At 38.1% G+C, this 54,896-nt stretch carries 55 protein-coding genes and 1 pseudogene; 29 read left to right on the forward strand and 27 right to left on the reverse strand.

What is annotated here, in order from left to right; translation table 11 throughout:
• Nucleotides 1-93 precede the first annotated feature (93 nt).
• Nucleotides 94-852, forward strand: a complete 759-nt coding sequence (locus tag A0J48_RS08550) for a hypothetical protein (protein ID WP_200322186.1) — start codon at nt 94-96, stop codon at nt 850-852.
• Between the two features lie 101 nt (nt 853-953).
• Here the strand turns inward: A0J48_RS08550 and A0J48_RS08555 are convergent, their stop codons facing one another.
• The 3 genes from A0J48_RS08555 to A0J48_RS26825 form a co-directional block, all read right to left on the reverse strand.
• The gene (locus A0J48_RS08555; RefSeq protein ID WP_200322188.1) at nt 954-2,060 is read right to left on the reverse strand and encodes a tetratricopeptide repeat protein; all 1,107 of its coding nucleotides are present in this window, start codon (nt 2,058-2,060) and stop codon (nt 954-956) included.
• Nucleotides 2,061-2,172: 112 nt separating this feature from the next.
• Nucleotides 2,173-2,796: a sigma-70 family RNA polymerase sigma factor gene (locus tag A0J48_RS08560; protein ID WP_200322191.1), complete on the reverse strand. Its 624-nt coding sequence runs from the start codon at nt 2,794-2,796 to the stop codon at nt 2,173-2,175.
• 315 nt (nt 2,797-3,111) lie between these two features.
• Complete coding sequence (locus tag A0J48_RS26825; RefSeq protein WP_234300804.1) at nt 3,112-3,270, reverse strand: hypothetical protein; 159 nt, start codon at nt 3,268-3,270, stop codon at nt 3,112-3,114.
• Between A0J48_RS26825 and A0J48_RS08565 the strand changes: the two genes are divergently transcribed.
• Complete coding sequence (locus A0J48_RS08565) at nt 3,242-3,763, forward strand: glyoxalase-like domain protein (protein WP_234300799.1); 522 nt, start codon at nt 3,242-3,244, stop codon at nt 3,761-3,763. The two genes, A0J48_RS26825 and A0J48_RS08565, sit on opposite strands and share 29 nt — an antisense overlap.
• 96 nt (nt 3,764-3,859) lie before the next feature.
• Here the strand turns inward: A0J48_RS08565 and A0J48_RS08570 are convergent, their stop codons facing one another.
• The 3 genes from A0J48_RS08570 to A0J48_RS08580 all read right to left on the reverse strand — a co-directional run bounded on the left by A0J48_RS08570 (nt 3,860) and on the right by A0J48_RS08580 (nt 6,925).
• Nucleotides 3,860-4,768, reverse strand: a complete 909-nt coding sequence (locus A0J48_RS08570; protein WP_200322195.1) for a polysaccharide deacetylase family protein — start codon at nt 4,766-4,768, stop codon at nt 3,860-3,862.
• Between the two features lie 784 nt (nt 4,769-5,552).
• Nucleotides 5,553-5,921, reverse strand: coding sequence for an EamA family transporter (locus tag A0J48_RS08575; RefSeq protein ID WP_200322197.1), 369 nt, complete (start codon nt 5,919-5,921; stop codon nt 5,553-5,555).
• Nucleotides 5,922-5,980: 59 nt separating this feature from the next.
• The gene (locus tag A0J48_RS08580) at nt 5,981-6,925 is read right to left on the reverse strand and encodes a glycosyltransferase family 2 protein (RefSeq protein ID WP_200322199.1); all 945 of its coding nucleotides are present in this window, start codon (nt 6,923-6,925) and stop codon (nt 5,981-5,983) included.
• A gap of 152 nt (nt 6,926-7,077) precedes the next feature.
• On the opposite strand from A0J48_RS08580, the gene A0J48_RS08585 reads away from it, so the two are divergent.
• Together A0J48_RS08585 and A0J48_RS08590 are read left to right on the forward strand one after the other, a co-directional pair.
• Nucleotides 7,078-9,504, forward strand: a complete 2,427-nt coding sequence (locus A0J48_RS08585) for a glycosyltransferase family 39 protein (protein WP_234300797.1) — start codon at nt 7,078-7,080, stop codon at nt 9,502-9,504.
• A 5-nt stretch (nt 9,505-9,509) separates the two neighbouring features.
• Nucleotides 9,510-11,072 (forward strand): ArnT family glycosyltransferase, encoded by a 1,563-nt coding sequence (locus A0J48_RS08590; RefSeq protein WP_200322201.1) that lies wholly within the window; start codon nt 9,510-9,512, stop codon nt 11,070-11,072.
• 41 nt (nt 11,073-11,113) lie between these two features.
• Here A0J48_RS08590 and A0J48_RS08595 read toward each other — a convergent pair whose 3' ends face one another.
• Nucleotides 11,114-12,409: a DUF2079 domain-containing protein gene (locus A0J48_RS08595; protein ID WP_325078597.1), complete on the reverse strand. Its 1,296-nt coding sequence runs from the start codon at nt 12,407-12,409 to the stop codon at nt 11,114-11,116.
• A gap of 266 nt (nt 12,410-12,675) precedes the next feature.
• Between A0J48_RS08595 and rbsK the strand changes: the two genes are divergently transcribed.
• The gene (gene rbsK, locus A0J48_RS08600; protein ID WP_200322203.1) at nt 12,676-13,596 is read left to right on the forward strand and encodes a ribokinase; all 921 of its coding nucleotides are present in this window, start codon (nt 12,676-12,678) and stop codon (nt 13,594-13,596) included.
• Between the two features lie 67 nt (nt 13,597-13,663).
• On the opposite strand, the gene A0J48_RS08605 is transcribed toward rbsK, so the two are convergent.
• Entirely contained in the window at nt 13,664-14,095 is a 432-nt protein-coding gene (locus tag A0J48_RS08605; protein ID WP_200322205.1) for a nucleoside deaminase, read from the reverse strand.
• A gap of 48 nt (nt 14,096-14,143) precedes the next feature.
• Complete coding sequence (locus A0J48_RS08610) at nt 14,144-14,701, reverse strand: NUDIX hydrolase (RefSeq protein WP_200322207.1); 558 nt, start codon at nt 14,699-14,701, stop codon at nt 14,144-14,146.
• An 88-nt stretch (nt 14,702-14,789) separates the two neighbouring features.
• Here A0J48_RS08610 and A0J48_RS08615 point away from each other — a divergent pair, with 88 nt between their 5' ends.
• The 11 genes from A0J48_RS08615 to arfB all read left to right on the forward strand — a co-directional run bounded on the left by A0J48_RS08615 (nt 14,790) and on the right by arfB (nt 28,086).
• Nucleotides 14,790-15,845 carry a dipeptide epimerase gene (locus tag A0J48_RS08615; protein ID WP_200322208.1) on the forward strand — a complete coding sequence of 352 codons (1,056 nt, stop codon included), beginning with the start codon at nt 14,790-14,792 and terminating at the stop codon, nt 15,843-15,845.
• Nucleotides 15,826-16,866, forward strand: a complete 1,041-nt coding sequence (locus A0J48_RS08620; protein WP_200322210.1) for a DUF1611 domain-containing protein — start codon at nt 15,826-15,828, stop codon at nt 16,864-16,866. Before A0J48_RS08615 ends, A0J48_RS08620 begins: the two co-directional genes overlap by 20 nt.
• Before the next feature lie 303 nt (nt 16,867-17,169).
• Complete coding sequence (locus A0J48_RS08625) at nt 17,170-17,310, forward strand: hypothetical protein (protein ID WP_200322211.1); 141 nt, start codon at nt 17,170-17,172, stop codon at nt 17,308-17,310.
• A 256-nt stretch (nt 17,311-17,566) separates the two neighbouring features.
• Nucleotides 17,567-20,437: a glycerol-3-phosphate acyltransferase gene (locus A0J48_RS08630; protein WP_200322213.1), complete on the forward strand. Its 2,871-nt coding sequence runs from the start codon at nt 17,567-17,569 to the stop codon at nt 20,435-20,437.
• A gap of 392 nt (nt 20,438-20,829) precedes the next feature.
• The gene (locus A0J48_RS08635; protein ID WP_200322215.1) at nt 20,830-22,128 is read left to right on the forward strand and encodes an ABC transporter permease; all 1,299 of its coding nucleotides are present in this window, start codon (nt 20,830-20,832) and stop codon (nt 22,126-22,128) included.
• A gap of 76 nt (nt 22,129-22,204) precedes the next feature.
• Nucleotides 22,205-22,876, forward strand: a complete 672-nt coding sequence (locus tag A0J48_RS08640; RefSeq protein WP_325078598.1) for an ABC transporter ATP-binding protein — start codon at nt 22,205-22,207, stop codon at nt 22,874-22,876.
• A 77-nt stretch (nt 22,877-22,953) separates the two neighbouring features.
• The gene (locus A0J48_RS08645; protein WP_200322273.1) at nt 22,954-23,547 is read left to right on the forward strand and encodes a TetR/AcrR family transcriptional regulator; all 594 of its coding nucleotides are present in this window, start codon (nt 22,954-22,956) and stop codon (nt 23,545-23,547) included.
• A 419-nt stretch (nt 23,548-23,966) separates the two neighbouring features.
• On the forward strand, nt 23,967-25,433 hold the full coding sequence (locus tag A0J48_RS08650; protein ID WP_200322217.1) for an efflux RND transporter periplasmic adaptor subunit: 1,467 nt from the start codon (nt 23,967-23,969) through the stop codon (nt 25,431-25,433).
• A 102-nt stretch (nt 25,434-25,535) separates the two neighbouring features.
• A complete protein-coding gene (locus A0J48_RS08655) occupies nt 25,536-26,753 on the forward strand; it encodes an ABC transporter permease (RefSeq protein ID WP_200322219.1) in 1,218 nt (405 codons plus the stop codon).
• 82 nt (nt 26,754-26,835) lie between these two features.
• A complete protein-coding gene (locus A0J48_RS08660; protein WP_325078599.1) occupies nt 26,836-27,600 on the forward strand; it encodes an ABC transporter ATP-binding protein in 765 nt (254 codons plus the stop codon).
• A gap of 72 nt (nt 27,601-27,672) precedes the next feature.
• On the forward strand, nt 27,673-28,086 hold the full coding sequence (gene arfB / locus A0J48_RS08665) for an alternative ribosome rescue aminoacyl-tRNA hydrolase ArfB (RefSeq protein WP_200322221.1): 414 nt from the start codon (nt 27,673-27,675) through the stop codon (nt 28,084-28,086).
• 12 nt (nt 28,087-28,098) lie between these two features.
• Here the strand turns inward: arfB and A0J48_RS08670 are convergent, their stop codons facing one another.
• Nucleotides 28,099-28,629: an orange carotenoid protein N-terminal domain-containing protein gene (locus A0J48_RS08670; RefSeq protein WP_200322223.1), complete on the reverse strand. Its 531-nt coding sequence runs from the start codon at nt 28,627-28,629 to the stop codon at nt 28,099-28,101.
• A 216-nt stretch (nt 28,630-28,845) separates the two neighbouring features.
• On the opposite strand from A0J48_RS08670, the gene A0J48_RS08675 reads away from it, so the two are divergent.
• A complete protein-coding gene (locus tag A0J48_RS08675) occupies nt 28,846-29,226 on the forward strand; it encodes a hypothetical protein (protein WP_200322225.1) in 381 nt (126 codons plus the stop codon).
• 43 nt (nt 29,227-29,269) lie between these two features.
• Here the strand turns inward: A0J48_RS08675 and A0J48_RS08680 are convergent, their stop codons facing one another.
• Both A0J48_RS08680 and queG read right to left on the reverse strand, forming a co-directional pair.
• A complete protein-coding gene (locus A0J48_RS08680; protein ID WP_200322227.1) occupies nt 29,270-29,905 on the reverse strand; it encodes an HAD-IA family hydrolase in 636 nt (211 codons plus the stop codon).
• Entirely contained in the window at nt 29,880-30,851 is a 972-nt protein-coding gene (gene queG, locus A0J48_RS08685) for a tRNA epoxyqueuosine(34) reductase QueG (RefSeq protein WP_200322229.1), read from the reverse strand. The genes A0J48_RS08680 and queG overlap by 26 nt, the downstream gene beginning before the upstream one ends.
• A gap of 217 nt (nt 30,852-31,068) precedes the next feature.
• Between queG and A0J48_RS08690 the strand changes: the two genes are divergently transcribed.
• Together A0J48_RS08690 and A0J48_RS08695 are read left to right on the forward strand one after the other, a co-directional pair.
• Nucleotides 31,069-31,590, forward strand: a complete 522-nt coding sequence (locus A0J48_RS08690; RefSeq protein WP_200322231.1) for an orange carotenoid protein N-terminal domain-containing protein — start codon at nt 31,069-31,071, stop codon at nt 31,588-31,590.
• A gap of 172 nt (nt 31,591-31,762) precedes the next feature.
• Complete coding sequence (locus A0J48_RS08695; protein ID WP_200322232.1) at nt 31,763-32,182, forward strand: ketosteroid isomerase family protein; 420 nt, start codon at nt 31,763-31,765, stop codon at nt 32,180-32,182.
• A 182-nt stretch (nt 32,183-32,364) separates the two neighbouring features.
• On the opposite strand, the gene A0J48_RS08700 is transcribed toward A0J48_RS08695, so the two are convergent.
• The 8 genes from A0J48_RS08700 to A0J48_RS08735 all read right to left on the reverse strand — a co-directional run bounded on the left by A0J48_RS08700 (nt 32,365) and on the right by A0J48_RS08735 (nt 38,698).
• A complete protein-coding gene (locus A0J48_RS08700) occupies nt 32,365-32,805 on the reverse strand; it encodes a hypothetical protein (RefSeq protein ID WP_200322234.1) in 441 nt (146 codons plus the stop codon).
• Between the two features lie 150 nt (nt 32,806-32,955).
• Entirely contained in the window at nt 32,956-33,429 is a 474-nt protein-coding gene (locus tag A0J48_RS08705; protein WP_200322236.1) for an ATP-binding protein, read from the reverse strand.
• A gap of 3 nt (nt 33,430-33,432) precedes the next feature.
• Complete coding sequence (locus tag A0J48_RS08710; protein WP_200322238.1) at nt 33,433-35,106, reverse strand: SpoIIE family protein phosphatase; 1,674 nt, start codon at nt 35,104-35,106, stop codon at nt 33,433-33,435.
• Between the two features lie 169 nt (nt 35,107-35,275).
• Nucleotides 35,276-35,998 carry a response regulator transcription factor gene (locus A0J48_RS08715; RefSeq protein ID WP_200322240.1) on the reverse strand — a complete coding sequence of 241 codons (723 nt, stop codon included), beginning with the start codon at nt 35,996-35,998 and terminating at the stop codon, nt 35,276-35,278.
• A 265-nt stretch (nt 35,999-36,263) separates the two neighbouring features.
• Complete coding sequence (locus A0J48_RS08720; RefSeq protein ID WP_200322242.1) at nt 36,264-37,031, reverse strand: lysophospholipid acyltransferase family protein; 768 nt, start codon at nt 37,029-37,031, stop codon at nt 36,264-36,266.
• A 114-nt stretch (nt 37,032-37,145) separates the two neighbouring features.
• On the reverse strand, nt 37,146-37,589 hold the full coding sequence (tadA, locus tag A0J48_RS08725) for a tRNA adenosine(34) deaminase TadA (protein WP_200322276.1): 444 nt from the start codon (nt 37,587-37,589) through the stop codon (nt 37,146-37,148).
• Nucleotides 37,590-37,659: 70 nt separating this feature from the next.
• Nucleotides 37,660-37,980 (reverse strand): glutaredoxin 3, encoded by a 321-nt coding sequence (gene grxC, locus A0J48_RS08730; RefSeq protein WP_200322244.1) that lies wholly within the window; start codon nt 37,978-37,980, stop codon nt 37,660-37,662.
• Between the two features lie 91 nt (nt 37,981-38,071).
• Nucleotides 38,072-38,698: a type IV pilin-like G/H family protein gene (locus A0J48_RS08735; protein ID WP_200322246.1), complete on the reverse strand. Its 627-nt coding sequence runs from the start codon at nt 38,696-38,698 to the stop codon at nt 38,072-38,074.
• Nucleotides 38,699-38,903: 205 nt separating this feature from the next.
• Here A0J48_RS08735 and glpX point away from each other — a divergent pair, with 205 nt between their 5' ends.
• Nucleotides 38,904-39,941, forward strand: a complete 1,038-nt coding sequence (gene glpX / locus A0J48_RS08740; protein WP_200322248.1) for a class II fructose-bisphosphatase — start codon at nt 38,904-38,906, stop codon at nt 39,939-39,941.
• 116 nt (nt 39,942-40,057) lie between these two features.
• Nucleotides 40,058-41,344, forward strand: coding sequence for a glutamyl-tRNA reductase (locus tag A0J48_RS08745; protein ID WP_200322250.1), 1,287 nt, complete (start codon nt 40,058-40,060; stop codon nt 41,342-41,344).
• Between the two features lie 77 nt (nt 41,345-41,421).
• Here the strand turns inward: A0J48_RS08745 and A0J48_RS08750 are convergent, their stop codons facing one another.
• From A0J48_RS08750 to A0J48_RS08760, 3 genes are all read right to left on the reverse strand, one after another.
• Complete coding sequence (locus A0J48_RS08750; RefSeq protein WP_200322251.1) at nt 41,422-42,207, reverse strand: ABC transporter ATP-binding protein; 786 nt, start codon at nt 42,205-42,207, stop codon at nt 41,422-41,424.
• Nucleotides 42,208-42,313: 106 nt separating this feature from the next.
• A complete protein-coding gene (locus A0J48_RS08755) occupies nt 42,314-42,883 on the reverse strand; it encodes a Uma2 family endonuclease (RefSeq protein ID WP_200322252.1) in 570 nt (189 codons plus the stop codon).
• A gap of 118 nt (nt 42,884-43,001) precedes the next feature.
• A complete protein-coding gene (locus tag A0J48_RS08760; protein ID WP_200322253.1) occupies nt 43,002-44,117 on the reverse strand; it encodes a branched-chain amino acid ABC transporter permease in 1,116 nt (371 codons plus the stop codon).
• A 180-nt stretch (nt 44,118-44,297) separates the two neighbouring features.
• Here A0J48_RS08760 and A0J48_RS08765 point away from each other — a divergent pair, with 180 nt between their 5' ends.
• The 7 genes from A0J48_RS08765 to A0J48_RS08795 all read left to right on the forward strand — a co-directional run bounded on the left by A0J48_RS08765 (nt 44,298) and on the right by A0J48_RS08795 (nt 48,390).
• Nucleotides 44,298-44,495 (forward strand): hypothetical protein, encoded by a 198-nt coding sequence (locus A0J48_RS08765; protein ID WP_200322278.1) that lies wholly within the window; start codon nt 44,298-44,300, stop codon nt 44,493-44,495.
• Between the two features lie 38 nt (nt 44,496-44,533).
• Nucleotides 44,534-44,794 carry a cytotoxic translational repressor of toxin-antitoxin stability system gene (locus A0J48_RS08770; RefSeq protein WP_200322254.1) on the forward strand — a complete coding sequence of 87 codons (261 nt, stop codon included), beginning with the start codon at nt 44,534-44,536 and terminating at the stop codon, nt 44,792-44,794.
• A 266-nt stretch (nt 44,795-45,060) separates the two neighbouring features.
• Nucleotides 45,061-46,647: a glucose-6-phosphate isomerase gene (locus tag A0J48_RS08775; protein WP_200322255.1), complete on the forward strand. Its 1,587-nt coding sequence runs from the start codon at nt 45,061-45,063 to the stop codon at nt 46,645-46,647.
• Between the two features lie 346 nt (nt 46,648-46,993).
• Nucleotides 46,994-47,311: a hypothetical protein gene (locus tag A0J48_RS08780; RefSeq protein ID WP_200322256.1), complete on the forward strand. Its 318-nt coding sequence runs from the start codon at nt 46,994-46,996 to the stop codon at nt 47,309-47,311.
• Nucleotides 47,308-47,670, forward strand: a complete 363-nt coding sequence (locus tag A0J48_RS08785; protein WP_200322258.1) for an aspartyl protease — start codon at nt 47,308-47,310, stop codon at nt 47,668-47,670. Before A0J48_RS08780 ends, A0J48_RS08785 begins: the two co-directional genes overlap by 4 nt.
• 43 nt (nt 47,671-47,713) lie before the next feature.
• A complete protein-coding gene (locus A0J48_RS08790; RefSeq protein ID WP_200322259.1) occupies nt 47,714-48,031 on the forward strand; it encodes a hypothetical protein in 318 nt (105 codons plus the stop codon).
• Nucleotides 48,028-48,390 carry an aspartyl protease gene (locus A0J48_RS08795; RefSeq protein ID WP_200322261.1) on the forward strand — a complete coding sequence of 121 codons (363 nt, stop codon included), beginning with the start codon at nt 48,028-48,030 and terminating at the stop codon, nt 48,388-48,390. The genes A0J48_RS08790 and A0J48_RS08795 overlap by 4 nt, the downstream gene beginning before the upstream one ends.
• Nucleotides 48,391-48,444: 54 nt before the next feature.
• Here A0J48_RS08795 and A0J48_RS08800 read toward each other — a convergent pair whose 3' ends face one another.
• The 4 genes from A0J48_RS08800 to A0J48_RS08815 form a co-directional block, all read right to left on the reverse strand.
• Nucleotides 48,445-49,845 carry a DUF1802 family protein gene (locus A0J48_RS08800; protein ID WP_200322263.1) on the reverse strand — a complete coding sequence of 467 codons (1,401 nt, stop codon included), beginning with the start codon at nt 49,843-49,845 and terminating at the stop codon, nt 48,445-48,447.
• A gap of 18 nt (nt 49,846-49,863) precedes the next feature.
• Complete coding sequence (locus A0J48_RS08805; protein WP_200322265.1) at nt 49,864-51,861, reverse strand: P-loop NTPase fold protein; 1,998 nt, start codon at nt 51,859-51,861, stop codon at nt 49,864-49,866.
• A 65-nt stretch (nt 51,862-51,926) separates the two neighbouring features.
• The gene (locus tag A0J48_RS08810; RefSeq protein ID WP_200322267.1) at nt 51,927-52,586 is read right to left on the reverse strand and encodes a hypothetical protein; all 660 of its coding nucleotides are present in this window, start codon (nt 52,584-52,586) and stop codon (nt 51,927-51,929) included.
• A 1,016-nt stretch (nt 52,587-53,602) separates the two neighbouring features.
• Entirely contained in the window at nt 53,603-54,733 is a 1,131-nt protein-coding gene (locus tag A0J48_RS08815; protein WP_200322269.1) for an aldo/keto reductase, read from the reverse strand.
• Nucleotides 54,734-54,809: 76 nt separating this feature from the next.
• Between A0J48_RS08815 and A0J48_RS08820 the strand changes: the two are divergent.
• Nucleotides 54,810-54,896 (forward strand): annotated as a pseudogene (locus tag A0J48_RS08820) (bifunctional nuclease family protein); the annotation flags it as partial.

Consider the following 54,896-nt stretch of genomic DNA (forward strand, 5'->3'; position numbering starts at 1 on the left):
GTGTAGGGGTGTAGGGGTGTAGGGGAAGAAAAACATATTCCCTATTGCCTATTGCCTATTGCCTTCTTTTATATTTTGCAAGGAGCAAAAATAATGAATTTTCCTAAATATATGCAATTATTTGGAACTGTTTGTAGTGGGTTATTGATGAGTTTACCAGTCATCCCCCAAGCTGTTTTAGCACAACAAACAACTTCCAAAGTTAATCCTTGTCCCGGTATTTTTTATGAAGAACCATACAATATTAAGGTAATAGTTCCCGCAATTTGTCCTCCTAATGATTTGACACTCATACTCATGCAACTTGGGTTGCTACCAGTTCCTGCTACACCATCACCATACCAGCGAAATTTAGGTGTTGGTGGTGAAGCACCCTCACCCTCAGCACTGAATCCCAATCCCGGAATTTTTCAGGAATCACCTTATAATCGTTCTCAACGCGGGTCTCAGTCAGGAGATAACGCACAAATTGTACCAACTCTTCCCTCACCCAGCAGCAGCTTACAACCACCCGCACCGGAACAAAGACAAAACCCCAGTGCGAGAATTGCCCTATCAAATGGCAAAGCAAATATCAAGCTTATCAATAATACAGGGGCAAAAGTCACTTATCAAGTGATTGGTGATACAGCGCCACGCATATTAGAAGGTAAATCAGATGTAACACTACGAGGGTTAAGCACACCTGTAACAGTTACATTCCAACGGGAAGACCGTGGACTTTTGAGGGTGACACCTAAAGCAGCTGGAGAACAAGGAACTTTAGAAGTAACATTGCAAGAAACAACGGATGTTAACCAGGATAGAGGTGCAATGAGTATTCAATCAAATGGTGCAGTGTTTTTGAATTAGTTATTAGGAATAGGGAATAGGTAATAGGGAAGAAATTTTTACTCTTACCTCTGCCTTCTGCAACTGATAACTGATAACTGATAACTGAAAATTACTGAACATTACCGTCCTTTCAATTCATTGAGAATATAGATCAATTTCGCTTCTTGTTTAATGTCATCTAATTTTCGTGCTAGTGAAAGTGCCTGTTGATAAAAATTACGTGCTTTACCATAATCCCGGATTTTTTCATAAATTTCACCGGCAGATACTAAATATTTTAGTTCTTCCCTGGGATTATCTAAGAATTTAGCGATCGCCAATCTTTGATCTAGTAAATCTAAAGACCGTTCATAACGACCAACTGCATTATGAGCAGTTACTAAACCATCAATTGCTCGTAATTGGTCAGGACGATCAAAATTGATTTTTGCTAACCGCATTGCTGTTCCATAAACACTGATGGTATTTTCATAATCTCCTGCCATTAAATAAGCATCACCTAAGTTATTGAGAGTATTTATTTCTCCCAGCACATCACCTATTTGGCGGCGGAAAAATAACGCAGTTTCCGCTAATTTTATGGCTTGATTATAATCACCTAATCTTGTATATACCAAACTTAAATTACTCAAAGAAAGCCCTTGTCCTTCAATATTGTCAAGATTGCGGGCAATCACCAGAGCATCTTGAAGTGTTTCTCCTGCGGCTTTTGGTTCGCCTTTTTGCAACAGCACTGTTGCTAAATTATTGAGGGCAAAAATCTGATTTTGAAAGTCTTTGTCATCACGAGCTATACCTAAACGACGACGAATAGCATCTTCAGCATCTTTGAGATTACCTAATTGCAGATAAGCACCGGCGAGTAAATCATAGGTTAAACCCTGTGCTTTCATGTCACCCAGGGAGTGATAAATTTCTAGTGCTTGTAATCCAGATTCAATGGTTTTTTCTACAGAACCGGAGGCATATTGTTGTTTACTAAGACGGAGTAATCTATCAGCTTCTTCTCTGGTAGGTTTGACATTTAATTGCCTACCAATAGGATGATTTAAAGGACTATGAATTTGTTTGGTAATATCAATAGCATGAGCCGCAGTAGGCATGAAAAAAATAGTACATAATAGAGCGTAAGCAGCACTCTGTTTAAATTTACCAACTTGCTGTAAAATCCCATAAAAAGGTAAATTAAGAATAGTAGAATTAGATAAAAAATGCGGTTGTTTCATAACATTTACCCGTAAAATTTTTGCTTTAAAAAAATGCCTGAGCAAATGGGTTTATTGTGGTTTTATTGTTAGGTGCAAAAGAGGTAATTTCCCGTTGATCCCTAAGTTCAGTTTAGGCGGTATCTTCACGTAAGTAAATAGCGCGAATATCAGCAGGTAATTTGTCTTCTAGCATACGATAACCTTCTTGGAGAAAATTAGCTACTTCGTCAGGAGAAATTTTTTCACCTTCAGCTTGCAGATAGGCAGCAATTCTAGTTTCGCTCCAGTGGAAAGTTTGAGACATCAAGACTATTAAGCGCAATACTGCTGGTAGTTGGTCTAGTGCCTGTTCTAAATAACACCATAAGGGAGGTGAAGTTGATTGCAGAGAATAGTGAATTGCTTCTGTCGGTGGTAGTTTAATTTCATTAATACAGAAAGCAGTCATGTTGATTAACCAGTTTTGCAGGGTTAAGATTTCCTTACCTGTTTCCGGGTCAATTAAATAGAGTCCACCGAGTTCATAGTAAATATGTCGCCAAGTCAGAGCAAATAAATAATCGGCCTGGACAGGCGATCGCGCCGAATGTTGAATCAAGGTGTAAACTATGGGGCTATAGCGGCAAAAAATGACGGTAAAGTATTTGCCACTATCGGGATAGCGCCTAAGCAGATTCAGCAGTTCTTGGTCACTGTGATGAAACAGCGACTTTACTAGAGGATGATTAGCTTCAGGAAAAGAAGGTATTTGCACAAGCCTTCATTCAATATAGTAGTGGTTAAAATATACAGGTTAATGGGTGATTGGAGGCAGGAGGCAGAAGGTAGAAGGCAGAAGGTAGAAGGCAGAAGGCAGAAGGCAGAAGGTAGAAGGTAGAAGGCAGAAGGCAGAAGGCAGAAGGTAGAAGGTAGAAGGCAGAAGGCAGAAGGTAGAAGGTAGAAGACAGAAGGCAGAAGGCAGGAGGCAGTAGTTTTTAATTTTTAATTGATTTTTCAACCAATTCTCTATTCCCTGTTCCCTGTTAAGAGTTCCCTGTTCCTGAGATAAACTAAAGAAGATGACTGTATGCTAGTCTTTATCGACAATACTAAAAGCGGCTCCTTTATACAATCTTTGTTTATTCATGGTTATAGCAGCTAATTTGATACCTTTCCTGCTTAGTCCGTTTACTTTAGGTTCTTTTTTACCTTCCCTGCCTTTGGATAGCCTTTTTTCTACCCAAGGCATTATGATTATGCTGTTGGCGGCCTATGCTGGTGCAATGTGGATGTTTCTAACCAGCGCCCCCAAAGTATACACTGTTATGGTGTCGGACTTGGAAATTGCCCGACAGCTGTATGAAGGTTTACTAGATTTGCCAGCAGCAGAAGTACCTTTGCACTATTACTACAACTACGAACAAACCATTGGTGCTACAGGTATAGACCCGCTTTATATGTCCACTAGTCCCAGTTGGTCTAACAGAACCATGAATAATGCCAATGATGGACTATGGTATCAATTAAAGAAAAATACTCAACTGCACATCATTACTGGTGCAAGTTTAGGTACTAAAAATCAGCAACGCCATGTTTGTTTTGACCATGACTGTTTGGAGTTGATTTTAATGCGTGTGGAAACGCGGGGCTTGAAGTTCAAGATTCGCAACCAAAAGCCTTTGAATTTTCTGGTGAAAGACTACGAAGGGCGCATTATTGAAATGGCGGAAGTTGCAGCTTAGGGTTCAGGAGTATGGCTAACGCCACGCTGCGCTATCAGGAGTAAGAAGAAAGAATTAATTTTTCTCCCCCTGCACCCTGCCACCTGTTCCCTATAACTATTTCTTCTTAGCTATTAATGCTTGGTTCTTGTCTTGCATTTCCAGCATTTCTGGAATCGTGACAAACTGATAGCCCTGTTTGCGGAATCTGTTGATAACTTCTGGTAAGGCTTTAATGGTGTGAGAGCGATCGCCTCCACCATCATGCATTAACACAATTCCACCAGGTTTTGCTTCCCGGAATATATTGTTAATTAATCTGGGTACACCAGGACGAGAGTAGTCTATTGAGTCAGAAGACCACATAATGATGGCATACTTATTATTTCGAGCATAAGTTGCTACTCCATTTTTCATATTGCCACCTGGTGGACGGAACAAACTGGTTTTCACACCTGTAGTTTTAAAAATAATGTCTGTAGTATTGGCAACTTCATAAGCTGCCGTTTGTGGGTTCATGTGATGATACCAATGATGCCAAGTATGATTAGCAATGGTGTGACCTTCCGCAACTATTCGCTTAGTTAGATCAGGATAATTCTTTACATTTTGCCCAAGAACAAAAAATGTGCCTTTAATATTATTTTTTTTGAGAATATCAAGAATTTGCGCTGTACTTTTAGGCCAAGGACCATCATCAAAGGTGAGGGCAATAACTTTTTGATTTGGAGAAAGTGTTGCGGACTTAATTGTTGCACCTTGAAAGCGTGGTGGCACATCAGGGGCAACTCCCTTTGCTTGTGCTTCTAGCTGCCAACTGGTGAGCATTGTTGTCTTAAGTTCTTCAATTCGCTGTTGAGTGCCTACTTTAGCAGCGATATCATTGATATTGATATTTTGCTGACCTTGTGCGTCAGATATATTTGGCTTAACCAGCATCATAAAACCAATGCCTACAGTACCGGTCAAGCAAAGTAATGCAATTAATAGTCCCTGCGTCCAAAAAAACGACTTATTGTGTTCCACTACATAGCTCCTTCAAGGGTTGAACCATCAGTCATGTTTCTGACGGTAGGTTATAACACATTTTGTCTAGATATTAGATACTCAAGATTTATTGGTAATCATGAAAATGGCGATACAAATTTACAGAAATTACGAATTCTAGGCGATAAAATTATACTTATTTGCCTAAAACATGAGTATTTAGCATTCAGTTAACCCCTTAAGTAATGAATCTCTGACTTTTGTACTTTTGTCAACACAGTAGGATAACAAGTCAATGATTATTCCACATAAATAGCCAAAAAGAATAGAGTATCTACTCTCAAATAACGGCACAATCTATCAGTAACATTACTGCTAATGTATATTTTACTGCTGAAACTTGTTCATTCATTTTGAAGAAAAAATTAAATTTTTTAGCTGCATATAGTTGTTTGAGAAAATCTATGAAACAAATAGACAAAAAAACAACTGCTGATAGTTTGCCATGTTTAAGCCATAGTTAGTCGTTAAGGTAGATACTCTTCTCAAGAGTAGGGAAAATAATTTTTTATGTCAATAATTAGGATGTGTAACTAGGTCAACATAATTACAGTAGCTTTCAGCAGTCAGCGGTCAGCAGTCAGCAGTAAAACCCTTTTGGTGCAAGGTTTTGTACACGCTACGCGAACAGCTATGATCTGGAATTTATGAGCATTTTTAGCGAGGAATGAGGAATTGATTTTGTTATCAGTCTCCCTTAAAAATTAGTTAAACTTAGCCTGAGAAGCAGTTTTAGCTGACTGCTGATAGCTGAATGGTTACGTTATTTTTTCCAGACTACTAATATTACTCCTGTTACAATCAAGCTTAATCCTACAAGACGGATGAGAGGAATAGGTTCTTTTAAAATAAAGTAACCCAGTAATACAGAAAAGATATAACCAACTGATACAGCAGGAGCAGCAACGCTCAGATTTACTCTGGTAAGTAGAAGAATGTAGGCTACAGCACCAATACCATAACAGGTTAGTCCTAATAACAGTTCCGGTATGGTGATAATGTTGAGGATCAGATTCAGAAAGTTCCCGGCATGAACTTTACCTAATTTGATCGCTCCCATTTTTAATAAAAACTGTCCAGCTACACTGATAAGGACTGAGAATAACAGTAAACTAAATTCTGGTGGAGACACTGAATATTACCTGAGTATTTAAATTCGGATTTTTTGCTCAACAACAAAAACTAAAAATATCAACTTTTTGTAAAACCTCCGGTTTCCTTGACTGTATAAAGAGGACGACCTTTAACTTCTTCGTATATCCGCCCAATATATTCACCTAAAATGCCCATACAAATTAACTGCACAGAACCTAAGAAAAACATGGCAATTGTAATTAATGTGTAGCCGATTAAGTTAGATACGGGTGTAAATATCCGCCAATAAAGCACTAATAACATCATAATTAAGGCAATAGCGGCTGATAAAAGACCTAGATAAGTCGCTAGTCTGAGGGGAACTCTGGAAAAGGAAATAATACCATCAATGGCTAAGGATAGAGACTTACCGAAAGTATATTTTACATCGCCTGCAAAACGGGGACTTCTTTCAAAAAGTACCGATGTTTGTCGGAAACCTACCCAAGCACGTAAACCACGGATATAGCGGTTGCGTTCTGGCATGGTATTGAGGATATCTACTACTTGTCTATCCATGAGACAAAAATCTCCTGTATCCACAGGGATGTCAACTTTGGCCAAGCGCCGCAAAATGCGATAAAAAAGATACGCAGTGAAGCGTTTTAGCCATGTTTCTTGTTGACGTGATCTGCGCTGGGCATAAACTACTTGGTATCCTTCATGCCATTTGTCAATCATTGAGAAGATTAATTCTGGTGGATCTTGTAAGTCGGCATCCATGACAATGATGCTTTTACCTTGGACAAAGTTTAAACCTGCTGTGACTGCGACTTGATGGCCAAAATTTCTCGCTAGACTCAGGTAACGCACTCGACTATCATGATGATGTAATTCGCGCATCATACTCAAAGAGCGATCGCGGCTACCATCATCAATTAAAATCAGTTCAGTTTCACCGTCTAGTTGTTCCATGACATTAGTGAGACGGCTATACATTTCTCTGATATTTTCTTCTTCGTTGTAAATGGGGATAACTAAGGAGTAGATGGTTTGATTCACAGTTATTGATTATTGGGTATAAAGTTGTTAATCTTAAATTCACAACAAAGATATCCAGTTAAAACTTTGTTATTAAGGTAGAATTTTTTCTCAGCAGATAATTCCAATTGGTCAAATTTCTCGTTACTATAAATATGCATTATTTCCATTAGTTGAAATTCCCAAAAGATTATTTCATCCTATTCATAATTTGGTTCTTTGCATTAGTTATAGATAGAACTTGGTTTTTCTTAGATGATTCTATTCCAGCCCATGATCAAAGCGCACATTTAACAGGAGCATTAAGTCATTATCGCATTTTTTATAATTTATTTGATAATTTTACTTTTTTCTCAGGTGATTGGTGGTTATCTCTATGGCAATTAACTCCTAGTTATCGCGCTCCTTTTGTATATATTTGCACAGTACCCTTTTTGTTTGTCTTTGGCAAGGGCTACGACCAAGCTAGTTTAGTCAATTTATTATATACAGCTATCATTATTTTGTCAGTATATCATCTTGGTAAATATTTATTTAATCGCCAAATCGGTATAACTGCCAGCTTGTTTTGTACATTATTTCCGATTTTGGGAATTGTCAGAACAGATTATTTATTAGATTATGGTTTAACAGCAGTCGTCATCTTCACATTCACAACTTTAACTATTTGGAAAGATAGCGATACTGGTTGTGCATCATGGTTATTAACTATCAGCTTGGGATTCGGAATAGGGTTAATCATGTTAGCAAAACCCACAGGATTTATTTTTATATTAATTCCTGGTATATGGACATTAATTATCCTCATCAAAAACCGGAGTTTTATTAAACTAATTCAATCAGGTTTAGCTTTAATTTGCACTTGGTTAATTTGTGGTTCTTGGTATAATGTCAATTGGCTAACTATTATCACTTCTGCTTTACACGCTAACAGTGTGGGAAAACGAGAAGGTGATCCTACTGCTACCACTATCGCTGGATGGTTATATTATCCCCAGCTTGTACCAGAAACGGTGGGTTTACCCATATTATGTGCGAGTTTAGGGATTTTATTTGTTTATCTAATTAAACAGAAATTTTCTCAAGCTGCAATCAAAAATAGTTGGCAAAACTCTGGTTTAATTTGGTTATTAATTTCCCTAGCCAGCAGTTATATACTTTGTTCCCTGGGGACAAATAAAGATATTAGATTTATTCTTCCTTGTTTTCCTGTAATTAGCTTAATATTAGCTCATTTTTTCCATTTGATAGAAAATATCAATTTTGATCAACTGAGGTTAGCAACTTTAGGATTAAGTGTCATATTTTTACTGAATAACTTGTTTCCTTTACCCTTAATACAAGCATGGGGAGGAAAGCATTTACCGAATGATGACGCTAAGAAATATCCAGTTTCTCAATTGATAGAGGAAATTAACCAAACAACTCCTTATTTACGCTCCACTTTAGGGATAATTCCCGTTTCTTCATCCCAAATAAACGAATTTACTTTAGATTATTACGGTAAATTAGCAGATTTTCGTGTACATGGGAGAAAATTAACCACAAACCTCGCTGATGTCAATCAAGATTTGCAGTATTTTTCTTGGTATATCACCAGAGAGAATGAACCAGAACAACCAGGAGAAAAAGGAGAAGTTAAACGCAAATTAAAATATTTAGTTGAATCTGATTCTGATTTACAATTACAGGCTGATTGGGAATTACCAAATAATGATAAATTAAGATTATATCATCGTAAAAATCCCGTTGTACTAGTTGAGAAGTTAAATTCCAGTGCTGAACCAGTTATTTTAGAGAAAGTGCAAATATCCCAGAAATTAATTCGAGAAAAAAATAATCCTGTAACTTATCAAATCACAGGTAAATGGGATGAATTGCAAAATGGCTTATTACTATTAAAATGGCAAAATCAGCAAGGGTCATGGTATCATGATCATGCCATTGGTTTGGGAGATTTATACTGTGGTTTAAAATGTCATCCCCAAGAAACTTTTAGAGTAACTGAGAATTTATCTACATTTATTCCTAAAACCTTACCTTTAGGTAAATATCAACTATCTGCACTTTATTTAGATAGAAGAAATGGCAAAACTACACCTTTAAATAAAGCTAATGTAATCGTCAATGTGACAGATCAAGGAAACATCGAAAAATCACCACCTTTAGATTTAGTTTCTCGTATCTCCCAATTAGCACCGGAATTACAAAATGGTAAATTAGAAAATATATTTGAGCAGATAGATAATTTGAATCAATATGATCCGACGCAAGATTATTTAAAACAAATTGAATTTGCAGCTAATTATTACCTACAAACTGAACCAAATAATCTCAATTGGCGTTATACTCTAGTTTTATCACAACTTTTACAACGCAAAGAACCAGAATTAATTCAGAATTTAATAGAATTAACTAAATATGATAGTCAAAATCCTTATGTATGGACTTATTTAGCCTTTGTCCAATTATATAGCTTCCAACCAAGATTAGCTAAAAAACCATTAGCTATAGCTGAAAAAATTAAACCAGATATACCAGAATTAAAAACATTAAGAACAGTGACAAATATCATGAAATTCCTACCATTAATCAATTGATAAATATGAGGAATAAATACTGGTTATTAGGATTATTATTTACATCCTTATTTCTGTGGTTAATATGTTTAGGAAATTTACCTTTACGAGATTGGGATGAGGGTACTATTGCCCAGGTAGCGCGTGAAATTTACCGTAACCCAATTGATAAAATGGTTTGGCTTTATCCCACTTTAGGAGGTGAACCATATCATAATAAACCACCTTTAATACACTGGTTAATTGCTGTTGCTTATTCCTTGGGAGGTGTAAATGAGTGGACAACACGCTTACCAAGCGCAATATTAACTGCGTTGGGTGTACCTTTACTTTACTCAATAGGAAATTTAGTTTTTAATCAAAGTTTACCAGCATTGTTTACTGCTTTAGTTTACATGACCATGTTACCCGTAGTTCGTCATGGCAGATTAGCAATGTTGGATGGTGCAGTTATTACATTTTTTTTGTTGTTGTTATTGTGTATTTTAAAATCACGGGAAAAACGAATTTATGCTTTAGGAATTGGCTTGAGTTTAGGATTAATTACTCTTACCAAGGGCATGATAGTTTTGCTATTGGGGGGAATTGCTGGTTTATTTATAATAGCAAATAGACAGTTGGATTTATGGAAAAGTTTATATTTATGGCTGGGAATATTATTAGGAAATACTTTCCCAATTGCTTGGTATATTGCCCAATGGCAACATTATGGAGAGAATTTCTTACAAACAAATTTTCAATCCCAAACTTTTGCGCGACTGGTGGAATCTGTAGAAGGTCATAGTGGACCTATTTGGTATTATTTAATCGAAATACTTAAATATGGTTTTCCTTGGTTATTGTTTTTGCCCGGTGGGTTATATTTAGCCTGGAGAAAACGTCAAACTGCTTGGGGTTGTTTAATTATTATCGGCACAGTAATTTACCTTGGGACTATCTCATTTATGAGTACAAAACTGCCCTGGTATGTGATGCCCATCTATCCATTTTTAGCATTAGCAATTGGCGTTAATTTGAGTGAAATTTGGCTGGAAGAGAAGTTTAATGTCAAATTCTTTGGAGGATTTTTTGCTTTTTTAACTGTTGCTGGTTTAGGAGGTTGTGTTTATTTTATTTTTGCTGACCCACAACCTATATTAATTATCATGAGTCTTATTTTGGCAATCAGTATGGGTATTGCTGCGTGGTTTGTTTTCCAGCGAAATCGTAATTTTATCCCTGTTTTATTTGCTGGAATGTATTTAGTTTTATTGTTGTTAATGAGTTCAAACTCTTGGATATGGGAGTTAAATGAAGCGTTTCCAGTTAAACCAGTTGCTGCATTAATTCGTCAGCATATTCCAGCGGGAACAACAATTTATACTTCTTTTGGTTATAGTCGTCCTAGTTTGGATTTTTATAGTGATTGTCAGGTTATTGCTGTTTCTGGTTCAGTTTTACAGGAGATGTGGTTTCAGAAATCTTATTTTTTGGTGGATAGTGAGACTTGGGAAAAAATGAATTTAAGTCAGGGTAAAGTTATGGGTGAAGTTAACGGTTTTGCATTGATTTCACCATTAATTAATTCTAATAATGATGGTTTTTGGTAATTATTTTAATATGGGAATTAAAACTTTTGTTTCTTACCGTTTTAATTCTTTGTAAATAAATAGACATCATTATTTTTATATTCTAATTTAAATTCCGGGTTGTTTGTCAGTTGACTGACTAATTCGGTGGCAAATTCTTTATTACTCGCCCAACCAGGATGACGAACATTTAACAAAATATAATCAAAAATATTTAAATCTTGGTTTGGAGAACCTACATCTGTAAATTTAATTAAATCACGGTGACTCAAATGTGGCGCAATTTGGGCTGTTGTGTAAACGCTACCTTTTGTTGTTATCAAAGAAATGGCTTGTCTTGTAGCTTGCCAATTATCAGTAAACTCTAAATATTTACCTGTAAAATGGGTGAATTTTGCTAAACACAGAAATGTAATTAAAGACCATATAATAATTCCACGTTTATTTTGTAGTAATCCCTTACCATGAGCAAGACTAGCAATAACAGCTAATATCAGAAATGGTAAAGCTGGTAATGAATATTGATGAACTAAATCTTTTTGAGCTTGATAGTCAGCTATTAAGTTGAGTGCTACACAAGGAATAGCACCAATAAAAGGTTTTAAGCTGGCAGTAGACAGTCCCCAAATGATTGGCGCTAATAGTAAAATTAAGTATCCAAAATTATCTAAAGAAAATATTTTACTGAGTATTAATCCAGGCTGAAATATTAAATTTTTAGCAATCTCAAAAACAGAGTTACCTAAATAACTATAACGTCCTACGGCTGCTGCTTCTGCACCACTGAACGTTGGGATAATTAACTTAGTGCAGATAATAAACCAAGCTATAGCAAAAAGGATAGCTAATAAACCATAGGAACGACGCTTTTCAAACAAAAGTAACCATATTCCCATAGCCACAACTGTAAGAGACAAAACAGCTTTACATCCTAAAATTATGATAATAGATACACAAAACCAGCCTATCTTTTTTAACCTGGCTGTTAAAACAGAGGTTAACAGTAATGGTACAGCCATCACTTCAGGGTGAAAATCAAATAAATTGGCATTAAAGACAACGGGATACAATAAATAAGCAGTTGCAACTGCCATAGCTTGACTTTCTTTTAGTCCTGCTTGAATAGCTAGATACCATGTAGGTAAAGCGCCTAAAGCTAAAGCTAATGACTGCACAATAAATAACCAATAGACGCTTGGGTAAATTTTGTATGGTAAAGCCAAAATATAATGAATCCAAGCAGCATGATCACCAAGAATGTGAAATCCTTGTATCGTAGTAATAGGTTCTTTCCCCTGACTAATTAAATAAATTGCTTGGTCAAAAATTCCTAGATCAAAAGCTGTTGAATTAAACAATTAATGTCTGATGCTACTACAGATAAATAAAAGTAAGGTACTTGTACAAAGTATCCAACCAAGACTACGGGCGCAAATTAATTTGTTTTCCATCTCAATTTACATTTTAATGTTTACTTTTTTATATTTTTTTAGTAATTTTGTTGATGCTTTTATGTAATTATACCCTACTTGGACTACATCACTAATGCAATAGTCTATAAATCTGAGAAAGTTAGTATTTAAGACTAAAATAATCACAACACCCGATAATTTATACTTTCTATATGAGCATTATCGTATTTGGTAGCATCAATATAGACTTAATAACAACAGCCCCTCGCTTACCAATTGCTGGTGAAACATTGTTAGGAGACACCTTTTTTAAAACTCCAGGAGGAAAAGGTGCAAACCAAGCAGTAGCATTAGCAAAATTGGGAATTCCCACTCAAATGATAGGGCGTGTTGGTAATGATAATTTTGGTTCAGAACTGATTAAAAATTTACAAATTTGTGGTGTACAAACAGAAAATATCTTAATTGATGAAAACATCAGTTCTGGAGTTGCTGTCATCACTGTAGATCAAAGAGGAGAAAATAACATAATTGTGATTCCTGGTGCAAACGGAAAAGTTAATCAAGAAGATGTAGAAAGATTATCTCATGTATTACTAAACGCAAAAACCTTGCTTTTACAGTTAGAAATTCCTATAGAAGCCGTCGTTGCAGCAGCCAAAGCAGCGAAAGATTTAGATATTAAGGTTATTCTTGATCCAGCACCAGCACAATCTAACTTACCAGATGAACTTTATCCACTAATTGATATTATCACACCCAATGAAATAGAAGCAAGTCAATTAGTAGGGTTTCCAGTAAATGATGAAGAAAGTTCAGCGGAAGCAGCAAATATTTTATTAAGACGCGGTGTCAATTGTGCGGTGATAAAATTAGGTGCAAAAGGAGTTTATTGTGCCACTTCTGAAGAAGCTTTCTTTACACCAGCTTTTCCTGTTCATGCAATTGATACAGTTGCGGCTGGAGATGCTTTTAATGGCGGGTTAGCAGCAGCACTTTTTCATGAACTTACTTTACGTGAAGCTATTATGTGGGGTGCAGCAACAGGGGCTTTAGCAACAACAAAACCAGGAGCGCAAAGTTCCTTACCTGATAGAATTACTTTGGAAAAGTTCTTGGGTAAAATTATGTGAAAAGTGACAGAAGTAAGAATTCAGCAGTCAGCCGTCAGCCATCAGCAAGAAAAAATTTTTGACTTTTTTAAACTCCGATATCTTCATTCCATAATTCTGGTTTTTCTGCTATAAATTCACTCATCATCTGTTCACACTCATCAAGATTTAAATCAATGACTTCAACACCGTGAGAAACCATAAATTCTCTTGCACCGGGAAAAGTTCTTGACTCCCCTGCAATCACTTTTTTAATCCCAAACTGTACCACAGCCCCAGCACACAAATAACAAGGCATCAAAGTAGAATATAAAATTGTTCCTTTGTAATTACCAATTCTCCCAGCATTTCTTAAACAATCAATTTCCGCATGAGTGACAGGATCACCATCTTGAACCCGTTTATTATGACCTTTCCCAATCACGTTTCCATCCTTCACCAAAACAGAACCGATAGGAATTCCCCCTTCCTTTCTACCTTGTTTAGCTTCAGAAATTGCCGCTTGCATAAACTCATCCATTTCCAAATCCTCCATATACTCTGCGTTTACCTCTGCGATCCTCTGCGTTTAAGAAACCCCTCTCAAACGCAAACCCAAAAACAACGCTGCTACAGTTCCCGCCACAGAAATTTCTCCTTGCATAATTTTATCAAAAACTGCATTTACAGGAATTAAAATTACCTCAATCTCTTCAGTTATATCCAGATTTTCCTGTTCTCCCACCTTCACCACATTTTCAGCCAAAAACAAATGAATTTGATTAGTTTCCTTACTGGGGTTATCATAAAGAACAGCAATTTTTCGCACACTTCCAGCGACATAACCAGTTTCCTCCCGTAACTCCCTCAAAGCAGCTGCTTCTGGGTCTTCTTTCTCAGCATCAAACCTACCAGCAGGAAGTTCAATAAAAAACTCACCACCAGCGTGTCTATACTGACGAACAAAAACAACCTCCCCATTATTAGTAATAGGTAAAATTACAGCAATATCAGGCTTAATATAAACAAAAAAATCATCTATAACCTTACCATTAGGTAAGGCAACCGCATCTCGGCGCACCTGACAGAAAGGATGATTTATCAACATTTGTGAACTTAAAACTTGCCATTTTTGTAAATTAACCATATAGCAGTTAAAATATACCACCAACCTCAAATTATAACATCATTCTCTCTGTGTACTCTGCGCCTCTGCGTGAGCATAAATCCTAAAAATGAAAACACTGATCAATCAATTCACAGTCAACAAAAGATTTCCCTTAACAATTAGTAGAGGAACAACCGCACAAACCACAAATATCAGGATCAAAATTATTGAAAATGGCATAGAAGGATGGGGAGAAGCATCACCCTTTGGTGTCGGTAATCACCGCCAATCAACGGATATAATTACCCAAGCATTGCAAAAAATTGCCCCTGTGTTAGAATCATTCAACCCTTGGCAACGACAGGAAATTGAGGCAGTTTTCAGACAATATCAAATTCCTTCCGCAGCTAGGGCAGCTATAGATATGGCGCTGTATGATTGGATGGGTAAAAGTGTGGGTTTACCACTATGGCAACTTTGGGGACTGGATAGAAATGCGATCGCACCAACTTCGGTGACAATTGGCATTAATTCCCCAGAAGCAGCTACAACTCGGACAAGAGACTGGTTAGAGTATATGGATGTACGTCTGTTGAAGGTAAAATTAGGTTCAACCGAGGGGATAGAAGCAGACAGAAAAATGCTCTTATCTGTGCGGGAAACAGCACCAGAAATAGATTTATTTGTAGATGCTAACGGAGGTTGGAGTTTAGCAGATGCGATCGCCATGTCTTTGTGGTTAGCAGATTTAGGAATAAAGTATATAGAACAGCCATTACCAAGAGGTGAAGAAACTCATTTAGCCACTTTAAAAGAACATTCTCCTTTACCCATTTTTGTTGATGAAAGTTGCTTTACTAGTGCTGATATTCCCCAATTAGCTGACTATGTAGATGGAATTAATATTAAGTTAATGAAATCTGGGGGTTTAAGTGAAGCTTTCAGAATGGTACATACAGCCAAAGCCCATAATTTAAAAGTCATGTTTGGTTGTTATTCCGATAGTTCTCTAGCGAATACAGCAGCATCTCAACTGGCACCTTTAGCTGATTATTTAGACTTAGATAGTCACCTGAATTTAATTGATGATCCATTTACGGGTGCATCAGTAAAAGCAGGACGAGTTTTACCTAACGATTTACCTGGTTTGGGGGTACAATATAGTGCGTCTGCCGCTGAATAAAAAGATTGCAATTTTACTGCATGAAGGACTGAGTGGAACTCAGGGAAAAACGGGTTTATCAATTTTACGATACAGTGAAGCCCCAATTGTGGCAGTGATAGACCGGGAGTGTGTAGGTAAATCTGTACCAGATTTAACAGGGATCAAGCGTGATGTTCCCGTTGTCGCCTCTGTAGCCGCAGCTTTGCAGTATAAACCAGAAGTGTTGGTAATTGGGATAGCCCCCAAAGGTGGCATAATTCCTGACCATTACTGGCCAGATATCAAAGATGCACTGAAAGGGGGAATGTCTTTGGTTAACGGTTTACACACACCTTTAGCCAATATTCCAGATTTAAATGCCCTCCTGCAACCAGGACAATTAATTTGGGATGTTCGGAAAGAACCGCCTAACTTAGAAATTGCTTCTGGGTTAGCGCGGACTCTTCCCTGTCGTCGGGTGTTGACGGTGGGGACTGATATGGCGATTGGGAAAATGTCCACTAGTTTAGAATTACATTGGGCGGCTAAATTGCGTGGTTGGCGTTCTAAGTTTTTAGCTACTGGTCAAACTGGTTTGATGTTAGAAGGAGATGGAGTAGCTTTAGATGCAGTGCGGGTAGACTTTGCTGCTGGTGCGGTGGAACAGTTGGTGATGCGGTTTGGTAAACACTACGATATTCTGCAAATTGAAGGACAAGGTTCTCTGTTGCATCCTGGTTCAACTGCAACGTTACCTTTGATTCGTGGTTCTCAACCAACCCATTTAATATTAGTTCATCAAGCCGGACAAACTCATAACCGCAATAATCCTCATGTTCCCATTCCTCCCCTACCAGAAGTAATTAAGATGTATGAAATGGTAGCGAGTGCGGGGGGTGCTTTTGGTCGAGTTCCTGTAGCGGGGATAGCTTTAAATACCAGAAATTTAGATGATGCTGGGGCGAAAGATGCGATCGCTCAAACTATAGCTGAAACGAGTTTACCTTGTACAGATCCGGTGCGGTTTGGCGGTGGGTTGTTGTTAGATGCTGTGATGTAGAAACATCTGCACAGAATCCGCTTTTTTCAAAGAGGAGCGTTGCAAACCTTTAGGACTTACGCAAAAAAACGAAAAATCAAGGGTTTTGACAAAGGGGTAAAGTGATGGAAAAATCAAGGTCGAGGAGAGGAAAACCCCTACACCCCTAAACCCTTACACCCTTACACCCAGCCCTAACAGATAACTTCTGTGCGTAAGTCCTGACCTTAACGAAAATAATAATCTTAATTTAACGTCATTGGCTAACAGAAGAACTACAATCAAGACGGACAGAATGGCATAACAAAGGAGGCTTACAAACGTATGTCCGACTTAAATCGCGGCATCATGAAATTTGAAGGCGCAGATTCACCCAAAGTAGTGACTATTTCTACTGTGTTAGTTTTGGGTTCGATCGCAATACTCATTCTATGGGCATTGCAATCTGCCTATGCGCTAAACTAGAATCTATTGATGATCAAATTCAAGGACACTAGCAACAAGGATAACCGTAGCTGCTTAGTGTCCATAAATCAACCAATCAAACTACAGCAGCCTTCAGCATTCAGCAGTAAAACCCTTTTGCTGCAAGGGTTGTGAATTGACATTTGTACTTATTTAATCGGCAATATCTAGGATCAAAAAATTCTGCCCAAAATTTAGATTTGCAATTGGCGATTTTAGATGCAAGATTAAATCTAAAATCCACAATAATCAATAAATGTTTCATCTCTGGGGTTTATTAGTTATTTTAATTACTTGCCCACTCCTGGGGGCAATACCGTTAATTGCTTGGATTACCTACGCTCTCAAGGGCAAGCGATTAGCACAGATTGGTACAGGTAATATTAGCGTCTCTGCGGCTTTTTATCACGGCGGCAAACTGGTGGGTGTTCTGGCGGTGTTGTCAGAGGCTTTCAAAGGCATTGCAGCGGTATTAATTGCCCGTATTTTCTTCCCCACTGGCTCGTTTTGGGAATTAGTGGCGCTGATTGCTTTGGTGGTAGGTAGATATGCTTTAGGTCGGGGTGCAGGGACAACAAACGTTGTTTGGGGAGTGTTTATGCACGATCCCCTAGTGGCCGGATTTGTCAGTTTAGTGGCAGCAATTGGCTTAATTTTTCTCAAATCTCGACAGACGATTAAATTTGGGGTTTTGATTTTACTACCCCTGCTGGTAGCTGTCCTTTATTCCAATGATTTCCCCAAAATCGTGGCCGCCTTCACATTAGCAGGGTTAGTAGGCTGGATTTACAGACAAATCCCCGATGACATGAACTTGCCAGTGGAAGAGGCACATGGGGATACACAGCAGGTCATGGCATATTTGGGCAGTGGTGAACAGGGGATTATTACTTTAGATGATGAACTAGAACCAGAGGTATTTGGCGCTAAGGCTGCCACATTATCGCAAATTAAACGCTGGGGTTATCCAGTGCCTAAAGGATGGATACTTGCACCTTTCGATGATCCTATCTATTTGATTGACTTTCTCCAACCATCCATACTTTCACCCTTGGTAGTGCGTTCCTCTGCTATTGGGGAAGACTCAGAACAAGCTTCTGCGGCTGGACAGTACGTTACAGTTTTGAATGTCACCAATAAACAAGAATTAGACGCAGCGATCGCCCAAGTCCAAGCTTCCTATAACAATCCTGCGGCGGTGCAGTATCGACGTGACCGCAGTGCTAAAGATGAGGCTATGGCCGTACTCATTCAACCACAAGTGCAAAGCGTCTTTTCCGGTGTAGCTTTCAGTCGTGACCCCATCAGCCAACAAGGTGATGCTGTAGTCATTGAAGCTGTATCTGGCAGTGCTGCACAGGTGGTTTCTGGTAAAGTGACACCAGAACAATATCGGGTGTTTGTGGTTGGTGACGATAAGTTATCTACTGTGCAGTTTGAGGGAGAAGGCAAAATTCCCCAACCATTAATCAAGCAAGTAGCCTATTTAGCCCGCAGATTGGAGAAACGTTATTATGGCATTCCCCAAGATGTAGAGTGGAGTTATGACGGACAAACCTTGTGGGTATTGCAAGCAAGACCCATTACCACCTTACTACCCATCTGGACAAGAAAAATTGCCGCTGAAGTCATTCCTGGAGTTATTCACCCCCTCACCTGGTCAATTAATTTGCCCTTAACTTGTGGGATCTGGGGAGAAATTTTCACTATAGTTTTAGGCGAACGCACCCGTGAGTTAGATTTCACGAAAATGGCAACTCTGCATTACTCCAGAGCTTATTTTAATGCTACTTTCTTGGGAGAGATTTTCTTAGAAATGGGATTACCTCCTGAAAGTCTGGAGTTTTTAACTAGAGGTGCGAAAATGAGTAAACCTCCTCTAGCTTCCACCTGGGAAAATTTGCCCGGTTTGACCAAATTACTACAGCGAGAAATCAGTTTAGAAACTGAATTTAAAGAAGATTATCGCCAAAAGTTTATTCCTGGACTGACAAAGTTAGCAAATGAACTAATTGAGGAATTACAACCGCCTCAATTATTAAGTAGAGTAGACTTAGTGCTTGATTTACTCAACCAAGCTACTTACTACAGTATTTTATCGCCCTTGAGTGCGGCGATTCGGCAAGCAGTTTCTGGGGTGAAAGATGAACAAATTGACTATAGTATTACTCCAGAAGTGGCATCATTGCGATCGCTGCGGCTGTTGGTTGCAGATGCCAAAGAGATTTTACCAAATCCAGATCCAGAAAGAGTTTTTGAACAATTGGCAGAAACTCCAGCAGGGGAAAAAATTCTGTACGAATTTGCCGAACTAGTGGAAGATTATGGCTATTTAAGTGAAGTTGGAACAGATATTTCTGTACCGAGATGGAAAGAACAGCCAGAACTAGTGAGACAATTATTTATCCAATTGATCCAAACCAACGAAACACCAAATCAGGATGATTCTAAAAAACGGCAGCAAGGTTTTGTGCAGAAGCGAGTGGATCTCAAAGGACGAGTTACAGAAGTTTATTCTCGCTTGTTAGCCGAATTACGCTGGACTTTTTTAGCTTTAGAAAAGATTTGGTTAAAGACAGGTTTCTTACAACAAACAGGAGATATCTTCTTTTTAAAATTGGGTGAAGTGCGGCGTTTAGCAGCAAATGCAGATGCAGATTTGAGAAATCAACTGACGGAGATAATAGCCAATAGGCGATCGCAATATCTCCAAGATAGTCAAATCACCCAAATTCCCCCTTTAGTCTATGGTTATAATCCTCCCCATCCCATCGAATCACCCATTGATACCTCTGACAATATCTTGTTAGGCATTCCCGCTAGTCAAGGTCAAGCCACCGGACAAGTGAAAGTGTTGCGGAATTTACAAGAGGTAGGAGAAATCAACAAAGAGACAATTCTCGTTGTCCCTTATACAGATTCCGGCTGGGCTCCCATTTTAATGAGAGCCGGGGGAGTAATTGCGGAAGCGGGTGGTAAACTTTCTCATGGTGCGATAGTTGCCCGTGAGTATGGAATTCCCGCAGTGATGGACGTGCGCGGTGCTACATACCTACTCCAAGATGGTCAGCACGTGAAGATTGATGGTTCAAAGGGTATTGTAGAACTACAGGAATTTTTCGCTTAACAGCCTTTGTTGGGTGTAGGAAAGGTATTTTTTTCCTGCGCCCTTTTCTTCTTGATTGATATAACGTGAGTTTGACCAAGAATTATTAACCGCTCTCCAAACCTCTCCCCTGCAAGGAGAGAGGCTTTAAAACCTCACAGGTGTAGGTTTTTTACATTGTCGTGAGGGCAAGACTTAGGGGACAAGGAAGGACAGTGGACAAGGGAGGAAACCCGTACAAAATTATATTCTCTTGGTAACAAAAAGACCATTGTGCCAAGAAAATCTTCCTTGTCTACCTTCCCTCCTTGTCTTCCCACTCTGGCCTGAACAGATAATATTAAAAACCTACCCTTGTGAGGGGCTGCTCCCCTGCTCCTTGTTCCTCTTCACTGTCACCTGCCACCTAATTTATGTTTAAACTAGTTTATAAAAATAGAAGCGATAGAGCAGAGCGTACTGCCGCAGGAAATCGTACAATTCCCGTTTGGGAAATTTTGTCAATGGCGGTAGAAACGTTGTGGAGTAATAAATTACGCACAGGATTAACCATGTTGGGTGTAATTATTGGCATTGCTTCAGTGATTGCCATTACTTCTGTTGGTCAAGGTGTGCAGAAGAGTACAGAGCAACAAATACAAGCATTAGGACCTGATGTACTTTCTGTATTTTCTGGTGCAGCCAGAAGTGGAAATATTAGTCAAGGATTTGGTTCGAGTAGTACCTTAACTTGGGATGATGCTAAAGCGATCGCACAGCAAGCTCCTTCTGCTCAACTGGTATCTGCTTATCTACAACGCAATGCTCAAGTAGTTTATGAAAGTCAAAATAACTCCACAAGAATTTATGGCACAGATATCAACTACCCAGAAGTCAGAGATATTCAAATCCAAAACGGTAGATATTTTAATCAGGAAGAACTAGAAATAGCAAAGGAAGTTGCTGTTCTTGGGCCTACAGTTGAAAGTTCTCTGTTTCAGTCAGGTGTAAATCCCATAGGTCAAAAAATCCGCATTCAAGGAGAAGCTTATGAAGTGATTGGGGTAACAGAACCTAAAGGTTCTCAAGGAGGTACAGATAGAGATGACCAAATTCTTATTCCCCTCACCACCATGTCAGCTAGATTAGTGGGGAATAATGCCCTATCAGGTGTTTCTGTTAATTCAATATTAATCAAAGCTGCTAATCAAGAACAGTTAGACGCTGTGCAGTTTCAAGTGACTAATCTCTTACGTTTGCGTCACAATATTTACCCACCACAACCCGACGATTTTCGGATTACTAACCAAGCAGATATTATTAGCACCTTTACTAATATTGTGGGTTTATTTACCATCATGATAGTTGCAATTGCAGGTATTTCCTTAGTAGTTGGTGGCATTGGTATTGCTAATATTATGTTAGTGTCCGTTGTAGAAAGGACAAGAGAAATCGGCATTCGTAAAGCTGTAGGAGCTACCAATTCAGCAATTCTCAATCAATTTTTAGCAGAAGCAATAGTTATTTCGGTAGTTGGTGGAGGTATTGGGATGGGGACAGGGATTTTAATTGCTTTTATGGCCGCAACAATTTTTAAATTTCCCTTTGTTATTTCTACATTATCAGTAATTACAGGCTTAGGACTTTCATTAACCGTCGGTTTAATAGCTGGAGTTATTCCCGCCAGAAATGCAGCTAAATTAGACCCAATCAATGCCTTAAGAAGCGATTAAAAAACTCTGCGTTCCTCTGCGCTTACCTCTGCGTTCCTCTGCGTTTCAAATTAACTCATCAATTCCCCTCCCAGATATGACAACAATGATTTGGTTAGAATCAATCACCAAAACCTACCATTTAGGAGAAATTGATGTTCCCATACTTAAAGGAATTCAACTTTCTATTGAAGAAGGAGAATATGTCGCTATTATGGGTGCATCTGGTTCTGGTAAATCTACACTGATGAATATTTTAGGATGCTTAGATCGTCCCTCCACTGGAAATTATATTTTTGAAGGGAGAAATTTGACTACTTTTGATGATGATGAATTAGCTTATATTCGCAATCAAAGAATAGGTTTTGTGTTCCAGCAATTTAACCTTTTAGCACGTTCAACAGCCCTAGAAAATGTCATGCTTCCCATGATTTATGCCAATATACCCAAGCCTAAACGCCGTCAAAGAGCGATGGAAGCATTAAACCGAGTTGGATTAGGAGATCGCATTGCTAACCGTCCTAGTCAACTCTCAGGAGGACAACAACAACGAGTGGCGATCGCACGTGCTTTAGTTAACCGACCTGCATTAGTTTTAGCAGATGAACCCACAGGAGCGTTAGATACAGAAACTTCTTATGAAGTCATGAATTTATTAACAGAATTAAATCAGCAAGGTATCACGATTGTCATTGTCACTCATGAGCCAGATATTGCTGCTCAAACTAAAAGAATTATTCGAGTTCAGGATGGTTTAATTGTTGGTTAATTTTTCCGAGTCCTGTTTCCTGTTCTTGACATCTCCATCAACATTCGTTAAATTAATAAGTGGCTACACACTTATTTATGGCGCGTACACCCAAAATTACCAATCAGCAAATTTTAGATGCAGCCCGTGAAATCTTTCTCCAACAGGGTTTTAGTGCTTCAACCTTAGAAATTGCTCAAAAAGCAGGAATTTCAGAAGCGTCTATTTTTAAACGCTTTTCTACCAAAGAAGAACTTTTCTTTGCCTCAATGGGAATTCCGGAAAAACCTCCCTGGGTGCAAGAAATTACTTCTTTGTCTGGAAAAGGAAATCTGAAGGAAAATCTGATTCAGATATGTATTCAGGTTTTAGAGTTTAATCGTCAAGTAGTACCACGATTAATGATGTTGCGATCGCGTGGTAATGCCGTACCAGAAATGATTAATAGGCCAGATTCCAGACCTGTGAGGGATCTGAAGACATTTACTCATTTTCTAGAGAGAGAAATTGAACAAGGACGACTGCGCCCCAGCGACCCCCAAACTATTGCTATGATATTGTTAGGTTCACTGATGAATTATGTGTTCTTGGAACAGATTCACACTTCAAAAGATATACCCACAGATGACAAAGTATTTGTCCAGCATCTTGTAGATATCGTTTGGCAGGGAATTTCACCTTCTGAAGATTAGTTGCATAATGCAAAAAAAATCAATGTATCTTTGTTTTAGGCAATTAATAAGTGATTACTTACATTTTATTTGCTGGTTATGATAGTCAAACCTCAGGAGGAAGGGCTGAGAAGGAGGATTTTTTTAATTACCAATAAGGACAGACTTAAGTAATAACACTAATTGCAAAAAACAATTTTTATGCGATCTTATACAAAGAATATACACACTTTGATTTTTTCAATTAGAAATATAAAACCTAAAATGGCATAAATTTTTCTCAAAACAACTAACTAAAAGTAACCCAATCAGGTGATGGCACACTCAATCTTGAGGTAATAGTTTAAAGAAAAAATCATGAGTAATATCATTTTCGTTTGGCTCAAGGTCATATTTATTTGGAAACTGAATAGGGAATAGGGAATTAGGAGTTTTATACGATGACTACTTACATAGAAATTCCGCTGATTGGCAAAAAAATTAAATACCCATTTCGCTGGTTTATGGGGTTAATGGCATCTGGTATTTTGATAGTTGGTACAACCACAGCTTTAAAAATAGCGAATCCAGAAAACCGTAGAGAAGACATTACTAAACTCACTGTTCCAGTTGCAGCAAAAAGTGTCACAGTGAGAATTACCGCTAGTGGAAAAGTACAACCAGTACAAAGCGTAAATATCAGTCCCAAAAATCCGGGAATTATTACTGAATTGGAAGTTGAACAGGGTCAAAAAGTCCAAAAAGGGCAAATTATTGCTCGCATGGATAATTCCGAAATTAGAATGCAAATTCTCCAATATCAAGCCAACTTAGATCAAGCCAAAGCACAATTAGCGGAGAGTCAAGCGGGGAGTCGTTCTGAAGAAATAGCTGAAGGGAAGGCACGTTTAGCACAAGCTGTAGCCCAGCTAGCTATAATTCGGGCTGGGAATCGTTCTCAGGACATTGATCAAGCTAAGGCTGCTGTAGATTCAGCTAAAGCCCAGGTGGAGTTAACTCAAGCCAGAGTCAGACGTTATCAGAGTTTAGCTAAACAAGGGGCTATTTCCCAAGATTCTTTAGATCAATATATCAGTGAAGATAAAAGGGCAAAAGCCAGTTTAGAAGAAGCTCAACGTCAATTATCACTGCAAAAAGCTGGCAACCGCAACGAAGAGATTACAAGGCAAGAAGCCGTAGTTGCTCAAGAACGGGAAGGACTGCGAAAACTGCAAAATGGCAGCCGTCCGGAAGAAATTGCCAGATTAAAAGCTGCTGTAGCTGCGGCTACGGCGCAATTAAAACAGCAACAAGTACAGCTAGAAGATACCATTATTCGCGCTCCTTTTGCGGGGATTGTAACGCAAAAATACGCAAATATAGGGGCTTTTGTGACACCAACAACATCGGCTTCTAGCAGTACATCAGCAACTTCTAGTTCCATCGTCGCCTTAGCCACAGGTTTAGAAGTTTTAGCTCAAATTCCTGAAGCTGATATTGGCAGAATTAAGCAGGGGCAGCAGGTGGAAATTGTCGCTGATGCTTATCCAGATCAAGTTTTTAAAGGTCGTGTCCGTCTGATAGCACCGGAAGCAGTAGTAGAACAAGGTGTCACATCTTTTCAAGTGAGAGTAGCAATTGAAACTGGTGCGGATAAACTGCGTTCTGGTTTAAATGTGAATTTAACGTTTTTGGGCGATCGCATTAACGATGCTTTAACCATACCAACTGTGGCAATTCTCACTGAAAATGGTCAAACTGGCGTACTGATACCAGATGCAAATAATCAACCTCAGTTTCGAGAAATTACAATTGGAGCGCAAATTAAAGACGAAACTCAGGTTTTAGAGGGAATAAAACAGGGTGATTTGGTCTTTGTAAACCCACCCAAAGACTACAAAATGCAACAAGAAAGAGGTGACAGGTGACAGGTAACAGTAGAAGAGTAGAGAGTCAGGAGTCAACAGTTAAATAGAGAAGTAAGAATAATTCTGAAAATCCAAAATCCAAAATCTAAAATCTAAAATAGTATGAATTTCTTAGAAAGTGTGCAAATGGCGGGTAAAACCTTACTCGCTAATAAATTACGTAGCGCCCTAACAATGCTGGGTATTATTATCGGTAATGGTTCAGTAATTGCGATGATTGGAATTGGAGAAGGGGGACAAAAATTTGTAGCTAATCAACTAAATTCTTTGGGTCCAAATGTTGTCTTTGTAATTCCAGGTAACGAAGAAACTCAAAGGGTTTCTAGAGATGTAACAAGAACTTTGGTTTTAGAAGATGCGAATGCAATTGAAACTCAAGTACCGACAATAGCAGCAACTACAGCCGAATTAAATAGTAGACAGGTAGTTACTTATAAAAACAGAAATACCGATGTCAATATTATCGGCACAACTCCTAGTTTTTTGAAAGTACGTGATTTTGAAGTAGCCACAGGCAGGTTTTTTACTGACATAGATATGAAGCGCAGTAACCAAGTTGTGGTGTTAGGTGCAAAATTAAAAGAAAAACTTTTTGGTAATACTAATCCTATTAGTCAACAAATACGAATCAAAAATGCTAGTTTTCAAGTAATTGGAGTGTTAACGGATAAAGGTTCAAATTTGGGTGTAGATTACGATGATTCGGCATTAGTACCGATTATCACAACCGCAAATCGACTAGTAGGAAAAACTTCTCCCTATGGACTAGAAGTAACCTATATTGTTGCTTCAGCCAAAGATGCCGATAGTGTGGATGCAGCAGAGTTTCAAATTACTAATTTACTACGACAACGACATAAATTAGTGGGTGAAGATGACTTTACTATTCGTACACAAAAAGATGCTTTAAAAACAGTAGGTCAAATTTCCTCTGCATTGACGACTATGCTGGCTGCTATTGCTGGTATTTCTCTATTTGTTGGTGGCATTGGGATTATGAATATTATGCTGGTTTCTGTCACCGAACGCACCCAAGAAATTGGTTTAAGAAAAGCAATTGGTGCTACCCAGCAAGACATTTTACTTCAGTTCATTATTGAAGCAGTAATTGTTTCTGTAATTGGCGGTGTATTGGGTACTACGCTTGGAGTTGGTTGCATAATATTGGTATCATCTCTGACTCCTTTAGAAGCAAGTATTTCCATTGTTTCAATTACAATGGCTGTGGGTATTTCTGGTGGAATTGGTTTATTTTTCGGCGTAGTTCCTGCTCGTCGTGCAGCGCAACTTGATCCTATTGTGGCGTTAAGGAGTGCGTAAATAATTCGTAATTCGTAATAGTGCCTCCGGCTCCCGTAAGGGATACGTAATTCGTAATTTTAAAGAAAAGGAATAAAATTCTGTGGCAAATACTCTAACTGTTAATGATTTCGATGTTCCCAATTCTGCACCACAAGCAGAAATTATTCGCTTAGAGAACATATTTAAAGTTTATGGTAGTGGTGAAACAGAAGTAAAAGCACTAAATGAGATCAACTTAGTTATAGAAGAAGGCGAATATTGTGCGATTATGGGGCCTTCTGGTTCTGGTAAATCTACTGCGATGAATATTATTGGTTGTTTAGATCGTCCTAGTTCGGGAAGTTATTATTTAGATAATGTAAATGTAGCGCAAATGAATGATACAGAATTAGCGCATATTCGCAATAAAAAGCTGGGGTTTGTGTTTCAACAATTCCATTTATTAACCCAATTAACAGCTTTAGAAAATGTGATGTTGCCGATGGTATATGCTGGGGTAAAACCCGGAGAAAGAAAAGAACGAGCAACAGAAGCATTAATCAAAGTCGGTTTAGAAAAACGCCTCAATAATAAACCTACCCAGCTATCAGGAGGACAACAACAAAGGGTAGCGATCGCACGTGCTATTGTCAATCGTCCGGTTGTTCTTTTAGCTGATGAACCTACTGGTGCATTAGACTCTCGCACTACTCAAGAAGTATTAGATATTTTTGGTGAATTAAACAGCAGTGGCATTACAGTTGTCATGGTGACACATGAAACGGAAGTTGCGCGTCAAACTAAGCGTATTGTTTGGTTTCGAGATGGTGAAGTTGTCCATTCTCACTTAACACCAGAGGAGTTACATCAGCTTGTAGTTTCTTGATCAAAATATCCACAGTCAAATCGAAAGATTAAAATAAAAGCAGGACAAACATAAAAGTCATAAAAAAACACCATGCTACAAATTACCAACAGAACTACCATCCCTATGAGCGAAATCAGTATTAGTGCTATTCGTTCTCAAGGTGCAGGTGGTCAAAACGTTAATAAAGTTGCAACAGCCATTCATCTACGTTTCGACATCAACGCTTCTTCCCTATCACCACTTTATAAAGAACGTCTGCTCAATTTAGGAGATCAACGCATCACCAAAGACGGGATAATCGTCATCAAAGCCCAGCAGCATCGTACTCAAGAACAGAATAAAGAAGACGCACTAAATCGCCTGCAAACTTTAATCAAAAGCGTCACTATCACTTCTGCAAAACGCAAGCCCACAAAACCCACCCGCCGCGCTCAAAATAAACGCATTGATAGCAAAACTAAGCGCGGTGAAATTAAAGCCTTACGAGGCAAAATTACAGAATAAGTTTTGAGTTATTTACAAACTTGATGTTTTTCCTGTTTCTGCCTGTGTTGCAATTGGTTGGACATCACTATAACCCATTTGTCCAGCAATAGTTCTTAAAACAGAAATTTGACCTTCAAAATCTATTTCTTCCATGCGAGCCAGTAAATCATTAATTTCTTCAATAGTGTCATAATCATCTGGCATATCTACTATTGTTTCACCCATAGCCTCAGCCCAAGCATACCAAACAAATAATTGATTATTTTCTCTTAATGCTCCATAAGCACGAGAATAGTCTGTATCTCTACAGTTAACTATATCCCGCATCACTTGTAGTTGCTCCTCATCGGTTAATTGCATATAGTCTTCTAGTAACATGGGAGCTAATTCTGGTTCAGCAGCTGTAGGAGCAGCCGGAGTAATTGTATCGCCCATCTTTTCATAAACAAAATATAGCCAAGCTAATTTTGCGTCGGTATCTAAAGCATTAAATTCGTTGAATAAATTTCGAGTTTCCTGGCTTTGAGCTTGAGAAATAGTTTGATTATAACTAGCAGTCATAATTAATCACCAGAGTAATTTAAGAATTAAGCTTCACAAAATTATCAAAGTTTGATAATTAAAAACCACAATCAAAAGAAGGATATTAAATTAATTATTAATCTAGATTTTCTCTATCTTTAAATTGAGCATAATATCTCTCTTATGGAACAAGAATTTCATCAATTATTTTGATAAGCTTGCTCCAGAAAATGTATATTAATTAAGGTTTTAGTTATGTCTGATAAAGTACAGCCTAATCCCAATGAAGCCACTACCCATGATGCACAATTAGCGGCTGAACAAATAGCTGCTGGTGAAGAAAAAGCACCAAAAGTAGATTTTGAAGCTGATTATGCAGCTGCACAACAATTTAGTGTTAGTGAAATTGATCGTACAGAGGAAGGAAGAACTGCTGCTGAAGCTGCTACTGCACCTCAATATGAAATCCCTGAACCAGAAGAGACAAAAACAGAGGTACAAGAAACAGGAAATCCTGATGATTATTTAGAGATGGCAAAGGAAATTGGTGCTTCTAGGACTGAAGGTGTAACTAGTGTTAGTGATGATTTAGTACAACAAGCTTTGGAAAAAGGTCAAGCATCTAATAATCAATAGCATTATCTAATTACCATGCTCAACCTGTATCAGGTTGGGCTTTTTAACAATTTTCAACTACAGCCAATAATTCACTGGGATGATCAATTAAAAAATCTGGCTTTTCTTTAGTTAATGCTTCAGGAGAATTGAACCCCCAACTCACTGCAATTACTTTGATATTTGCTTTTTTGGCTGCTTCTATATCTCTAGTTTCATCTCCCACATAAATAACGGCTTGTGGTTTCAGATGTCTTTGTCTTAACACATTATTAATTATCGTTGTTTTGCCAAAAATTGTGACTCCTGAATGGATAAATTCAAATAGATAGTCTAAATCATGACATTTGAGAAACTCGCTCACATTTTCTTGAGAATTAGAAGTGATAATTCCCAGTCTACATCCTTGTTGATGAAGTTCTATTAACGCTTCTGTCATGCCAGATATAGGTTCTAATTCGTGAATTTTATTCTTTAACTCAGATTTAACTTTTTTGACTAAAAAAGGTATTCTCAACAAAGACACACCTGAATATTTAATTATTTCCCTAGCAGTTAAATTCCTTAAAAGAGTTAGTTCATTGGCAGATATTTGGATATAACCAAACTCCACAGCTAAACGATTAGCAATAGTCACAAGGGCATCTACTGTATCTGCAATTGTGCCATCAAAATCAAAGATTATTACTTTCTGGGTCATTCTTTAGCCTGGATGCGTCAAGATTAGCACTAGCATTTCTTCGTAACATTTCTGGTTTAATGCGCCGCAAAGCTGATGCAGTAAATCGTCTATCCCACTCCTCATCTGAGATTTGCGCTAATTCTACCAGCTTAGGTGCTAAATTCCCAGGATAGGGTTGAAAATCTATCACATCAGTTATTTGAGCAAAACGCTGATTCCAAGGACAAACATCTTGACAAATATCACAACCAGCAACCCATCCGTGTAAATGGGGTTTAATTTCTTCAGGCAATGTTTCTGCCCTGTTTTCGATAGTATGATAGGCGATGCACTTATTAGCATCAACTACAAATGGCTCAGTAATTGCCTCTGTAGGACAAGCTTCTAGACAACGAGTACAAGTACCGCAATGTGGAGTAGCTGGGCGATTGCTCTCTAACTCTAGATTAGTTAACACTTCTCCCAAAAATACCCAAGAGCCATACTCCCTAGTAATGACGTTGCCATTTTTGGCGATCCACCCAATACCTGCTTTCTCAGACCAAACTTTATCTTGCACAGGCCCAGTGTCGGCATAATATCGAGCTTGAATACCTTCACCAAATGATTCTAGCCAGGTAGCCAGTTGCTTGAGCTTTTTATGCATGATTTTATGGTAATCCCGTCCCCATCCGTAGCGGGAAATTTTTCCATATTCTTCACCTTCTGGACGTTGGTGAGGTGTGTAATAATTGAGCGCCACACAGATGAGCGATCGCACTTCTGGCATGACTAAGCGAATATCCTGTCGTTTGGGATGTTTCATCCACTCCATCTGTGCATGATAACCCTGTTGAATCCAGGCTTGTAACCTTTGAGCTTCTTTCTCTTCTATCTCTTCTACAGCAGCAATACCAACTTTGTGAAAACCTAACTCCCTGGCCTTCTCTCTTACCACGTGGCTCGTTAGTGGAGACTGATTCATTTTTTTATGTAAAATTTTTGCCAGTTGGTTGCCCTGTCATTATACATCACTGCCTAAATATATTCATTTGATCCCGTTACTCAACCTATATGTAAACTTTATTTGCAATTTGTTAAGAAATAATGCAATATGGTTTACGAGAGGTCAAGCAACCCAGAGTGATGCCAGCCTCCCACTAGTTAACAGCCTACTTAGTTAATAAACTGTGGTGAACAAAATGACTTTCACTTCTGACTCAGCTTCAACTCGCTTTTCTGGTGCTTTCAACTACGGCACCCAAACTGGTGATGTTGTCACCTCAACCATTGCTGTATTTAAAGCCCTCAGCGTAGATGACCAACTAGCAGTCCTCTGGTATGCCTATACAGAAATGGGTAAATCCATTACCCCAGCCGCTACAGGTGCAGCTAGATTGCAGTTGGCAGAAGGTTTGTTAAATCAAATTAAACAAATGTCTCATGCAGAGCAGTTGGAAGCAATGCGTGATTTAGCTGCTCAAAGAAATACTCAAGTTTCTCGTTCTTACGGAATTCTCAGTGCTAATACCAAACTAGCTTTCTGGTACGAATTAGCAGAATTAATGGCAAAAGGTCTTGTCATCCCTGTACCCGCAGGTTATAAGATTTCTCGTGATGGCTCACAAGTTTTAGAAACAATCAAAGAATTGGATTTTGGTCAACAAATTACTGTTTTCCGGAAAGTAGTCACAGAGATGGGTGTTGACCCCTTAGCTGACTAATTACCGATATTCTCCTAACCTCAATGTCTGTTTAAATTTCTATTCCCAGGTAATCACTTGGGAATAATTTATTTATATTAGTAATCAGCAGTCAGCAGTTATAACTTTGTTGCTGCAAGGCATTGTCAAAGACTTTCAACCCTATTCCCTGCTATAGTAAAAAATTAAAAACATGAATATTAGTATTGAAGGAATTACAGAACCAACTGTACTGCGTTACTTTTCTACTTTAAATGCAGGTGAATTTACAGCTACTGCGGCTTTATTTACTGAAGATGGTGTGATGTATCCACCTTTAGAGTCTGCTGTTGTGGGACGAGATGCGATCGCTTACTATTTGCATCAAGAAGCACAAGATATTAAAGCCGAACCCCAGCAAGGAATTACTGAGAATTTAGCAGATAACCAAACCCAAATTCAAGTTACAGGGAAAGCACACACTTCTTGGTGCAGTGTGAATGTTTTGTGGTTATTTATTCTCAACCCACAACAGGAAATTATTGCCGCAAAAATCAAACTTTTAGCATCACCTCAAGACTTACTTTCCTTGCGACCATCTCACAAAGAATACGCGCTCATACCGACAGAATAAGGCACTTCCAAATAGAAAATATGCCATTGTTATGATAGCCTAGCGTGACGTAAGTCATAGGCAGGTGAACAGGGTGCAGGGGAGAAAAAGTCGTTTTGATTCCAGAAATTGAATAATTTATTTTTTGGAGTATGTACAACTCCCGTACTCATTTCTGAAATTGTGAACACATTAACCGTTAATTAACCCTTACTCACAGTTGGTTGTGCCAAAGAACGCAACAATAGTTTTCTGCCTAACTCAATATCGGATGGCGCACATTTCCAGTCTGGGTGTGCAGTCATTAATAAACTTTCTAGAGCTTCTTGATCAAACAGATGACACACAGGAGCATTATTCACTTCTGCTTCCACTGCATAGCAGTTATTACTTACACAGCGAATTATACAACGGCTAGAAATTCTGGCCAGATTTAAGATCTCCCCTGGTTGTAGAGAACGAAACTTGCGAATCACCTGTTTGAACTCTTCAATGGAAGATACTATTAAACCTGGAAGAGCAAATGTTACCTTTTTCTCTCCATTTACCGCAATCCAGTAATGACGGCTGGGGTCGATACCCTCTAACCAAGGTGATTCGTCATCTAGACGATAGCGGGGCGATAAGCAGAATAAAGATTTCATAAGCAAAGTTATATATTTACTAAAAATTTGGTATTTTCAACCAGGCTTCTATATCACCCATCAGGGCTTACCATATCAAGCCGCCTTTGTATATTAAGTATTCGATAACTATTGCTAATAAATCAAATAAATTTAGTAAAAGTTATCAAACTATTCATATTTCTTAACAAAGTTCTGTTCGCCTACACAATCTTCTGTCTGATTCATTAATTCTGGTATGGTGGTTTCTAGCTTGAGACAGTTAGCACCATTAACTTGCAACCGATATTCAACCTTGTCCATCAAGCGATTCATAATCAGCCACCCATAACCCCCTTCTTGTTTCTGAGTGGGATGGGGAGGAAAGTACGTAGACATATCAAAGCCTTGACCGTAGTCCCAAATTTCAATCACCAAATTCCGATCTTTTAATTCCAAACGCAGTAAGATTGGTAAACTAGGTTGATCTTTGTGAGCATGACGTACAGCATTGGTGTATGCTTCCACCAAAACTAAGCGTAAGCGACCTGATTGCTCAGACCAATCCACAGATTCTCCTAGATGAATTTTTAAACATCCCAGCAACCAGGTTTCAACGATATTTACAAAACTTAAGTCACTTGGTACATGAAGCTCACTTTTCATGAGTTACAGAACCTCCAGGGAGAGTATGGTTTGGTCATCTTCTTGGACTTGGTTATCTGTTTGAATACGATTTAGTAAATGTTCAAGAGATAGTGGTTGAGGCTGTTCTTGTATAAGTTGCCAAAGCCCTTCTGTATTGAGGATGGGACGGTGAATTTGCAGACAGCGATCGTCTGTTTTTTCAGGCACATTGCATTTTTTTGACACTTTGGCTTCTGTAATCCCATCACTAGCTAGTAATAATGTATCTCCAGGATTGAGAATCAACCGCCCAGAGTTGGCGTACCACTTTGGTAAAATCCCCAAAGGAACGCTACGGTCTTTGAGGTAATGAGGTTGAGTAGCTACAGTAGCAGGCTGTGACCATAATAAAGGATAAATGTGACCAGCATTAGCGTAGATAAGCTCTCTGGTAGCTTTGTTATAAGTTGCAATAACAAGAGTAATAAAATAATTGTTACTAATTAAGTCATCAGCTAGAGCATAATTAAGATTTTGCATGACAATATTCGGCTGTGCTGGTGATTCTTGGGACAATTCCCGACGCAATAGAGAAATAGCACTGGCCATGAATAAAGCCGCTGGCACACCTTTACCGGAAACATCACCAACAGCTAACCACAAATCACCTTTAGGATGAACAAAGACTTCAAAAAAATCACCGCCTACTTCCCGTGCAGGGTAACAGCAGGCTTGTATTTTTACACCATCAATTGCTGGTAAAGTTTGACGGAGGAGATTATTTTGGATCTGGCGAGCTACTTGCAATTCAACACGGATTTGCTGTTGTTTTTCTTGCAGGCTTTGATAGAGTTTAGCTTGAGAGAGAGCCAGGGCTGCTTGTTCCGCTACACCTCTAATCAGTTGAATATCTTCGTCTTGCCAGAGGTTTTCATTGCCATACTTGTAGAGCGTCATCACCGCTAATAAGTGCTGTTGGTAGGTAAATGGTACAACTAGACAGTGACAAGAATTTTCATGATGTGTATCTTGAGATAATAGATATTTTTGGGTATGGAGGACTTCTTCAACCAAAGGTATGGGGTTGCAGGGTAGAGTGATGTCTGAGAATTTAGGATCATGATAGAAGAACTCGTTTGGTGTGAGGCGATCTTCCTCTACGAGTCTCAATACACAACTGGTCGCTGTAAATGTTTGTCCAATAGTAACTACAATCTTCTGCAAGATGCTGTCATAGTCCAAAGACTCCCGAATTACCTTGGTTACGGCATTAAATAGAGATTCCCGTCGTAGGGCATGGCGCAGTTCTTTTGTACGTTTTTTGACTAATTTATATGTATCCTGTCCTTGCTCAACTAAGGACTTAAGTTGTTCCGGCTTCCAAGGTTTGGTGATGTACTTGAATACTTGACCTGAATTAATAGCATCGACCAAATCTTCGACATCAGTAAAACCCGTGAGTAAAATCCGAATTGTGTCAGGAAAACGTTCCACTGTGCGACTGAACAATTCTGTACCATTCATATCTGGCATTCTTTGGTCAGATATAATCACAGCCATTTCCCCTACTTGGTCTAAGATTGCCAAAGCCTCACGGGCATTATTGGCTTTGTATACTTTAAAATTTCGCCAAAAAGTGCGGTAGAGTAGGTCTAAGTTATCTGGCTCATCATCTACCACCATGAGCTTAAGCTTTTCTACCTCTGTTTCATTCATAAGTAGTCGTGCAAAATAGATTATTCATTTAGGTAAGGGAATAGGGAACTCTTAATCGGGAATAGTCAAGAAATACAGCGATTTCCGTCATCTTGAAAAATGGATGAATATTTTTGCGTACATACCTATATGACTATCTTTTTCACCTGAGCTACACTCAACAAACTAATTATCCCACGATACCAGAACGCAAAGCTCTCACTGCTGCTTGAGTACGATCATCAGCACTTAGCTTGTTGAGAATATTACGAACGTGGGTTTTGACAGTTCCAATTGTGATAAAAAGTCTTTGAGCAATGATGGCATTGCTACAACCTTCGACTATCAGTTGCAATACTTCTAATTCCCTTTCAGTAAGTGTATAGAGTCCAAGATTTTGCTCATTTTCTAGTGATTCTAAGTCATCGGCAACAGTCTGATCACTGCGGTCGGGTGTTGGTTCTGGTTTAATGGGGTTTTGTTGCGCTTGTTGCAACACTATGCGAGCAATCGCTGGATCGATCCAAGCATAGCCATTGTAAGTTACTCGTACTGCTTCTAGTAAATTATCAAACTTGACATCCTTCATGCAATAGGAATCTGCTCCAGCAGCAAAAGCAGCTAATACTGCTTCTTTGTTATCTCTTAATGTCAAAATTAATACTTTTGTATTTAAATTTTCATCTTCAGCAGTAGCCTTCAGGTCTCTTGTTAGTTCAATACCGTCCTTATCTGGTAAACCGATATCGACAATTGCAATATCAGGTTGCGTTGTTTTTAACATATTTAGACCATCAACAGCATTGCTAGCTTCCCCAACAATTTCAATTTCTTTCTTTTGTAAGAGTGCTGTCCGAATGCTCACACGAGTGAGTTCATGATCTTCAATTAGCGCGATCCGAATTTTACTCATAGTCAGTCTACGCCAGTTATCTCTGTTTTACACCTACCATGTCTGAACAAGTCTAACAACTTTGCTCAGTAAGCAGCAGGTAAAAGGTAAAAGACAACAGGCGGTTATTCCTCCCCCTGAAAGTGTCGGCACTACTGGGTCTACAGGCTAACACTGATATAGCAGCTTTCAGCAGTCATCAGTAAAACCCTTTTGGTGCAAGGCTTTGTCATAAAAATTTGTACCTTATTGATCTGCTGCTGTATGTGCCTGAATATGTGGCAAATTAAGAATTGGGCATTTCTGCAAAGGTATGAGAGGTCATTTCTGATTCTTGATGGCTTAATTGTTGTAATTTATTTGTTAAATCTGTTGTGAGATGTTTAGCATCTTTTTTCAAACAACCATTAATGTAATCCACAACTTTGATGGATTCACCAATGTGAATATTTACATCTGTACCCCAATTGGGATAAGATTGGCTGTATTTGATAGCAATGGGTATAATTTGGATTCCTAAGTTTGGGTGAATAGATTCAGCACTTAAAGCTAAACGAGAAATTCCCGACTTTAAGGTGTGAACTGTTCCATCCCGATAGATCCCTCCTTCGGGATAAATCACTAACATTTCTCCTTGTACCATTAAATCTATGGCATGACGCAGAGTAGCGATCGCTGGACGTTGAGGATCAACTGGAAACCCCCCCATCCGCCGGACAAACCAACCTTGTAGCCCTTGACACTCGCTAATAGTCACCATAAATCGCATATCTCGACCCGTCACATAACGACCATTAGCGTAGGGTAACAGTAATGAATCCCATCGAGAACGGTGGGTAGGTGCCAGAATAATCGGTCCACTGGCAGGGATATTTTTTTGTCCAGTAATATTAATGTGGCCAAAGAATAATGGTATAACTATGTTATGTCCTAAAAAATACGTCAAAGGAGTTAACCAAGGGGAAACCCGTGAGGTACTAGAAGCCACCTTGGGATTTACTGACGTATTTGTTAATTGGGATTGGGATTTGGTAGAAGCAGAGTAAAATTCCATAATAACGGTGGCTGGCAGTTAGCGGTTAAAATGTGACGCAAACTTAATTATGTCCACCGTAAATTTTCTTGAGTAACTTGTGTTTTGCTATCTGGACAGTTTCACCTCTGTCCGTTATTTTTTCTGTTGGCGTTTAGCAGCAAACCAAGTCTGTAATTGATGACGACAAGCTGATTCTAGAATACCTCCAACTACTTGCAACCGGTGATTAGAAGCAGGGCTTGAGGGTATGTTGATAACAGTACGAATTGCGCCAGTTTTGGTATCGTCCACTCCATAGACCAGTGTTTGTAAACGTGCATGGACTATGGCACCAGCACACATCGGACAAGGTTCTAAAGTTACGTAGAGGGTGCATTGATCTAAACGCCAACTTTGCAGAGTTTTTGTAGCTGCCCGAATGGCGATAATTTCCGCGTGGGCGGTGGGGTCTTTGTCGCGTTCTTTACGATTTTCCCCGGTGGCAATTAAGTTACCTGCTGCATCTATAATCACTGCACCCACAGGTATTTCACCAGCATCACCCGCTACCTGTGCCAATTCTAGGGCGTGATTCATCCATTTTTGGTAGTCGGTAATTGGTGTGGTCATTCATCTCCAATGCATCCTGCCTCTTCGCTGTCACCTGTCACCTGTCACCTGTCACCTGAACTAACAACGGATCGAGTTGACCTTTTGTATCCAACGCATACAAGTCATAACAACCACCGATATGTTGATTATTAATAAAGATTTGGGGGACACTACGGCGGCCGTTGGCGCGTTCTGCCATGTTTGCTCTTGCTGGTTCATCACCGTCAATTTTGTATTCGGTGAATTTCACGCCTTTCCATGATAACAACATTTTGGCACGGATGCAGTAGGGGCAGGTTTGCCAGGTGTAAATTTCTACGTTGGCTTTAATGCGTTCTGGGTGACGACCTAACAGGGAGTTCAGAAATCCAAACATAATTGTGATTAATAGATTTATTAATACAGAACTTACGCAAAAATTGTGTGTAAGCCTTTATTTATCTTAGAAGCAATTCATGAATTTCTGCCTACTTAGTTAATTTTACAAAGCCAGCAGGACATTGTGGCGTATTGTCAACTAGCTGGGGAGGAGGAGGAAGAGTTTTAGATGGTTGTTCGCTTTCACAGGCTACTCTTACAGTTATCATCTCAGCTGTTGGAGATGATGGATTAGGTATTACAAAAACACCCCCAGTATAACTTTTTAATCCTTCTTGTCTTGCTACAGCAAAAGTTTGGATGCTAGTGTAACTGTTCACGTCTTTATCTTGTTGATGAGTATAATTAGTTATAGGAATATTACACTGCTTATCTGTCTCTGTGAGACCATAAGAACCGCCCTTACTATTAATTTTAATCACACCATAAGAATAACTGTCTGTTCGATAACAATTGCCTTCTTTTCTTATAGGAACTTGCAAAGCATCTAAACTATCAGTAAATCTTGAATATTCCTGCAAATAATAAGCCTGTTGTGCGAGATTCATTCCTATATAAGCCTTTGCTTCAGATTGCTTGGTTTTATTTACTTGATCTGAGAAATCCGGGAGTAGTATTTGTTCTTTTCCTATTATTGCCATCGATAGAAAACCAGCAGTAATGACGGCCGCAGTGACGGCTCTAATTCCTAGTAAGACTGTATTTCTAATACCCATAAGACTTAATGAAATTTAATGTATAAATAATAACATTATAATGCAGCGTAAATATTTGGATACATAATTACCAGCCACTAGCAGCAAAACTTAACAAAGTCTCTACTCAAAGTCTTTTTCATGAAAGTACCGTACTTTGGTAGACTTAAAGACTGAAATGGCCAGATAAAACGACGCTAAAATCAGCAATTGAGAGGGCAGTCCTGTGGAAAATACACTTGGTTTAGAGATTATTGAAGTAGTTGAGCAAGCAGCGATCGCCTCCTCAAAGTGGATGGGTAAAGGTGAAAAGAACACTGCTGACCAAGTAGCAGTGGAAGCAATGCGGGAACGGATGAACAAAATTCATATGCGTGGTCGCATCGTTATCGGTGAAGGCGAACGTGATGAAGCTCCCATGCTTTACATTGGTGAAGAAGTCGGTATCTGTACTCGTGAAGATGCTAAAAATTTCTGTAACCCTGATGAACTAGTAGAAATTGACATCGCTGTTGACCCTTGCGAAGGTACAAACCTGGTTGCTTACGGTCAAAATGGCTCAATGGCAGTTTTGGCAATTTCTGAAAAGGGCGGTTTATTTGCAGCGCCTGACTTCTACATGAAGAAACTGGCAGCACCAGCAGCAGCTAGAGGTCATGTTGATATCAACAAGTCTGCAACAGAAAACCTGAAAATTCTTTCTGAGTGCTTAAATCGTTCCGTTGAAGAATTGGTAGTAGTTGTGATGGATCGTCCCCGTCACAAAGAACTCATTCAAGAAATTCGCACCGCTGGAGCTAGAGTTAGACTCATCAGTGATGGTGACGTATCTGCTGCTATCTCTTGTGCTTTTGCTGGTACTAACATTCATGCGTTGATGGGTATCGGTGCAGCACCAGAAGGTGTAATTTCTGCTGCGGCTTTACGTTGCTTGGGTGGACACTTCCAAGGACAATTGATCTACGATCCAGAAGTAGTACAAACAGGTTTAATTGGCGAAAGCAGAGAAGGTAATCTTGCCCGTTTGAAAGAAATGGGTATTACTGATGGAGATAGAGTATACAACGCTGACGAATTAGCTTCTGGTGAAACTGTGCTATTCGCTGCTTGTGGTATCACTCCCGGAACCCTGATGGATGGTGTGCGTTTCTTCCACGGTGGTGCTAGAACTCAAAGCTTGGTTATTTCCAGCCAGTCCAAAACTGCTCGGTTTGTGGATACAGTTCACTTGTTTGAAGAACCCAAAGTGATCCAACTACGGTAGTAATTAGTCAGCAGTCAGTGGTCATTAGTCTGTTGTGACTAGCCACTGACAACTGACAGGGTTTAGCATTGCTAAACCCCTACAATTGACACCTAACCAATTACCAATTTTAAGAAATGAATATTGCAGTGGTGGGGTTAAGCCATAAAACAGCCCCTGTAGAAGTAAGAGAAAAATTAAGTATTCCCGAACCTCAAACTGAAGGTGCGATCGCTCATCTCCTTAGCTATCCTCATATTGATGAAGTAGCTATTCTCAGCACCTGTAACCGTCTGGAAATCTACATTGTAAGCAGCGAAATTACTCAGGGTCTTCAGGAAGTTACTCAGTTTCTGGCAGAATATAGCAAATTACCTGTGATGTCTTTACGACAACACCTATTTATGTTAATGCATAATGATGCAGTCATGCACGTTATGCGAGTATCCGCAGGTTTGGATAGTCTTGTCCTTGGTGAAGGTCAAATTCTAGCTCAGGTGAAAAACACTCACAAGTTGGGACAGCAATACAACGGTATAAAAACAATTTTAAATCGCTTATTTAAACAAGCTTTAACTGCTGGTAAACGGGTACGTACTGAAACTAGTATTGGTACTGGTGCAGTATCCATTAGTTCTGCGGCTGTGGAATTGGCGCAGATGAAAGTAGAAAATTTAGCGCCTTACCGTGTGGCTATCCTGGGTGCAGGAAAAATGTCCCGGTTACTGGTTCAACACCTGATTTCTAAAGGTGCAACTCAAATTAGTATAGTCAATCGTTCCCGTGAACGTGCAGAAGAATTAACAAAGCAGTTCCCAGAAAAACCTATTAACATCCATCTGCTCCCAGAAATGATGTCAGTTGTTGCTAATAGTGATTTGGTGTTTACCAGCACTTCTGCAACTGAACCAATTCTAGATCGCGCTAAGTTAGAAATGGTTTTAGACCCTAACCATTCATTAATGTTATTTGATATTTCTGTACCCCGGAACGTGGATGCAGATGTAAATGACCTGCCAAATGTGCAAGCATTTAATGTGGATGATTTAAAGGCTGTTGTCGCTCAAAATTATGAAAGCCGTCGGAAAATGGCACAGGAAGCCGAAAAAATTCTCGATGAAGAAGTGGAAGCTTTTGATGTGTGGTGGCGGAGTTTAGAAACGGTATCTACAATCAGTTCTTTGCGGAATAAAATTGAAAGCATTCGCGAACAAGAACTAGAAAAAGCTTTATCTCGGTTGGGTTCAGAATTTGGAGACAAACACCAAGAAGTAATTGAGGCTTTAACAAGAGGAATAGTTAATAAAATATTACATGACCCAATGGTACAATTACGGGCGCAACAGGATGTTGAAGCCAGACGTAACTGTATGCAAACTCTGCAAATGTTATTTAACCTAGATGCAGGGGAGCAGTTTAGCTGAAATTCGCAAATATCCCCGACCTCTTGCAGAAGTTGGGGATGATATTACTCCTGACTCCTGACTCCTGCTATATTTTTTTACTGCCCTAAATATGCTTCTAAAACTTGGGCATTACTTTGAATTTCTGTGGGAGTACCAACGGCTAAATTTTGCCCTTCTGCTAATACCCAAACACGGTCGCACAAGGACATAATCACATCCATATTGTGTTCAATAATTAAAAAAGTCAAACCTTCTTCACGATTCCACTTGAGAATGCGATCGCATATATCATCAATTAATCTGGGATTCACACCAGCAGCAGGTTCATCTAATAATATTAACTTAGGATTAGTCATTAAAGCCCTTCCCATTTCTAGGAGTTTGCGCTGTCCACCAGACAAACCACCAGCATAGTCATTTGCTTTTTTTTCTAACCCTACAGACTCTAACAAAAACATTGCCCTTTCTTTCAGTTGTTTTTCCTCTTTAGCAACAACATGAGGTTGAAACTGGACTTGCCAAAAATTCTCACCTGTTTGTTTTTGCGCTGCTAACAACATATTTTCCAACACCGACAACCGGGAAAGAGTCCGCGCTACTTGAAAGGTACGAATTAAACCCTGTTGGGCAATTTGATAAGATTGTAAATTATGAATAGGTTCACCATCAAAAATTACTCTTCCCTTATCTGGGTGGATGAAATTGGAGAGTAAATTAAATAAAGTTGTTTTACCAGCACCGTTAGGGCCGATTAAACCTGTAATGCTGCCTTGAGTAACTTCGATATTGGCATCTTTAACAGCTTGAATACCACCAAAGCTTTTACAAAGTCCGGTAGCAGCTAATAGAGGAAGTTGGGGGGGTTCAATACTATTTACCATGATAATTGTATTTTCAACTTAATTTTTAATGATTATTAATTATTTTGATTTTTTTTTGAGAAAATAATTAATATCTAGTTTCATCAACATTTGTAATAATTATATTTTATCCTTGTAAAACCTCAGCCACTTTCAAAGTGAGATCCGCAAATAAAGGAGAAGAAATTGTCTGATCAAGTGTAAAAACTTGCTCCTCATAAAAACCTTCTACCCACTCTAAAACCGTTACTTTTTGCTGCATCGGATCAACAATCCAATATTCAGCAATACCTCGTGCTGCATACTCAGAACGCTTGTAACGATAATCTCGATTTTCCTGATTTGGACTGACTATCTCGACTACTAACAATGGTGGTGGCATATCCATTAAAATAAGAGAGCGTGTAGCGCCTTGCATTGCTTGAGATAATTCTTCAGAAAACACGATTAAATCAGGAACACGCACCCCCACCTGGCGACTATATACAGCCATTTCTGTTTTCATTCTTAACCGATAATATGGAATACCTAATTTCAAACAATAGGCAACTAGAAACATGGCTATCCGACAATTTAGCTCACTTTCAGAAGGCATAGGAATTAATTTTCCGTTCTCCAATTCATATAAAGTATCTGTACCGTCATCAAATTGCAGAAATTCTTCAAAGGTCATTTTTTTAGCAGTAGCAACTGGCATGGCTATTTTCTCCCGTAAACTGCTTGTATTAACTATTTTAACAATTCCTGGAATTTATCCATCTCCTTTTTTATTCCCTGTTCAAAATTAATAACTTCCGTTCCCAATCACCAATCACCTATTTCCCAAGAGTAAGTTCTTCCTTTTTCCCTAGAATACCTTGAGGTCGCCAAATCATCAGTACCATGAGAATTAGACCGATGAACATAATCCGAAAAGCGCCGATCCTTTCTACATCTAAAGGAACGATTTTTGGTAAAAACTCCCGTGTTAGGGCATCGTAAGCAAAGTAAATGACTGCACCTAAGATTGTACCAATGTTATTTCCAGAACCGCCTAAAATGATCATAATCCAAGCATCAAAAGTGAGTTGGGGTTGAAAATTATCAGGATAAATGGCGCTAAGTTGCCAAGCGAAGAAAGCACCGGCAATACCAGCAATTGCTCCTCCTAGCATTAAAGATTGTAGTTTGTACCAAAAGACGTTTTTACCTAATGCTTTGGGTACTTCTTCATCTTCACGGATAGCTTTGAGAACTCGACCCCAAGGAGATTTGACTAAAAATTCTAACCGCCAAAATACAAACATTAATACTAACAAAGCCAACAACATCAAACCTGCTTTGGGGTTGTAATTATATAGTCCCATCACACCAGCAACATAAATTGCTAATGATAATAAACCGAAAATTATACCCACTACCAAACGGGACACAAATTCTTGTTTAGTGCTATTGCTTGAGGATTTTTGGGCAGTTTTAATCCAGCGCCACAAAGAAAATAGAGTAATACTTGTTAGTAAGGTAAGTACGCCAATCATCAGCAATCGGAAAAATAAACTTGGCGTTGTATTCCAGGGTATAGCATAACTCTGGACACCAAACGCCCCAGATATCCAAGTATCACCCACTGGTAAATCTTGGTTATTGATTACCAAGCGAATCAATTCTCCTGTGCCGATAGTGACAATACCCAGATAATCTTCCCGTAAGCGTAAAGTTGCAAAACCAATGATCAAACCCAACAAAGCGGCTACAATAGCCCCTGCGAGGGTTGAAAATAATAGAGGTACACCTTTTAAACTTAATAAAACTGTGGTATACGCACCCAAGGTCATAAAAGCAATATGACCAAAGTTAATTAATCCTGTAAAACCCCACTGTAAATTTAGCCCCAGTCCAAACAGGGCAAAGGTAGCGGTAGAAATAGCCAGAAAAATAAGATATTCAATCATAATTAGTCATTAGTAAGTTATTCTTTCCGTTATATAAAACCTACACCCTACACCCTACACCCTACACCCCATCTCCCGATTTCGTAATGCAACGAGCTAGATTGTAGTGTACCTTGGGTATTGTCAAGTATGAACTTGAATCATTGCTATTTTTGTTAGGTGTCCAGAATAGTTAATATTATGAATTTACTGCGGATTAGAATGCACCACCTAATCGAGCAAATAGCCGATGAGGAATTGCAAGCTGTTTGGGAAGTTGTCCAAGCCTTGCATTTTGACTCTTATACGCTTAAAGCTATAGAAGAAGTTAAGCAAACGCAGCATCCGTGGGACATACTAACACATGATGAGGCCATACGACTATTGATGTTCCTGTAAATCAAATATAAAAATTAGCAAAAAATGGGTGAGTAAGAGTGAATTTGGAAGTGCGCTATGCTAGGTCTTTTTTAGTAGACCTCAAAAGTTTAGAACCTGTTGCTTATGAACGGGTGTATGATTTTGTCTTTGTTGAGTGTGCTGCCCAAAAATGGCAATTGCATAGTCTTCCAGAATTGCGACAGCTTGATGATGATGGGATTTTTTATCGTTTTACCTTAGATAATTATTTAATAGGTGTAGAAATTACAGGGGAAATAGTTAAATTTTTGTGTGTCATTCCTATGCCAGATGTTTGAGTCATCAACAGGGTGTAGGGGGTAGGGTATAGGGTGTAGGGAAGACTGGGGGGAGCAACGCGAGCGTTTTGAAAAGACGGGGCTTGTATCCCAAAGGTGGTCAGTGAGTCTGTCGAACTGTTGTTGGGGCTGTCTGGAAACTCTACACCCCACACCCCATACCCTGTTACCTTCTTCCTCAAAGTAAACTGTATAAGACAAAGCAGGGATCGCCAGAACCATACATTAAACTGGAGTTTGACAACTTTATATTAGAGATTTCCATAATGGATGCTAGGGCGCTTTGGCAAAGATACCAAGATTGGTTATATTTCCACCCAGGATTAGAACTGTATCTGGATGTAAGCCGGATGCGGTTTGATGATGCTTTCGTGGCATCGTTACAGCCTAAGTTTGACAAGGCGTTTGCAGATATGGCAGCTTTGGAGAAGGGAGCGATCGCTAACCCCGACGAAAACCGGATGGTAGGTCACTACTGGCTGAGAAATCCCGATTTAGCCCCCTCCCCAGAACTGACTCAAGAAATTGTTCAAACCTTAGAACAAATCGAAGCTTTTGCTGACCAGGTACACACTGGGGCTGTTCATCCCCCCAAAGAAAGCCGCTTTACTGATGTTATTTCCATCGGTATTGGCGGTTCGGCTTTGGGTCCCCAGTTTGTTGCTGAAGCCCTTTCCCCAGACTCTCCACCCCTGAACATCCATTTTATCGACAATACCGACCCCGCAGGTATTGACAGGGTTCTCTCCCTCATTGGTGATAAGCTGGCCACCACCCTGGTATTAGTCATTTCTAAATCTGGTGGTACACCCGAACCCCGCAACGGCATGATTGAGGTGAAAAAAGCCTACGCTGCCAAAAATCTCGACTTTTCTAAATATGCAGTTGCCATTACTAGCGCAGGTAGTAACTTAGATAAAGTTGCGAAATCTGAAGGTTGGTTAGCAACATTCCCCATGTATGACTGGGTGGGAGGACGCACTTCAGAAATGTCCTCTGTAGGGCTAGTACCTGCCGCTTTACAGGGTATTGATGTTCGCGCCATGTTGGCAGGTGCTAAGGAAATGGACGATGCAACCCGCATCCCCAATCTAAAAAATAACCCAGCAGCTTTATTAGCCTTGTCTTGGTACTATTCCGGTAACGGTAAAGGCGAAAAAGACATGGTTGTTTTACCCTACAAAGACAGCTTGTTATTATTTAGCCGTTACCTGCAACAATTGGTGATGGAATCTTTGGGTAAAGAACAAGACCTAGATGGTAAAACCGTGTATCAAGGTATTGCCGTTTATGGTAACAAAGGTTCTACTGACCAACACGCCTATGTACAACAATTGCGCGAAGGTGTACCTAATTTCTTCGCTACCTTGATTGAAGTATTAGAAGATCGTCAAGGAAAATCTCCAGAAATTGATCCGGGTGTGACATCTGGTGATTATCTCTGCGGTTTCTTGTTAGGAACTCGTCAAGCATTGTATGAGAATAATCGTGATTCCATTACAGTCACTATTCCCCAAGTTAATCCCCGCACCGTTGGCGCGTTAATTGCATTATATGAACGGGCTGTAGGATTTTATGCCAGTTTGGTAAATATCAATGCTTATCACCAACCAGGAGTAGAAGCCGGTAAAAAAGCAGCCGCCGCAATTCTTGATTTACAACAAAAAGTAATGACAGTATTGCAAACAGAAAAGAAAGCACTTTCTATTTCTGAAGTTGCTGATAAAGCTGGTGCTGCTGAACAAGTAGAAGCCATTTACAAAATTCTCCGTCATCTCCATGCTAATAATCGCGGTGTGGTGTTAACTGGTGATTTAGCTAAACCAGGAAGTTTAACTGTTTCTCTCGGTTAAAAACAATTATCTTTGTTAATTATTAAATCCTCGATTTCTTCACGAAGTCGGGGATTTAAATTTTTTAATCTCACGCAAAGACGCAAAGTAAGAAACACTAGATAGTTATGCTTAGGAATTTAATTTAATTTAATTTTAAAAAAATGATCTAGGGTGATTTGGGCAACAAAAGATAATAAGCAAATCGGTGTGAAAAAACAGAGGTATATAACAAAATGTAAACTTGCTAAAAGTCTCTTCCCTCTTGCCTTTTGCCTTTTGCCTCTTGCCTTGCCATAATGACAATTTTCAACGTCAACCTACTTATGTTACAATTATCTGAGTTTGAATAATTGAGTTAAAAACTATGACACAATTAACATCACAACAACCAAGAAGAAGAGGTCGAATTTTTCCTGAATTGACCTTATCACCGGAAGAATTAGCAAAACGTGAAGCAGAAAGAGATGCCTTTCATCAGCGTTGTTGGGCAATTTTTGAGCGTGTCCGTCCAGAATTAATGAAAGAACATTATAACTGGTATATTGCTGTAGAACCAGATAGCGGTGATTATTTCATTGATCAGGATATGGAAGTTGCTAGTCGGAAAGCACGAGACAAACATCCTAATGTAATACACTTTCTATTTCGGATCAATGAAACAGGAGTAACGGGAAGAATATGATCCAGGGCTATTTTGGTGATGAGGGGCAGTTATTCTTTGAAGTTGAATTAATTACAAATGATGGCTTCAACTTGCCTGTTGATGCTTTGTTAGATACTGGCTTCACAGGCTTTATGGCTATTAATAAACAAGATTTAGATGCTTTGAATTGGCAATTTATTAGTGAACAAAGAATGCGAACTGCACAAGGAATAAAGGTTTTTGATATTTATTCTGGTAAAGTGGTTTTGGATAATCAAGAATATGAAATTCCTGTTTATGCTGGAGATCAATTAACGGAGATTTTATTGGGTTCGCGGTGGTTAGAGTTTTTACCATTGGTGGTGAATTTTCCCGCAGGTATTTTGAATTTAGGGTAATTTTTTGATACAATTAATATAGTTAAAATTGGAGTTAAAAACCATGACACAACTCACACCAAAACCACCCAGAAGAAGAGGTCGAATTTTTCCTGAATTGACTTTATCACCGGAAGAATTAGCTAGACGTAAAGCCGAAGATGAACTATTTTATCAACGTTGTTGGGCGATTTTTGAAAAATTGCTTCCTGAGTTGATAAAAAATAATTATGGATGGTATATTGCTATCGAACCAGATAGCGGTGATTATTTTGTTGATCAGGATAAGGAAACTGCTAGTAAGAAAGCTAGAGAGAAACATCCTAATGTGATACATTTTTTATTTGGCATCAATGAAACCGGAGTAACTGGTAGAATATGATAAATGGTTATTTTGGTGATAAGGGGCGGTTATTGTTTGAAGTTGAATTAATTACTGCTGATGGTTTAAATCTGCCTGTGGATGCTTTGTTTGATACTGGTTTCACAGGCTTTATGGCTATCAATAAACAAGATTTACAAGGTCTAAATTGGTCATTTATATCTAAGGAAAAGCTACGCACTGCACAGGGAGAGTCAAGATTTGATATTTATTTAGGTAAGGTAATTTTGGATAACCAAGAGTATGAAATTCCTGTTTATGCTGGAGATGAGTTAACGGAAATTTTGTTGGGTTCTGCGTGGTTGGAATTTTTGCCTTTGGTGGTGAATTTTCCAGCGGGTGTTTTAACTTTGGGATAGGTTTTAGAAACGAACCACTCCAGACGCAGAGAACGCAGAGAGAAGAGTTTATTTTTAATTTATTGGTAAGTCTTGTAAATAATAAAAACTATCTTTTTTCCAATAATCTGCTTTAATTCTTCCTAAGTAACCGGTTAATGGTGATGATAGTTCTATAAGAATGTCGTATAATTCTTTTTCTTCTAAATTTTGAAGTGGATGTTCATAAAGATATGCTATGCGAAGTTCACCAACTTTAGCGTCTTTAGTACCTGTTTTTTCTAGATGTTTTTTGACGAGTTGAATAATGTGCGATCGCAATTTTATTTCTTTTTCTATTTTTTCTATATATTCGTTAATTTTATAGTCTATTTGTCCTGGTTCTAAGTATTCTTTTAATTCAATTAAATTTATTGCACCTGGATATTTTGCTTTTAGTTCTACTAATTTTTGTAATGTCATAGCTTTAATAATACTGGTTTTAGATATTTTCGCAGATTTTTCGAGAGATTGTTTGAGTTGTTTGGTAGGTTCACCAGGTCCAATAATTAACCGTACTGCTTGCAGATAATTTTCTTGCAGATGTCTTTTACCAATTCTATCTAATTCTTCTACTGCACGATCTGGAATGCTTCTACCTGCTTTACATTCGCAAACTAAAGGATAAGGTTGTGAACAATATAAGTCTAAACCTCCTGCACCTCCTTTATAAGCATTTTCTACTTTGAATCCTAAAAATTCCAAACTTTTACGGGATATGTTTTCAAAGTCTGTACCTGCTTGATAATTGCTTTTTTTCTCTTCAAATTCTATACTTCTATCTCCTAAAGATGCTATGGTTTGAATCCAAGCTAAATCAGAATTTAGTGTATTTGCAGTTGGTTCGCTACTCCAACCTAAAAATACGTTGATGTCATTTTCTAATTGCTGTGCTGCTGGGTTATTTTTAGCTATTTGTGATAATAAATTATGTAATTCTTCCAGTTCAGGGTGTAGAGGAGGTTGGCGGTTTTCTAGTTGTTGTTTACGTTGATTAAATACGTAATCACTTAATACAGGTTTTGTTTCAGATACAGAAATGTTATTAGGTAAAGGTGCAAATTTTCCTACTTTTTCTTGAATGTTGTGAATAGCTGGAATTTCATAAGGTTTATCTAAATGATAAACTCGTAAATAGGCTAGGAAGAAATGGGGACGGTTTTGTAATATTTCCTCAAATAATTCTTGTTTCCAGATTGTTAGTTGAGATAAAATATCTAATTCTTCTCTCTTATATATACGTTCGCAAAATTCACATCTAGCCCATGCTTTAATTAAAGTATTATTTGTAGATATTCCTAAAGGATACAAACTAAAAGTTTCACCTATATGTAGAAATATAGACGGTATAGCTACAATCATTCTACCTTGTATTAAGGCTTCAACATCTGAGCCAGGTAAAACCATAGCGCGATGAATTATAATGTGTTCATACATGATTTATAAAATCGCTAATTACAAATTGTTAATTTTGAAAAACTCATCTATATCTTTTTGTATAGAATTATCATCATCTAAAGATATAGTTTGACTATTAGATGAGTTGTTTTTTAAGAGAGCAAATAAATCTCCTGTATCTTCTTCAATGCTATTAGCATTAATTACACCAGAAGGATCACTCAATATTTCCAGTAATAAAGGATGTTTAATGATAATATCCTTAGCAAATTCTTTAACTTGTTCACCTTTCAGATTATGTAATGTACAGTCTTGATAAACATAATATAAATCTATTAGTGGTTTAATTTCTTCCTCCTTTAAATCTACTTGTTCTCCATTTTGATTTTCTACCAAAGTTTGTAGCTTGCTATAAGCCAGACAATTTTTATTAATTTTTCTGTTTGCAGAACGAACTAAACAACCTCTCGTTAAACCAAATGTTTCATAGTCTATCAATCTTTGTAAACCACCATTAACAGATGTCATGCGAGTATGTTGTAAAACAGCAACTCCAATAGTAAATGATTTACCTTGTTCTTCTCCAAGAATTTTAAAATTTATCCAATTGTTATTTTTTGCTTTAGGTTTAATATCAACTTCTATACTGTTAATTTTTAATTTATTGAGTTTTTGCCCGGTTGATGTTTCTCCCTCTAAGATTTCCCCGACTAAAGTCTCAAAAGCAAAACACAAAGCTTTACTAATGAGTTCATTATCATCAAGATAATTCTCATATTCTATTGTACTTTGATTTGCTAGAGCTATTTTAAAAAGTTCCGATGGGGGTTTAATTGGGTCATTGATTTTTTCTGCACACCATCTTAATGCTTCCCGTGGTGTGGGTCTGTTTTTACCATAATTTCTTAACTCATCTTCAGTAAATGGATAAAGTGGATTTTCAGGATTTAGATTTTTGCTTTCATAAAAATCCCTCATACGAATAGAAACCAAGTCCACCATAGTATTACTATCAAGGAATTTTAACTCTATTGGTTTACTATTTGTATATGTTGAAATTCTATCTATTACCCCTCCGAACTTCTGGATTTGAAATTTTAATGTATCAGGAAACATTACAGTAGTAATGACAATTCCTCTCCCTAAATCTGATAATTGAGGGGTATCATGTAACCGTTTAACTAAATCAGCAATAATTTGTGGTGTAGTTAATCCATTTTCATTACAGTCTTTATTTTCTCCTTCATCAAAACAAATAACTACTGTATTATATAAACTAATTAAACTTAACATCTGCTGAATATTTTTTAGTGCTTCAGCTTCTCTATCTTTCATGTTTCTGATGGTATTTGGTAATCCCATAGCATCTATATGAGATTGTGCAATATCATCTCCAGCTAACCATTTAATAGCACAAGGAGCATAAGTTTGTGAAAGTGTCCAGAGAATAGCCCTAATTATGTAAACATCTACTTTTGGTTTAGATTTAATTATTTGTTGAACTAATAATTCCATTAAGTTTTTGTTGTTAGCAAGACCATTTGTATATATGCTGTCGAATCTGGCTACTAAATTCTTGGGTGTAATAATATTAGAATTAGGGTTAATAGATTTTAAGGCTTCATTGGCCATTGCAGTCGCTATTTCTTGCCATTTTGTGACATCCTGTTTACCAATATGACAAAGACTGTCTACCACAGTTTGTTGGAATTGGTAAGTAATGATATCTAAATCTGTATATTTATTGCCACTAGCATAAATGAATAAAGCGTTGTCTCTTTGTCTAATTTGATGTCCAATGCGGTGAATAATATGAGTTTTACCTGCCCCCATTTGAGCAGTAATTAAAATAGTGGTTAATTTTTGCTGATTATTTTTTACTAAATCAATTGCTTGAAAAACAGCATTGGAAGCATGAGCATTTAAGCTAGGAACATCCAGAAATTTTTTCCCAAAAACATCTTGTTCTTTAACGATACTTGTATTGATGAATGGATTATGACTTTGAATAGCAGCTTTTATTTCTTCAATGGAAGAAAATACAGTGTTGTTCATAATTTTTGAGAGGGTATTTAATGAATCAATAAATTAGAAGTGATCAAAGATGAGCAAAAATTGAGTTATTGTAACTTTTTAGCATAGTAGCGTAAACCAGCACCAGGGATTGTAAGAGAATCGTCTCTTCTATCAGGAGTAATATCTGGTATTTCTCCTGTCATCAATTGAAAAATATCCTCTGCTTGCATTTCTAATAACCAATCATTAAATTCTGTGCGACTAACTCGCTCTCCTATCTCTCTCCTTATGCGATAAATTTGTACTAAATCATCTAAATTGTGATCCTTGTTTAACTTCTCATAAACATCCAACGCGACAGTTTTAAACTCCTCATAGGAACTAATAACCCCATCACCTGAAGCAACCGGCGCACTTACCGCAACATCAATACTACTTATCCACCGCAACAACGCATTAGCAGCCCAAGTACCAACAATAGTTCCCTCAAACTTAAACTCACCACTACGCAAACCCGCACCCAACACTTCTAAACCAATTGGTGACATGAGAGTATAACCAGTCCGAGAAACATTAACCGCCCCCTGCATTTGCAAATCCTCTAAAATCTCCTTATAGTCAGCCATCTTCTGACCCTTAGCCACTATCCGCTTCGTCAATAAACCTTTTTTCACTTCCTGTTCATTTGCTCCCAAATCCCACAACGCCAGCAGCAAGCGAGTTTTAGCGTAACCCGCCTGTAAATCCTTTGTTTTTGAACTCATGATGATGTATGTTAAATAACTGAAATTATTATAATAATGATTGTTATTTTTATGTCACCACAGCCAAAAAATTGTTTATTTTCTCGATATTGCTTATTAATTGCTCAAATTATCTACATAAAAAGCAATAGAGAATTTACGTAACTTATAAATTTACTAGTTACTATATATTGAGTATAAAACTGTTACAATAATTGTTTAACCAATTTCGCAATTTTTAATTGTCTGAATCAGGATATCCAGGATTAAAGGATTTTCAGGATTTTTATTTGTATGATGCTGGATATGATTAGTAGATTTTAATTGTCTGAATCAGGATATCCAGGATTAAAGGATTTTCAGGATTTTTATTTGTATGATGTTGTTTAGGATTTGCAGATTGTAATTGTCTGAATCAGGATATCCAGGATTAAAGGATTTTCAGGATTTTTATTTGTATGATGTTGTCTAGGATTTGCAGATTGTAATTGTCTGAATCAGGATATCCAGGATTAAAGGATTTTCAGGATTTTTATTTGTAAGATGCTGGATATGATTAGTAAACTTTAAGAAGATTTTATTTATCAATCAGATATCTTATATTGAAAGCAATGTAATCATAATCATGCTAATTCAACTTAAGAGAATGTAAGTGTTAATTAAAATATTGAATATCGCCATCCTCTACATCCTAAAATCCTGGACATCCTGATTCAGACAAAATAATTACGAATTACGAATTATCCTCTACATCCTCAAATCCTGGACATCCTGATTCTGACCAAAAATATTAAATATCGTCATCCTGTACATCCTCAAATCCTGGACATCCTGATTCTGACAAAAAATATTAAATATCGCCATCCTCTACATCCTCAAATCCTGGACATCCTGATTCAAACAAAAAATATTAAATATCGCCATCCTCTACATCCTCAAATCCTGGACATCCTGATTCTGACAAAAAAATTCTAACTTTTGACTTTTGACTTTTGACTTTTGACTTCCCGAAGGGTGTCCTGATTCAGACAAAATATCTAACTCCACAACCTTCTCCCAGCTTTCCCATTTAATCTTTCATGAGTATCATTTAACAAAGCCGGAATATCTAAATTTTCAGGACATCTAGGTAAACAATCACCACATTCTGTACAACGATTTCCCTTCATTCCTGGAAACCAATGACCCGCATTTTCAAACATTCCATAACGATATTTTCCATAGTCATTCATATCATAAGCAACTGCTAAATTTCTTAATCTTAAAACTTCAGGAATATTGATATTTTCCGGACAAGGTAAACAAGCATAACACTGACTACATTTATCAATTCCTAAAACTTGACTTTTCTGATTTTCTAATCTTTCAAAAACAGTAATTTCCTCTGTTGTTAACTCACCAACATTATCAGCAACTGCTAAAGGTGCAATTAATTCTTCTGGAGTAGCAGCACCTACACTCAAAGTTGTAATTCGATTATCACTCAACAAAAAACGATAATTTAATTCCAAAGGTGTAAATGGTTGACAGAGTTCTTTTAACTTATCCGGTGGTGTATAAAGTCTTCCACCTTTATCAGCAGGAGAAATGATAAACACACCCATATCTTTTTCTATTGCTGCTTGAATAGCTGAAGCGTGACGTTGGAAAAAATAATAATAATGGAGATTAACAAATTCAAAAAAATCTGTATTAATTGCTGCCAAAATAATCTCTAAAGCACCATGAGTAGAAAAACCAATATGCTTAACTCTGCCATCATCTACCGCTTCTTGTACAGCTTGCATACAGCCGTTTTTAGCTTCTACCCATTCCAGATGTTCTCTAGTATTTAAACCATGAATACCCAAACAATCAAGATAATCTAAATTTAAACGGTTTAAAGATTGATCAATATACCGACCCATAGTATCAGCATCAGCACAGGGCGGAATTTTAGTAGTGATATATAACTGATTTCGTGGTACAGACAAACCTGTTTTAATTGCTGTACCTAAATACTCTTCACTTTTCCCATAACCCCTAGCAGTTTCTATGTGATTAATACCTAAAGATAAAGCTTTTTCAATAGTTTTATAGGCATTTTCTGCGTCAGCCAAATAACGCATTGTCCCCAAAGAAAAAACCGAGAAGTGTAAATTAGTTTTACCAAAACGACGATATTGCATAACAGGGAATAGGGAATAGGGAATAGGGAATAGGGAATAGCATCCAAACAATTAAAGGATTTTTGAGGGTTAGCCAATGATTGAAATGAGAGTCGCTGGTATAGCATTAGATGCCATAACCCGCAGCCCGATTGTATTGCTAAAAGATAGTTCAGATCGTCGG

It is taken from the genome of Sphaerospermopsis aphanizomenoides BCCUSP55, assembly GCF_001586785.1.
Classification (GTDB): Bacteria; Cyanobacteriota; Cyanobacteriia; order Cyanobacteriales; family Nostocaceae; genus Sphaerospermopsis_A; species Sphaerospermopsis_A aphanizomenoides_A.

Coding starts and splice junctions, on each gene's coding strand:
- A0J48_RS08550 (WP_200322186.1), top strand. CDS start 94: ATGAATTTTCCTAAATATATGCAATTATTTGGAACTGTTTGTAGTGGG.
- A0J48_RS08555 (WP_200322188.1), bottom strand. CDS start 2,060: ATGAAACAACCGCATTTTTTATCTAATTCTACTATTCTTAATTTACCT.
- A0J48_RS26825 (WP_234300804.1), bottom strand. CDS start 3,270: ATGCCTTGGGTAGAAAAAAGGCTATCCAAAGGCAGGGAAGGTAAAAAA.
- A0J48_RS08590 (WP_200322201.1), top strand. CDS start 9,510: ATGAGGAATAAATACTGGTTATTAGGATTATTATTTACATCCTTATTT.
- rbsK (WP_200322203.1), top strand. CDS start 12,676: ATGAGCATTATCGTATTTGGTAGCATCAATATAGACTTAATAACAACA.
- A0J48_RS08605 (WP_200322205.1), bottom strand. CDS start 14,095: ATGGATGAGTTTATGCAAGCGGCAATTTCTGAAGCTAAACAAGGTAGA.
- A0J48_RS08610 (WP_200322207.1), bottom strand. CDS start 14,701: ATGGTTAATTTACAAAAATGGCAAGTTTTAAGTTCACAAATGTTGATA.
- A0J48_RS08615 (WP_200322208.1), top strand. CDS start 14,790: ATGAAAACACTGATCAATCAATTCACAGTCAACAAAAGATTTCCCTTA.
- A0J48_RS08625 (WP_200322211.1), top strand. CDS start 17,170: ATGTCCGACTTAAATCGCGGCATCATGAAATTTGAAGGCGCAGATTCA.
- A0J48_RS08630 (WP_200322213.1), top strand. CDS start 17,567: ATGTTTCATCTCTGGGGTTTATTAGTTATTTTAATTACTTGCCCACTC.
- A0J48_RS08635 (WP_200322215.1), top strand. CDS start 20,830: ATGTTTAAACTAGTTTATAAAAATAGAAGCGATAGAGCAGAGCGTACT.
- A0J48_RS08640 (WP_325078598.1), top strand. CDS start 22,205: ATGACAACAATGATTTGGTTAGAATCAATCACCAAAACCTACCATTTA.
- A0J48_RS08645 (WP_200322273.1), top strand. CDS start 22,954: ATGGCGCGTACACCCAAAATTACCAATCAGCAAATTTTAGATGCAGCC.
- A0J48_RS08650 (WP_200322217.1), top strand. CDS start 23,967: ATGACTACTTACATAGAAATTCCGCTGATTGGCAAAAAAATTAAATAC.
- A0J48_RS08655 (WP_200322219.1), top strand. CDS start 25,536: ATGAATTTCTTAGAAAGTGTGCAAATGGCGGGTAAAACCTTACTCGCT.
- arfB (WP_200322221.1), top strand. CDS start 27,673: ATGCTACAAATTACCAACAGAACTACCATCCCTATGAGCGAAATCAGT.
- A0J48_RS08670 (WP_200322223.1), bottom strand. CDS start 28,629: ATGACTGCTAGTTATAATCAAACTATTTCTCAAGCTCAAAGCCAGGAA.
- A0J48_RS08675 (WP_200322225.1), top strand. CDS start 28,846: ATGTCTGATAAAGTACAGCCTAATCCCAATGAAGCCACTACCCATGAT.
- A0J48_RS08680 (WP_200322227.1), bottom strand. CDS start 29,905: ATGACCCAGAAAGTAATAATCTTTGATTTTGATGGCACAATTGCAGAT.
- queG (WP_200322229.1), bottom strand. CDS start 30,851: ATGAATCAGTCTCCACTAACGAGCCACGTGGTAAGAGAGAAGGCCAGG.
- A0J48_RS08690 (WP_200322231.1), top strand. CDS start 31,069: ATGACTTTCACTTCTGACTCAGCTTCAACTCGCTTTTCTGGTGCTTTC.
- A0J48_RS08695 (WP_200322232.1), top strand. CDS start 31,763: ATGAATATTAGTATTGAAGGAATTACAGAACCAACTGTACTGCGTTAC.
- A0J48_RS08700 (WP_200322234.1), bottom strand. CDS start 32,805: ATGAAATCTTTATTCTGCTTATCGCCCCGCTATCGTCTAGATGACGAA.
- A0J48_RS08705 (WP_200322236.1), bottom strand. CDS start 33,429: ATGAAAAGTGAGCTTCATGTACCAAGTGACTTAAGTTTTGTAAATATC.
- A0J48_RS08710 (WP_200322238.1), bottom strand. CDS start 35,106: ATGAATGAAACAGAGGTAGAAAAGCTTAAGCTCATGGTGGTAGATGAT.
- A0J48_RS08715 (WP_200322240.1), bottom strand. CDS start 35,998: ATGAGTAAAATTCGGATCGCGCTAATTGAAGATCATGAACTCACTCGT.
- A0J48_RS08720 (WP_200322242.1), bottom strand. CDS start 37,031: ATGGAATTTTACTCTGCTTCTACCAAATCCCAATCCCAATTAACAAAT.
- tadA (WP_200322276.1), bottom strand. CDS start 37,589: ATGAATCACGCCCTAGAATTGGCACAGGTAGCGGGTGATGCTGGTGAA.
- grxC (WP_200322244.1), bottom strand. CDS start 37,980: ATGTTTGGATTTCTGAACTCCCTGTTAGGTCGTCACCCAGAACGCATT.
- A0J48_RS08735 (WP_200322246.1), bottom strand. CDS start 38,698: ATGGGTATTAGAAATACAGTCTTACTAGGAATTAGAGCCGTCACTGCG.
- A0J48_RS08745 (WP_200322250.1), top strand. CDS start 40,058: ATGAATATTGCAGTGGTGGGGTTAAGCCATAAAACAGCCCCTGTAGAA.
- A0J48_RS08750 (WP_200322251.1), bottom strand. CDS start 42,207: ATGGTAAATAGTATTGAACCCCCCCAACTTCCTCTATTAGCTGCTACC.
- A0J48_RS08755 (WP_200322252.1), bottom strand. CDS start 42,883: ATGCCAGTTGCTACTGCTAAAAAAATGACCTTTGAAGAATTTCTGCAA.
- A0J48_RS08760 (WP_200322253.1), bottom strand. CDS start 44,117: ATGATTGAATATCTTATTTTTCTGGCTATTTCTACCGCTACCTTTGCC.
- A0J48_RS08765 (WP_200322278.1), top strand. CDS start 44,298: ATGAATTTACTGCGGATTAGAATGCACCACCTAATCGAGCAAATAGCC.
- A0J48_RS08775 (WP_200322255.1), top strand. CDS start 45,061: ATGGATGCTAGGGCGCTTTGGCAAAGATACCAAGATTGGTTATATTTC.
- A0J48_RS08780 (WP_200322256.1), top strand. CDS start 46,994: ATGACACAATTAACATCACAACAACCAAGAAGAAGAGGTCGAATTTTT.
- A0J48_RS08785 (WP_200322258.1), top strand. CDS start 47,308: ATGATCCAGGGCTATTTTGGTGATGAGGGGCAGTTATTCTTTGAAGTT.
- A0J48_RS08790 (WP_200322259.1), top strand. CDS start 47,714: ATGACACAACTCACACCAAAACCACCCAGAAGAAGAGGTCGAATTTTT.
- A0J48_RS08795 (WP_200322261.1), top strand. CDS start 48,028: ATGATAAATGGTTATTTTGGTGATAAGGGGCGGTTATTGTTTGAAGTT.
- A0J48_RS08800 (WP_200322263.1), bottom strand. CDS start 49,845: ATGTATGAACACATTATAATTCATCGCGCTATGGTTTTACCTGGCTCA.
- A0J48_RS08805 (WP_200322265.1), bottom strand. CDS start 51,861: ATGAACAACACTGTATTTTCTTCCATTGAAGAAATAAAAGCTGCTATT.
- A0J48_RS08810 (WP_200322267.1), bottom strand. CDS start 52,586: ATGAGTTCAAAAACAAAGGATTTACAGGCGGGTTACGCTAAAACTCGC.
- A0J48_RS08815 (WP_200322269.1), bottom strand. CDS start 54,733: ATGCAATATCGTCGTTTTGGTAAAACTAATTTACACTTCTCGGTTTTT.